62 protein-coding genes and 1 other annotated feature (1 of these 63 cut by a window edge) are annotated in these 56,980 nt (G+C 43.6%); of the genes, 25 read left to right on the forward strand and 37 right to left on the reverse strand.

From position 1 onward, the window contains the following. Nucleotides 1–451: 451 nt before the first annotated feature. Nucleotides 452–1,126: a hypothetical protein gene (locus ETB99_RS02430; RefSeq protein WP_171699812.1), complete on the forward strand. Its 675-nt coding sequence runs from the start codon at nt 452–454 to the stop codon at nt 1,124–1,126. A 20-nt stretch (nt 1,127–1,146) separates the two neighbouring features. Here ETB99_RS02430 and ETB99_RS02435 read toward each other — a convergent pair whose 3' ends face one another. Next, nucleotides 1,147–1,479, reverse strand: coding sequence for a DUF1360 domain-containing protein (locus ETB99_RS02435; RefSeq protein WP_171699813.1), 333 nt, complete (start codon nt 1,477–1,479; stop codon nt 1,147–1,149). 124 nt (nt 1,480–1,603) lie between these two features. Here ETB99_RS02435 and ETB99_RS02440 point away from each other — a divergent pair, with 124 nt between their 5' ends. Genes ETB99_RS02440 through ETB99_RS02455 form a run of 4 tightly spaced genes read left to right on the forward strand, consistent with a single transcriptional unit; the run spans nt 1,604 to nt 5,301 of the window. Continuing rightward, complete coding sequence (locus ETB99_RS02440) at nt 1,604–1,936, forward strand: hypothetical protein (RefSeq protein ID WP_035065003.1); 333 nt, start codon at nt 1,604–1,606, stop codon at nt 1,934–1,936. A gap of 13 nt (nt 1,937–1,949) precedes the next feature. Next, entirely contained in the window at nt 1,950–3,224 is a 1,275-nt protein-coding gene (locus tag ETB99_RS02445) for a UDP-glucose dehydrogenase family protein (protein ID WP_171699814.1), read from the forward strand. Beyond that, nucleotides 3,221–4,162 carry an NAD-dependent epimerase/dehydratase family protein gene (locus ETB99_RS02450; RefSeq protein ID WP_171699815.1) on the forward strand — a complete coding sequence of 314 codons (942 nt, stop codon included), beginning with the start codon at nt 3,221–3,223 and terminating at the stop codon, nt 4,160–4,162. Before ETB99_RS02445 ends, ETB99_RS02450 begins: the two co-directional genes overlap by 4 nt. Before the next feature lie 2 nt (nt 4,163–4,164). Continuing rightward, nucleotides 4,165–5,301 carry a glycosyltransferase family 4 protein gene (locus tag ETB99_RS02455; RefSeq protein WP_171699816.1) on the forward strand — a complete coding sequence of 379 codons (1,137 nt, stop codon included), beginning with the start codon at nt 4,165–4,167 and terminating at the stop codon, nt 5,299–5,301. On the opposite strand, the gene ETB99_RS02460 is transcribed toward ETB99_RS02455, so the two are convergent. The 3 genes from ETB99_RS02460 to mgtE form a co-directional block, all read right to left on the reverse strand. Beyond that, nucleotides 5,285–5,641 carry a CotO family spore coat protein gene (locus ETB99_RS02460; protein ID WP_035064992.1) on the reverse strand — a complete coding sequence of 119 codons (357 nt, stop codon included), beginning with the start codon at nt 5,639–5,641 and terminating at the stop codon, nt 5,285–5,287. The two genes, ETB99_RS02455 and ETB99_RS02460, sit on opposite strands and share 17 nt — an antisense overlap. Before the next feature lie 100 nt (nt 5,642–5,741). Then, complete coding sequence (gene fabI, locus ETB99_RS02465; protein WP_171699817.1) at nt 5,742–6,518, reverse strand: enoyl-ACP reductase FabI; 777 nt, start codon at nt 6,516–6,518, stop codon at nt 5,742–5,744. Nucleotides 6,519–6,610: 92 nt separating this feature from the next. Beyond that, a complete protein-coding gene (gene mgtE, locus ETB99_RS02470) occupies nt 6,611–7,933 on the reverse strand; it encodes a magnesium transporter (RefSeq protein ID WP_171699818.1) in 1,323 nt (440 codons plus the stop codon). 111 nt (nt 7,934–8,044) lie between these two features. Between mgtE and ETB99_RS02475 the strand changes: the two genes are divergently transcribed. Together ETB99_RS02475 and prpE are read left to right on the forward strand one after the other, a co-directional pair. After that, a complete protein-coding gene (locus ETB99_RS02475) occupies nt 8,045–9,208 on the forward strand; it encodes an FtsW/RodA/SpoVE family cell cycle protein (protein WP_171699819.1) in 1,164 nt (387 codons plus the stop codon). 41 nt (nt 9,209–9,249) lie between these two features. Continuing rightward, on the forward strand, nt 9,250–9,984 hold the full coding sequence (prpE, locus tag ETB99_RS02480) for a bis(5'-nucleosyl)-tetraphosphatase PrpE (RefSeq protein ID WP_171699820.1): 735 nt from the start codon (nt 9,250–9,252) through the stop codon (nt 9,982–9,984). Here prpE and ETB99_RS02485 read toward each other — a convergent pair. Genes ETB99_RS02485 through ETB99_RS02500 form a run of 4 tightly spaced genes read right to left on the reverse strand, consistent with a single transcriptional unit; the run spans nt 9,981 to nt 12,676 of the window. Further along, nucleotides 9,981–10,859, reverse strand: a complete 879-nt coding sequence (locus ETB99_RS02485; RefSeq protein WP_077427614.1) for an RluA family pseudouridine synthase — start codon at nt 10,857–10,859, stop codon at nt 9,981–9,983. The genes prpE and ETB99_RS02485 overlap by 4 nt on opposite strands. A gap of 12 nt (nt 10,860–10,871) precedes the next feature. Beyond that, nucleotides 10,872–11,663, reverse strand: a complete 792-nt coding sequence (locus ETB99_RS02490; protein ID WP_171699821.1) for an NAD kinase — start codon at nt 11,661–11,663, stop codon at nt 10,872–10,874. Beyond that, entirely contained in the window at nt 11,660–12,307 is a 648-nt protein-coding gene (yjbM, locus tag ETB99_RS02495; RefSeq protein ID WP_077427616.1) for a GTP diphosphokinase, read from the reverse strand. The genes ETB99_RS02490 and yjbM overlap by 4 nt, the downstream gene beginning before the upstream one ends. 12 nt (nt 12,308–12,319) lie before the next feature. Then, nucleotides 12,320–12,676: a UPF0738 family protein gene (locus tag ETB99_RS02500; protein ID WP_004891794.1), complete on the reverse strand. Its 357-nt coding sequence runs from the start codon at nt 12,674–12,676 to the stop codon at nt 12,320–12,322. 127 nt (nt 12,677–12,803) lie between these two features. On the opposite strand from ETB99_RS02500, the gene ETB99_RS02505 reads away from it, so the two are divergent. From ETB99_RS02505 to ETB99_RS02525, 5 genes are all read left to right on the forward strand, one after another. After that, nucleotides 12,804–13,394, forward strand: coding sequence for a CYTH domain-containing protein (locus ETB99_RS02505; RefSeq protein WP_077427618.1), 591 nt, complete (start codon nt 12,804–12,806; stop codon nt 13,392–13,394). Continuing rightward, entirely contained in the window at nt 13,391–13,999 is a 609-nt protein-coding gene (locus tag ETB99_RS02510) for a lytic transglycosylase domain-containing protein (RefSeq protein ID WP_077427619.1), read from the forward strand. The genes ETB99_RS02505 and ETB99_RS02510 overlap by 4 nt, the downstream gene beginning before the upstream one ends. Nucleotides 14,000–14,055: 56 nt before the next feature. Continuing rightward, entirely contained in the window at nt 14,056–14,460 is a 405-nt protein-coding gene (locus tag ETB99_RS02515) for a globin domain-containing protein (protein WP_006318791.1), read from the forward strand. Then, complete coding sequence (locus ETB99_RS02520) at nt 14,444–15,256, forward strand: ClpXP adapter SpxH family protein (protein ID WP_171699822.1); 813 nt, start codon at nt 14,444–14,446, stop codon at nt 15,254–15,256. The genes ETB99_RS02515 and ETB99_RS02520 overlap by 17 nt, the downstream gene beginning before the upstream one ends. A gap of 236 nt (nt 15,257–15,492) precedes the next feature. Then, a complete protein-coding gene (locus ETB99_RS02525; protein WP_164970090.1) occupies nt 15,493–15,657 on the forward strand; it encodes a hypothetical protein in 165 nt (54 codons plus the stop codon). Nucleotides 15,658–15,681: 24 nt separating this feature from the next. Here the strand turns inward: ETB99_RS02525 and pepF are convergent, their stop codons facing one another. Together pepF and ETB99_RS02535 are read right to left on the reverse strand one after the other, a co-directional pair. After that, the gene (pepF, locus tag ETB99_RS02530) at nt 15,682–17,478 is read right to left on the reverse strand and encodes an oligoendopeptidase F (RefSeq protein ID WP_171699823.1); all 1,797 of its coding nucleotides are present in this window, start codon (nt 17,476–17,478) and stop codon (nt 15,682–15,684) included. A 37-nt stretch (nt 17,479–17,515) separates the two neighbouring features. Continuing rightward, nucleotides 17,516–18,709, reverse strand: coding sequence for a competence protein CoiA (locus ETB99_RS02535; protein WP_171699824.1), 1,194 nt, complete (start codon nt 18,707–18,709; stop codon nt 17,516–17,518). 224 nt (nt 18,710–18,933) lie between these two features. On the opposite strand from ETB99_RS02535, the gene mecA reads away from it, so the two are divergent. Together mecA and cls are read left to right on the forward strand one after the other, a co-directional pair. Next, nucleotides 18,934–19,599: an adaptor protein MecA gene (mecA, locus tag ETB99_RS02540; RefSeq protein WP_077427623.1), complete on the forward strand. Its 666-nt coding sequence runs from the start codon at nt 18,934–18,936 to the stop codon at nt 19,597–19,599. 57 nt (nt 19,600–19,656) lie between these two features. After that, nucleotides 19,657–21,165: a cardiolipin synthase gene (gene cls / locus ETB99_RS02545; RefSeq protein WP_077427624.1), complete on the forward strand. Its 1,509-nt coding sequence runs from the start codon at nt 19,657–19,659 to the stop codon at nt 21,163–21,165. Nucleotides 21,166–21,178: 13 nt separating this feature from the next. Here the strand turns inward: cls and spxA are convergent, their stop codons facing one another. Further along, the gene (gene spxA, locus ETB99_RS02550) at nt 21,179–21,589 is read right to left on the reverse strand and encodes a transcriptional regulator SpxA (protein ID WP_021094738.1); all 411 of its coding nucleotides are present in this window, start codon (nt 21,587–21,589) and stop codon (nt 21,179–21,181) included. 249 nt (nt 21,590–21,838) lie between these two features. Here spxA and ETB99_RS02555 point away from each other — a divergent pair, with 249 nt between their 5' ends. Further along, the gene (locus tag ETB99_RS02555; protein WP_042894256.1) at nt 21,839–22,030 is read left to right on the forward strand and encodes a hypothetical protein; all 192 of its coding nucleotides are present in this window, start codon (nt 21,839–21,841) and stop codon (nt 22,028–22,030) included. Nucleotides 22,031–22,133: 103 nt separating this feature from the next. Here the strand turns inward: ETB99_RS02555 and ETB99_RS02560 are convergent, their stop codons facing one another. From ETB99_RS02560 to ETB99_RS02580, 5 genes are all read right to left on the reverse strand, one after another. Further along, nucleotides 22,134–23,072: an ABC transporter ATP-binding protein gene (locus tag ETB99_RS02560; RefSeq protein WP_077427626.1), complete on the reverse strand. Its 939-nt coding sequence runs from the start codon at nt 23,070–23,072 to the stop codon at nt 22,134–22,136. Further along, entirely contained in the window at nt 23,069–24,127 is a 1,059-nt protein-coding gene (locus ETB99_RS02565) for an ABC transporter ATP-binding protein (protein ID WP_077427627.1), read from the reverse strand. Before ETB99_RS02565 ends, ETB99_RS02560 begins: the two co-directional genes overlap by 4 nt. A 13-nt stretch (nt 24,128–24,140) precedes the next feature. Continuing rightward, entirely contained in the window at nt 24,141–25,151 is a 1,011-nt protein-coding gene (gene opp3C, locus ETB99_RS02570; RefSeq protein ID WP_216366042.1) for an oligopeptide ABC transporter permease, read from the reverse strand. Then, nucleotides 25,151–26,080 carry an oligopeptide ABC transporter permease gene (gene opp3b / locus ETB99_RS02575; protein WP_003395390.1) on the reverse strand — a complete coding sequence of 310 codons (930 nt, stop codon included), beginning with the start codon at nt 26,078–26,080 and terminating at the stop codon, nt 25,151–25,153. Before opp3b ends, opp3C begins: the two co-directional genes overlap by 1 nt. Before the next feature lie 103 nt (nt 26,081–26,183). After that, nucleotides 26,184–27,830, reverse strand: coding sequence for a peptide ABC transporter substrate-binding protein (locus tag ETB99_RS02580; protein WP_171699825.1), 1,647 nt, complete (start codon nt 27,828–27,830; stop codon nt 26,184–26,186). A gap of 286 nt (nt 27,831–28,116) precedes the next feature. Here ETB99_RS02580 and ETB99_RS02585 point away from each other — a divergent pair, with 286 nt between their 5' ends. Further along, entirely contained in the window at nt 28,117–28,446 is a 330-nt protein-coding gene (locus ETB99_RS02585; RefSeq protein ID WP_077427631.1) for a DUF3899 domain-containing protein, read from the forward strand. Nucleotides 28,447–28,481: 35 nt separating this feature from the next. Continuing rightward, nucleotides 28,482–28,709 (forward strand) — a binding site (T-box leader). A gap of 47 nt (nt 28,710–28,756) precedes the next feature. Beyond that, nucleotides 28,757–29,746, forward strand: a complete 990-nt coding sequence (gene trpS, locus ETB99_RS02590) for a tryptophan--tRNA ligase (protein ID WP_128999860.1) — start codon at nt 28,757–28,759, stop codon at nt 29,744–29,746. Nucleotides 29,747–29,775: 29 nt separating this feature from the next. Here the strand turns inward: trpS and ETB99_RS02595 are convergent, their stop codons facing one another. The 7 genes from ETB99_RS02595 to ETB99_RS02625 form a co-directional block, all read right to left on the reverse strand. Further along, nucleotides 29,776–30,516, reverse strand: a complete 741-nt coding sequence (locus ETB99_RS02595; protein WP_171699826.1) for a YjbA family protein — start codon at nt 30,514–30,516, stop codon at nt 29,776–29,778. A gap of 76 nt (nt 30,517–30,592) precedes the next feature. Further along, on the reverse strand, nt 30,593–30,799 hold the full coding sequence (locus ETB99_RS02600; protein WP_077427635.1) for a YuzI family membrane protein: 207 nt from the start codon (nt 30,797–30,799) through the stop codon (nt 30,593–30,595). 54 nt (nt 30,800–30,853) lie between these two features. After that, on the reverse strand, nt 30,854–31,576 hold the full coding sequence (locus tag ETB99_RS02605) for a DUF2268 domain-containing putative Zn-dependent protease (RefSeq protein ID WP_171699827.1): 723 nt from the start codon (nt 31,574–31,576) through the stop codon (nt 30,854–30,856). 71 nt (nt 31,577–31,647) lie between these two features. Then, nucleotides 31,648–32,889, reverse strand: a complete 1,242-nt coding sequence (fabF, locus tag ETB99_RS02610) for a beta-ketoacyl-ACP synthase II (protein WP_077427639.1) — start codon at nt 32,887–32,889, stop codon at nt 31,648–31,650. Nucleotides 32,890–32,921: 32 nt separating this feature from the next. Continuing rightward, nucleotides 32,922–33,854 carry a beta-ketoacyl-ACP synthase III gene (locus tag ETB99_RS02615; protein WP_006318848.1) on the reverse strand — a complete coding sequence of 311 codons (933 nt, stop codon included), beginning with the start codon at nt 33,852–33,854 and terminating at the stop codon, nt 32,922–32,924. A 107-nt stretch (nt 33,855–33,961) separates the two neighbouring features. After that, nucleotides 33,962–34,915, reverse strand: coding sequence for a BMP family ABC transporter substrate-binding protein (locus tag ETB99_RS02620; protein ID WP_171699828.1), 954 nt, complete (start codon nt 34,913–34,915; stop codon nt 33,962–33,964). Between the two features lie 90 nt (nt 34,916–35,005). Continuing rightward, nucleotides 35,006–35,707, reverse strand: coding sequence for a hypothetical protein (locus ETB99_RS02625; protein ID WP_171699829.1), 702 nt, complete (start codon nt 35,705–35,707; stop codon nt 35,006–35,008). Nucleotides 35,708–35,846: 139 nt separating this feature from the next. On the opposite strand from ETB99_RS02625, the gene ETB99_RS02630 reads away from it, so the two are divergent. Continuing rightward, nucleotides 35,847–36,026: a YjzD family protein gene (locus tag ETB99_RS02630; RefSeq protein ID WP_006318851.1), complete on the forward strand. Its 180-nt coding sequence runs from the start codon at nt 35,847–35,849 to the stop codon at nt 36,024–36,026. 26 nt (nt 36,027–36,052) lie between these two features. Here the strand turns inward: ETB99_RS02630 and clpB are convergent, their stop codons facing one another. The 9 genes from clpB to argC all read right to left on the reverse strand — a co-directional run bounded on the left by clpB (nt 36,053) and on the right by argC (nt 48,327). Further along, nucleotides 36,053–38,626, reverse strand: coding sequence for an ATP-dependent chaperone ClpB (gene clpB, locus ETB99_RS02635; protein ID WP_077427644.1), 2,574 nt, complete (start codon nt 38,624–38,626; stop codon nt 36,053–36,055). A gap of 85 nt (nt 38,627–38,711) precedes the next feature. Continuing rightward, complete coding sequence (locus ETB99_RS02640) at nt 38,712–38,891, reverse strand: YjzC family protein (RefSeq protein ID WP_003395421.1); 180 nt, start codon at nt 38,889–38,891, stop codon at nt 38,712–38,714. A gap of 89 nt (nt 38,892–38,980) precedes the next feature. Beyond that, complete coding sequence (gene argF / locus ETB99_RS02645) at nt 38,981–39,925, reverse strand: ornithine carbamoyltransferase (protein ID WP_171699830.1); 945 nt, start codon at nt 39,923–39,925, stop codon at nt 38,981–38,983. Beyond that, nucleotides 39,922–43,026, reverse strand: a complete 3,105-nt coding sequence (locus ETB99_RS02650) for a carbamoyl-phosphate synthase (glutamine-hydrolyzing) large subunit (protein ID WP_171699831.1) — start codon at nt 43,024–43,026, stop codon at nt 39,922–39,924. Before ETB99_RS02650 ends, argF begins: the two co-directional genes overlap by 4 nt. Further along, nucleotides 43,019–44,086 (reverse strand): carbamoyl phosphate synthase small subunit, encoded by a 1,068-nt coding sequence (locus ETB99_RS02655; protein WP_171699832.1) that lies wholly within the window; start codon nt 44,084–44,086, stop codon nt 43,019–43,021. Before ETB99_RS02655 ends, ETB99_RS02650 begins: the two co-directional genes overlap by 8 nt. A gap of 49 nt (nt 44,087–44,135) precedes the next feature. Beyond that, nucleotides 44,136–45,293 carry an acetylornithine transaminase gene (locus ETB99_RS02660; protein ID WP_171699833.1) on the reverse strand — a complete coding sequence of 386 codons (1,158 nt, stop codon included), beginning with the start codon at nt 45,291–45,293 and terminating at the stop codon, nt 44,136–44,138. Next, nucleotides 45,290–46,048: an acetylglutamate kinase gene (argB, locus tag ETB99_RS02665; protein WP_171699834.1), complete on the reverse strand. Its 759-nt coding sequence runs from the start codon at nt 46,046–46,048 to the stop codon at nt 45,290–45,292. Before argB ends, ETB99_RS02660 begins: the two co-directional genes overlap by 4 nt. A gap of 12 nt (nt 46,049–46,060) precedes the next feature. Continuing rightward, nucleotides 46,061–47,287 carry a bifunctional ornithine acetyltransferase/N-acetylglutamate synthase gene (gene argJ, locus ETB99_RS02670; RefSeq protein WP_077427654.1) on the reverse strand — a complete coding sequence of 409 codons (1,227 nt, stop codon included), beginning with the start codon at nt 47,285–47,287 and terminating at the stop codon, nt 46,061–46,063. 14 nt (nt 47,288–47,301) lie between these two features. Further along, nucleotides 47,302–48,327, reverse strand: a complete 1,026-nt coding sequence (gene argC / locus ETB99_RS02675) for an N-acetyl-gamma-glutamyl-phosphate reductase (RefSeq protein WP_171699835.1) — start codon at nt 48,325–48,327, stop codon at nt 47,302–47,304. 173 nt (nt 48,328–48,500) lie between these two features. On the opposite strand from argC, the gene ETB99_RS02680 reads away from it, so the two are divergent. Continuing rightward, nucleotides 48,501–49,184 carry a Crp/Fnr family transcriptional regulator gene (locus tag ETB99_RS02680; RefSeq protein ID WP_077427658.1) on the forward strand — a complete coding sequence of 228 codons (684 nt, stop codon included), beginning with the start codon at nt 48,501–48,503 and terminating at the stop codon, nt 49,182–49,184. Between the two features lie 40 nt (nt 49,185–49,224). Here the strand turns inward: ETB99_RS02680 and ETB99_RS02685 are convergent, their stop codons facing one another. Next, the gene (locus ETB99_RS02685) at nt 49,225–49,929 is read right to left on the reverse strand and encodes a YwiC-like family protein (RefSeq protein WP_077427660.1); all 705 of its coding nucleotides are present in this window, start codon (nt 49,927–49,929) and stop codon (nt 49,225–49,227) included. Between the two features lie 70 nt (nt 49,930–49,999). Further along, entirely contained in the window at nt 50,000–50,755 is a 756-nt protein-coding gene (locus tag ETB99_RS02690; protein ID WP_164970089.1) for an alpha/beta fold hydrolase, read from the reverse strand. A gap of 108 nt (nt 50,756–50,863) precedes the next feature. On the opposite strand from ETB99_RS02690, the gene ETB99_RS02695 reads away from it, so the two are divergent. The 3 genes from ETB99_RS02695 (at nt 50,864) to ETB99_RS02705 (ending at nt 52,087) form a co-directional block, all read left to right on the forward strand. After that, complete coding sequence (locus ETB99_RS02695) at nt 50,864–51,670, forward strand: Cof-type HAD-IIB family hydrolase (protein ID WP_171699836.1); 807 nt, start codon at nt 50,864–50,866, stop codon at nt 51,668–51,670. An 89-nt stretch (nt 51,671–51,759) separates the two neighbouring features. Beyond that, nucleotides 51,760–51,912, forward strand: a complete 153-nt coding sequence (locus ETB99_RS02700) for a hypothetical protein (protein WP_162829817.1) — start codon at nt 51,760–51,762, stop codon at nt 51,910–51,912. A gap of 1 nt (nt 51,913) precedes the next feature. Further along, nucleotides 51,914–52,087, forward strand: a complete 174-nt coding sequence (locus ETB99_RS02705; RefSeq protein ID WP_006318885.1) for a DUF3813 domain-containing protein — start codon at nt 51,914–51,916, stop codon at nt 52,085–52,087. Between the two features lie 23 nt (nt 52,088–52,110). On the opposite strand, the gene ETB99_RS02710 is transcribed toward ETB99_RS02705, so the two are convergent. Further along, on the reverse strand, nt 52,111–52,944 hold the full coding sequence (locus tag ETB99_RS02710) for a YitT family protein (protein WP_006318886.1): 834 nt from the start codon (nt 52,942–52,944) through the stop codon (nt 52,111–52,113). 87 nt (nt 52,945–53,031) lie between these two features. On the opposite strand from ETB99_RS02710, the gene ETB99_RS02715 reads away from it, so the two are divergent. Together ETB99_RS02715 and ETB99_RS02720 are read left to right on the forward strand one after the other, a co-directional pair. Next, nucleotides 53,032–53,895 (forward strand): DegV family protein, encoded by an 864-nt coding sequence (locus tag ETB99_RS02715; protein WP_171699837.1) that lies wholly within the window; start codon nt 53,032–53,034, stop codon nt 53,893–53,895. 29 nt (nt 53,896–53,924) lie between these two features. Next, the gene (locus ETB99_RS02720) at nt 53,925–54,050 is read left to right on the forward strand and encodes a DUF3941 domain-containing protein (RefSeq protein WP_003395443.1); all 126 of its coding nucleotides are present in this window, start codon (nt 53,925–53,927) and stop codon (nt 54,048–54,050) included. 27 nt (nt 54,051–54,077) lie between these two features. Here the strand turns inward: ETB99_RS02720 and ETB99_RS02725 are convergent, their stop codons facing one another. Both ETB99_RS02725 and ETB99_RS02730 read right to left on the reverse strand, forming a co-directional pair. Next, nucleotides 54,078–55,730 carry a methyl-accepting chemotaxis protein gene (locus ETB99_RS02725; RefSeq protein ID WP_171699838.1) on the reverse strand — a complete coding sequence of 551 codons (1,653 nt, stop codon included), beginning with the start codon at nt 55,728–55,730 and terminating at the stop codon, nt 54,078–54,080. Nucleotides 55,731–55,742: 12 nt separating this feature from the next. Beyond that, nucleotides 55,743–56,708 (reverse strand): BMP family lipoprotein, encoded by a 966-nt coding sequence (locus ETB99_RS02730; protein WP_128999851.1) that lies wholly within the window; start codon nt 56,706–56,708, stop codon nt 55,743–55,745. Nucleotides 56,709–56,875: 167 nt separating this feature from the next. Here ETB99_RS02730 and ETB99_RS02735 point away from each other — a divergent pair, with 167 nt between their 5' ends. Continuing rightward, nucleotides 56,876–56,980: the 5' portion of a YajQ family cyclic di-GMP-binding protein gene (locus ETB99_RS02735; RefSeq protein WP_021094041.1), read on the forward strand. Its footprint extends 387 nt past the window's final position; only the first 105 of its 492 coding nucleotides appear in the window; the start codon lies at nt 56,876–56,878; the stop codon falls past the right edge of the window.

A 56,980-nucleotide genomic window follows, 5' to 3' on the forward strand; every position in this document is an offset into this window, starting at 1 on the left:
AAGCGGACGTTTGTTTGTGTCTAACACAAAAACCATAGGGTTCTCCCCTTTCCTCTGCATAAAGCAGGTCATATTCTCCTCGACCATGTTATAGATGCTTGTTATGTGCAAGACACTAGCGCTACCCGCCACGCTTGTTTAATCTTGCACGACAGGGGGTGGGGCTGGAGAAGCACCCGAACGTGTCATGACATCTATAACGTAGGCTCTGTTTCAAGCCTTGGTCTGGTCAACATGGGGCTTACAAGCCCATGACTTTAGTCATTGGGTTGTTGACCTTTATTTTGGTATATATGACATATGATAAAATAAAATGAATATTGAAACAACAAAAAGAGAGGATGGCATAAAATGACGAAAAGAATGTTGGTCTCGATGCTTATCGTTCAACCAAGTCACATGACTCCAAATGGTTGGCAAGGATGTCCAGAATGCTTATAGGGGGGAGGAGATGAACGACCAACATATTCAACTTCAACAAAAAGTGCTTCATTATCGCTCGGAAGTGGCCAAATATAAACAACTTTTGCAGCTTGCTGAAACCGAACTAAAACGCGAGCAGCTGCGCAATCATTATTTACAAAAACAGCTTGAACAAATGGATGAATATGAACAAACGATCGAAAAGCTCGAACAACAGCTTCTGTTTTACGAAGTGGCGCTTGAAGAAGAAAAAAAGCGAAAAAAAGAAATGAAACAAGATATCGTACGTGCGCATGCGTATTTCACGTATACGGTCATGATTTCAGAGGAGAAAGAAGAGCCAACGACGGTCATCGGCGATTTCGTTGTCGAAAATATTGGTAATACACCACTTAACGATCCGATCATTTGCGTTCGTCTTCGCCCTCCTGATCACGCTCAATTCAGCGGAAAATTTTCTTTTCGACATACGCAAGAAGAAGGAGGATGGACGTTTGCGATCGACAATTGGCGCCAAAAAATAAAAGAAGGAGAATATTGGTTAAAGCCAATCGATGAAACGACGCTTTTACCAAATGAACAACTGCGCTTTCCGTCATTTGAATTGAGCATCGTACAAACGATTGTCGTCGAAGCGTTCGTTTATTTCCGGCAGCTCAAACAAGGAATCCCCTCCTTCAATCATATCGTTATCAATAAATAAGCAGGCATTTGCCCGCTTTTTTATTTGCTCCATTGTTGGACAACGATTTCGATAAGCGCAGCACATCCTGCAATCGCTAAAATCCATACAACTGGCATGATCACATGCGGTACATATATAACGCCAACGTACAACGCTGCTGCGCACCATACCCCTGTACACCAATGACAACTTAACAGCTCCCCGATCCACTTTCTTATCCCTGTCCCTTTGATGACAATATACGTCTCTCCGTCTTGTTCGAACTCATCGTGAAACGGCGCGCGCAAAAACGACGTAATGCGGTCGTACACAAGTAAGCGCGTCAAACGAAATGAAGCAACACATAACAAAAAAAAGTGAAAAGCATCCATTCTCTCGCCTCCTCGCTTCACTTTATGTTCTCCATTCACAAAACATGTAGTGCTTTCGCCCATTCCCTTTTTTTCATTTCACATATAATGCAATGAGTCAATTCATAAAAAAGGGTGTGAAACTGTGTATAACATTTTTTTCAGCAACCGTCTTTTAGCGAAACATCGCCATATCCAACAAATGTGCGCGACACTTTCGACATTAAGCGAAGGAACAGAACTACATGTGCACACAAACAACGAGACGTACTATAACGTAAAGCTCGTGCAAGTCGACACATTGGCGAAAACATTAACAATCATTATTGACCCATTTTATAAAAAAGAAGGAACAGCGCTTACGCTCAACTGTCGTGACATCGTCGCAGTCGAGTTTCCGACCGAGGCGCTCGTCGCCGCAGGCAAAGAACAAACAACAACAATTGGAACGAAAAAAACAGAAGACGAAGACGAGTAAAGGAAGTGAACGTATGAACGTTTGTATCATTGGTGCCGGTTATGTCGGATTAACGACAGCTGCTGTTCTCGCAAAACTCGGGCATACCGTTCATTGTATTGATGAAAACGAACAAAAAATTGCCGCCTTACAACGCGGAGAAATCCCAATTTACGAGCCACGTTTAGCTGAGTTATTTACCGACCATCAAAGTCGGCTTTTTTTTCATCATGATGGACGAAAACATATACAAGAGGCAGACGTCATTTTTATTTGCGTCGGCACACCCCCAGATGTAAAAGGAAAACCAGACGTCTCCTACGTCAATCGCGCCATTGACATGCTTATCCCACATGTAAGCGATCATCAAACGCTCGTCATGAAAAGCACCGTCCCGATCGGAACGAACGAACGGATATACGAACGATTAAAAAACGAAGGAAAACATGTACGCGTCGTCTCAAACCCTGAATTTTTACGGGAAGGCTCTGCCATTTACGACTCTTTCCATCCTGACCGTATCGTCATCGGCTTACGTGACGATGATGATCGTTCCCTTTCCGTCATGCAAACGTTATATGCCGGCATTCATGCACCATATGTCGTGACAAGTTTAAGTGGCGCAGAAATGATAAAATATGCTGCCAACGCTTTTTTAGCGTCGAAAATTTCCTTTATAAACGAAATGGCACGCCTTTGCGACACGTACGGTGTCGATGTTGTCGACGTCGCCAAAGGAATCGGACTTGACGGAAGAATCGGTCCGCACTTTTTACAAGCTGGGATCGGCTATGGGGGCTCTTGTTTTCCGAAAGATGTGACAGCTCTTATTCAAATGGCGTATGAACAAATGGTGCGACCGTACATGTTAGAAGCGACAAAAGCGGTAAACGACACGCAGATCAATTGGTACGTTCAAAAAATGAAACGAACGTTAGGAGAACTTGCTGGGAGACGCATTGCCGTCCTCGGCATCGCTTTTAAACCAAATACAGACGATATTCGCGAATCTCCCGCCGTTTTACTCATCACCAAACTGCACGCCCATGGCGCTGACGTCATTGCTCATGATCCAAAAGCTACACTTCCACTCGACGTCGCGGTTAAACAAGCAAAAACGATAGATGAAGCGGTTAAAAAGGCTGATGCGCTTATCGTTGCGACCGATTGGGATGCGTATAAACAGTTAAACTGGGAAGAAGTAAAACGAATGATGAACGGAAACGCCGTCATCGACGGACGAAATAGCTTGCCTCGTGAGGCGATCATAAACGCAGGACTACACTATATCGGGGTGGGGCGCAGATGAACATACTTGTTACAGGAGCAGGTGGCTTTATCGGTTCGCACGTATGCGAAGCGTTGTTACAGCACCATCACGTCATCGGCATCGACTGTTTCACCGGTCCGACGCCAAAACAATGGAAAGAAAAAACGATCGACATGTTAAAAAAACATGACCGTTTTACATGGCTCGAAGGCGATTTATTGTCGTTGCCGCTCGACGACATCGTCAAACAAGTCGATGTCATTTATCATTTTGCTGGCATGCCGGGCGTACGCACAAGTTGGGGAACGTCATTTGATTTATACACAACAAACAACATATTAGCAACGCAACGGTTGCTTGAAGCGTGTAAACAACATCGACCAAAACAGTTCATTTATACGTCCACCTCATCCGTTTACGGAGAAAAACATGGGCGCGTGCATGAAAACATGACTCCGACTCCTCTTTCACCGTACGGCATCACGAAGCTTGCTGGCGAACATTTATGCCACGTATATGAATCGGAGTTTGGCGTGCCGATGACGATTTTACGTTATTTTACTGTATACGGTCCACGCCAGCGACCTGATATGGCATTTCATCGCTTTATTCGCCAAATGTTGTTTGATGAGCCAATCACGATTTTCGGAGACGGCACACAAACGCGCGATTTTACGTACATTTCCGACTGCGTCAATGGCACGCTTGCTGTACTTGGCAACGACAAAGCGATTGGCGAAACGTTCAATATCGGCGGGAAAGAACGAGCTTCGCTAAACGACGTCATCGCTATGCTCGAAGAGATGATCGGAAAACGAGCAAACAAACAATATATGAATAAAGCGATCGGCGAGCCGAAACATACGTGGGCGGACATTTCAAAAGCAGAAAACATGCTTGCCTACGCCCCGAACGTGCCGTTACGAGAAGGGTTGCGTCGTGAAGTCGAATATATTCGCTCGCTTTACAGGAGGTAGCTATGCACATCGCATTCATTTGTACAGAAAAATTGCCGTCGCCAGCCGTCAAAGGGGGCGCTATTCAACTGATGATTGATGGCATCGCTCCCATGTTTGCCGCTAAACATACGCTCACTATTTTTTCGATTACTGACCCTTCGCTTCCGATGTACGAAATACGTGATGGCATCGAATATGTGCGCGTACCAAAAGAACAATACGAACAACATATCGTCGACGAACTAAAAAAGCGCACGTTTGACGTCATTCACGTTTTTAACCGCCCAGTAAACGTGTTATTTTACAAACAAGCAGCACCAAATAGCCGCTTCGTCACCAGTTTGCATAACGATATGTTTTCGCCGATGAAAATGAAACGTGACGTTGCCGAACGAGTGATTGCGGAAGTAGATGCGATCACAACGGTAAGTGAATATATGAAACGAACCGTCACAAAACGATACGATGTCCGAGACGATCTCATTCACATCGTCTACTCAGGTGTCGATGCGACACGCTACACGCCACCATGGACGGAGGAAGGAAAACAAAGGCGCACCACCATGCGCCAACGTTTTCGAACAGAAGATGATGACGTCATTTTATTTATCGGGCGGTTAAGCAAAACAAAAGGCGTGCATGTGCTCATTGAAAGTATGAATCATGTATTAGCCGAACGTCCAAAGGCAAAGCTCGTCATCGTCGGAGGCAAATGGTTTAGCGACAATCGTCCAAACGAATATGTACGCTTCCTTCATCAACTAGCGAAGCCTTACAACGATCGTATTCAATTTACAAGCTACATTCCGTCCGAATACATTCCACACATATTCACAATCGGTGATGTGTTCGTTTGCAGTTCGCAATGGCACGAGCCGCTTGCCCGCGTACATTACGAAGCGATGGCAGCGGGCGTGCCGATCGTGACGACAAACCGCGGCGGAAATAGCGAAGTGATCGAACATAACGTAAACGGGCTTGTTGTTGACGACTATGCATCACCAAAAGCGTTCGCACGCGCCATTAGCGAATTATTGCACGATAAAGAAAAAGCGCTCGCACTTGCTCACGAAGGACGAAAACGAGCGGAAACGACGTTTTCCTTCGCAAACACAGCCGAGCAGCTTGAGCGTGTATATATTACGATTTGCCAATAAGCGATACCGATACGACATGTTCAATCGGGATCGTGATCGTTTTTTCTTCTTCACTTAATGTAAAAACGACTTTTTTCTTATCGCACGTTTGAATGATTCCTTCATACGTGCGATTTTTCGTTTTCAACTCACACGTCACCGGACGAAGTTCATTCGGGAGCGTCGCTAAAAATTCAATACGCTCAGCCGTATTCATCTCGCGAAAATTCGCAAATGACGGTGGCGGATACGATAGCTTTTCTTTTTTCGTCCGAAACGTCTGTTGCATATAACACGTTTTCGGCCCTAAATTCGGCTGAACGATATACAACAACGGCGCATTTTCCACACGCTTTTTCATTCCCACACCCCTCCTTTTTACGACTACTATATGCGCAAAAAGAAAGGGGCATGCCATAATACATAAAAAGCTGTTTGGTCGATGCCAAACAGCTTTCAAATTAGCGCGCTAAAATGTGGTAGCCAGAGTCGACGTGGATAATTTCTCCAGTCACGCCGCGCGATAAGTCGCTAAATAAAAATAAGGCTGTGTCGCCAACTTCTTCTTGTGTCGTTGTGCGACGTAGTGGTGCACGCTCTTCAATTTCTTTTAAAATCGAGTTAAAATCGCCGACACCTTTCGCAGATAACGTGCGAATTGGACCTGCGGAAATGGCGTTGACGCGAATGCCGTATTTCCCTAAGTCGTTCGCTAAATATTTCACGCTCGCTTCTAACGATGCTTTTGCCACACCCATGACGTTGTAGTTTTGCACGACGCGCTCGCCACCTAAATACGTTAATGTGACGATGCTGCCGCCTTCGGTCATTAGCTCTTTCGCCGCTTTCGCCACCGCTGTTAACGAATAGGCGCTAATGTTGTGCGCAAGTAAAAATCCTTCGCGATCGACGTTCATATACTCGCCTTCTAAATGTTCTTTATTCGCAAATGCGATACAATGCGCAAGACCGTGAATGACGCCCACTTGCTCTTTAATTTGCGCAAAGCATGAGGCAATTTCTTCATCTTTCGTTACATCGCAAGGCAATACAAGCGTTGTGTCATCTTCTAACGTCGCCACTAATTTTTTCACTTCATTTTCAAAACGCTCACCTGCATATGTAAAAATTAACCGCGCCCCTGCCGCATGAAGCGCACGCGCAATGCCCCAAGCGATGCTTCGTTTATTTGCCACACCCATCACGACATACGTCTTTCCTTGTAATGATAATTGCATATTTGTTCATCCCCTTAAATTTATGATTTGTTATTAGAACCTAGTATTAATATGATTATAACAAAAAATTCCCTACTTTCAAATAGGGAATTTTATAATAAATAGTCCATAAACATCTTCGCTAAACCGAAATAAATGAGAATGCTAATTAAATCGTTAATCGTCGTAATAAACGGACCAGATGCAACAGCCGGGTCGATGCGCAATTTATGCATAAAGAGCGGAATGAGCGCCCCTGCAACTGTCGCGACCGTCAACGTCGCAAATAACGCTAATCCGACGAGCACACCTAAGAAAAACTGTTGCTTCCATACGTACACAACAATCGTAATGACGACGCCGCAAGATAAACCGATAAGTAGCCCCGTTAGCGCTTCGCGTGCAAGCATGCGCCACTTTCCTTCTTTTTCGAAATCCCCCATCGCTAAACGGCGCACCGCGACCGCCAACGACTGCGTCCCTGTATTTCCAGACATGCCCGCAATAAGCGGAATAAACACCGCTAAAATCGCGACTTTTTGCAACGTGTCTTCAAAACGGCTAATTAAATTCGCCGTCATCATGCCTAAAAACAGTAAAATAATGAGCCACGGCAACCGCTTTTTCGCCGCTTCGAACGGAGTGTATTGAATATCGACATCCGGAACCCCCGCGAGTTTCGAATAGTCGTCTGTCGCTTCTTCCGAAATGACGTCGACAATGTCATCGACGGTAATAATCCCAAGCAAATGATTGTTCATATCGACGACAGGAAGCGCTAAAAAATCGTAGTTTTGCATTTTGCGCGCCACTTCTTCTTGATCTTCATCAACAAATACAGAAACGACCCGATCGTTCATGATATCACAAATCATCGCATCATCATCCGATGTCAACAGCTCGCGTAGCGACAATACCCCAACGAGCTGCCGTTGTTCATTGACGACATACAAATAATAAATCGTCTCCGCATTCGCTGCTTCTCTTTTTAAAATTTGCATCGCCGAACGCACCGTTTGATTGGCGTGAATGGCGATATATTCCGTTGTCATAATGCTTCCGGCCGTATATTCTTTATAATGAAGCAACCCTTGAATATCTTTCGCCGCTTCATCGTCCATAATCGTTAAATAATTCGCCACTTCTTTTTTATCTAGTTCATTTAATACGTCCGCCGCATTGTCGGCATACATGTGCGCGAGCATTTGCGCCACAAATAACGGATCCATTTCCGACAAATAAATTTTATATTCATCTTCTTCAATGTCGAGGTGGTCAAAAATTTCCGCCATTTCCGCTGGCGACAAATATTCATACATGCGTTTTCTCACTTCTGGGCTTTGTTCAACGTAAAACTTCGCCCGATCATACGGATGCAATTTTAAAAACTGTTTTCGAAACGCTTCGATTTTTCCATCATATAACGCCTGCAACATAATACCCCTCCTCTCGACAAAAATCGCTTTTCTTATTATGCGCGAATCTTTGCCAACTTGCAAGCAACGATGTAAAATGAGAATGCACGATGAAACACAGGGGGAACAACGATGGAAAACGAAAAAACCGTTCAATCGAAAATAGATTATCATTTATTGTTCATTTTATTTTTAATTGCGATCGTCAGCGCCGTCGCTATCGAAAGTGCACGCGAGACACTCCCCGCTAAACTGCAACATATTAACTTTGCGCAAAAGCAGCTCATGTGGTATGGCGTCGGAGTCGTCGTCATTGCGGTGACGATGCTTGTCGATTACGATCGACTGTTTAAAATCGCTTGGTATTTGTACGGCTTCGGGATGATTCTTTTACTTGGATTAGAATTAAACGTCCCGGGTACATTAACGATTAAAGGAGCAACGAGCTGGTACAGCCTGCCGGGCGGAAACTTTCAGCCGTCTGAGCTAATGAAAATTTTTATGATTATCGTCATTAGCCGGATTATCGTCAACCATCGTGAAAAATACCATGACCCGACGTTGCAAGACGATTTGAAACTGCTCGGAAAAATCGGGCTGTCGCTACTGCCGCCGCTTTTTTTACTTGCCCGTCAGCCTGATATGGGGATGTCAATGGTATTTATGGCGATCACCGGCTCGCTCATTCTCGTTTCCGGCATTCGTTTGCGCATTATCGCCGCTATCGTCGGTGTTGCTGTACTTGGCGCAACAGCGTTTATCGTGGCGTTTTTATATTTCCCAGACGTATTAAAAATTCAACAATATCAATTAAACCGTTTTTACGGCTGGTTGAATCCGTACGAATATTCAAGCGATCAAGGGTTTCAGCTTATTAAATCGCTTCTTGCGATCGGCTCGGGAGAGTTGTATGGAAAAGGATATAAAAACTTAGACGTCTATTTACCAGAGTCGCATACTGACTTTATTTTTAGCATTATCGGAGAACAATTCGGCTTTATTGGGACAAGCATCGTCGTGTCGCTCTTTTTCTTGCTCATTTACCGCATGATTCAAATTGCGCTAGAATGCCACGACCCATTCGGCAGTTATTTATGTGCCGGCGTCATCGGCATGATTACGTTCCAAGTATTCCAAAATGTCGGCATGACGATCGGGTTGCTACCGATTACCGGTCTTCCGCTTCCATTCATCAGCTACGGAGGAAGCTCGCTTGCCACATACATGCTTGCAATCGGGCTCGTCTTAAACGTCCGTTCTCGCACACAAAAATTTATGTTTTCTGCTGAACAATGATAGCCGCTTGTATGCGGCTATTTTTGTAGAAAGGAGGAAAAATGTACGACATTATTGGCGATATTCATGGTTGTTTTCACGAATTCATGTTATTAACAAAAAAGCTTGGCTACGTTTGGGAACACGATATCCCGATTCATCCGAACGGACGAAAGCTTGCCTTCGTCGGCGATTTAGCCGATCGTGGTCCGCAGTCATTGCGCGTCATTGATACGGTCATCTCGCTCGTTCAACAAAACAAAGCGGTGTACGTCCCAGGCAATCATTGCGACAAATTGTATCGTTTTTTTCTCGGTCGAAATGTGCAAGTGACACACGGACTTGAAACGACGGTTGCCGAATGGGAACAAGCGGATGAAAAAACAAAAACACGCATTCGTACGCAATTTATGAAGCTGTACGAAGACGCCCCGCTTTATGCCGTCTTAGACGATGGAAAACTTGTGATCGCCCACGCCGGCATTCGAGGGGACTATATTGGCAAATCGAATCAAAAAGTAAAAACGTTTGTGTTATACGGCGATATTACAGGTGAAAAACATCCGGATGGCTCCCCTGTGCGCCGAGATTGGGCAAAACATTACCGAGGCGATGCGCTTATCGTATACGGACATACGCCCGTCAAAGAGCCGCGCTGGCTAAACAACACCGTCAACATCGACACCGGCTGCGTATTCGGCGGACAACTCACAGCGCTTCGCTATCCGGAAATGGAGACGGTTTCTGTTCCATCAACGATGCCGTATGTCGCTGAAAAGTTTCGCCCGTTTGATTAAAGCAAACGGGCGATGTCGTCAGGGAGCGGCGCATGAAACGTCATCGTTTTTTCAAAAAACGGATGAAAAAACGTCAGCTCACAACTATGTAGCGCTTGGCGGTCGATATGTTCCCGCAATCCCCCATATAAATCATCGCCAACGAGCGGATGACCGATATGAGAAAAATGAACGCGAATTTGATGCGTACGCCCCGTTTCTAATCGAATCGACACGTGCGTCATCTCATTTTTCTGTTGCAATACTTCATAATGCGTCACCGCCCGCTGACCGTCTAATCGCACTTCCCGCTCGATGATGCTGTCGCCTTTTCGTCCGATCGGCGCATCAATCGTTCCAACGAGCGGGGTGACATAACCGTGGCAAACCGCTTCGTACCGCCGTTTCACCCGCCCTTGCTTTTGTTGTTCGCTAAGTAAATGATGCACATGGCGATGCTTTGCGACAAGCACAAGCCCGGACGTATCGCGGTCAAGCCGTGTGACGACATGCACCGTCGTTTGTAACTGTTGTTGTTCGTAATGATACAATAACGCATTCGCAAGCGTCCCATGCGGATGTTCGCGCGACGGAATGGTTGACATGTGCGGAGGCTTATTGATGACGATCACATAATCATCTTCATACACGACCGCAAGCGGAATCGGCTCAGCGACCATATGTACCCCTTTTTGTTCTGGTGGAAACGAAACGCACACTTCATCGCCTGCTTTTAGCACGTAACGAACGGTCACAGGCACATCGTTCACTTCGATCCGCCCCCCTTGAAATTTAATATCGGTGAGCGCTGTTTTTGAAATATGTTGTTGTTTTAAAAATTCACGAACGAGCATCCCATCTTGTTGTTGTGTGACGATCCAACGAAGTTGAAACATACAAATCCCTTTCTACTGAATAAATGATTCGCGCACACGCTTCCAAAATGGAAACGGACGGAAGCGCGCAAAGCGAATTTTTTCATCAGCGACGCGGCATTGTATCGACTTCACATCTTTATGAAGTAGCGACAAATGGTCGATCGTAATTTGAAAATCAACGTCATTGACCGGCTTTAACATGCACGTATGATGCGCAGGCAAAATAAGCGGTGAGCCAATCGTACGAAACACGCGGTTGTTAATCGATGCCATTTCTGCGACTTGGATCGCTTCGAGCGATGGATGTAAAATCGCCCCGCCAAGCGCTTTATTGTATGCCGTACTTCCCGATGGCGTCGAAATGCATAACCCATCCCCGCGAAACGTTTCAAATAAATCGCCGCGAATTTCGACATCCATCACGAGCGTCCCGCTTACACTTTTTACAGTACATTCATTGAGCGCTAAATATTTCACTTCACGCCCACCACCGACGTAGCGAATCGTCACTTCAAGAAGCGGATATTCGATCACTTGATACGGCGTTTTGGCGATAGCGATAACGAGCTTTTCTATTTCGTCGGGCACCCAGTCGGCATAAAACCCTAAATGCCCTGTATGAACGCCGACAAACGCCGTCTGTTCTAACCGGCTCCGATAGCGATGAAACGCATACAACAACGTCCCATCCCCGCCGACTGAAATGACGATATCCGGCTCGTCTTCATCATACGTTAAACGAAAATCGGTTAAATATGTACGAATTTTATACATACATTCGTTTGATATCGCATCCCCTTTTGATATGACCGCAAATTTCACGCGCCCCACCCCTCGTTATCTTTTACGTCTTGCTTACGCGAAAACGCCGCTTGCGCCTCTTGAATTTCAAAACGAATTTTCGACATTTCCTCGTCTAACAAATATGCGGCTTCTGCGGCGCGCTGCAATCGTTGGCGAATATCTTCTGGAAACTTGCCGCTATATTTGTAGTTTAACGAATGTTCAATCGTCGCCCAAAAGTTCATCGCAAGCGTGCGAATTTGAATTTCAACTAAAATGTTTTTCTCGCCATAAATCATTTGCACCGGATAACGAATAACGACATGATACGAACGATAACCGCTCTCCTTTTTTTGCGTAATGTAGTCGCGTTCCTCGACAATCGTAAAATCGTTGCGCTTGCGCAACAGTTCGACGACCGTTTGAATGTCATCGACAAACTGACACATCATACGCAAACCTGCAATATCTTGCATTTGTTCTTCTAGTTGATCGAGCGGAATATTTTTCTTTTGCGCCTTATCTAAAATGCTCGCAATCGGCTTCACTCTTCCGGTCACAAATTCGATTGGAGAATGCACCCCTTGCATTTCAAATTGAGCGCGCATCCCTTTTAACTTGACTTTTAACTCCTCGACCGCCTGTTTATACGGCGCTAAAAAAAATTCCCAATGTCTTTCCATTCAACCACCTACTTATGCGAAAAATGCCGTTACCGCCTGTTCCATTTCTTCACCGTAGTTTGCATTTCCTGCAATATTTTCGATTAAGTATGCCACTTCTTCATGAATGCCTTCTAACTCGATTGTTGCATCGTTTCCGACAAGAAACACCGGCTCGCTTGTACGAAGCGCTTCTTTAATCGCCCCCCATACTTCCTTTGGCATAATGACATAAACGAACGCATCCGCCGCTTCTAATATGTATGCGAACGCACATGCATCCGAATCAACAAGCATATGGCGTTTCGCTTGTAACCCTTGAAGCGACGCCTCACATAAAAAGTACCATCCGTTTTCTTTTTTTTCTGCTGTATGTACATATATTTTCATGTTTGTTCCTCCGTCATCCATGATGTCCGCCTTTATTTTACCACATTTCACCTAGCGATGTTCACTAGTTGCACTTTTTCGCGTACATGTTGATAATAAAAGTAGAATGATGTAAGGAGAAAAAACGATGAAGCACGAATTAGAAATTGAATTTAAAAATATGTTGACAGCCGACGAATTTTCCCGTTTCACGACAGCGTTTGCGGTGCGCGATGAGGAATGGGACGTGCAACAAAATTATTATTTTGACACGCCAGACTTTCAACTGAAACAACAAAAAAGCGCATTACGCATTCGTTTCAAAAACGGCTCATATACATTAACATTAAAACAGCCCTACGAAGACGGGCTGTTAGAAACGCATGAGCCGCTAACGTCTGAAACCGCGACAGCACTTATTTCGGGTGCGACATCACTTCAAGGCGACATCGCCAACATATTGCAGGCGCTTCATATCGATCCGACAGCGATCGTTTGTTTCGGATCGCTCACAACTCGGCGCGCGGAACGCCCGTATAAAAACGGCACGCTCGTTTTCGATTATAGCGAATATATGAACGTAGCTGACTATGAAGTCGAATACGAAGCGAACGAACGAGCAGAAGGGGAAAAAACGTTTACGCAACTGCTCGAATCGTTTCATATTCCAAAACGAAAAACGAAAAATAAAATTGAACGATTTTACGAAGCTAAATACGAAACGGAGCGATCGTCATGAACGTGCAACAATTGAAATTGCTTCTTGAACTGCAAGCGTTGCAACATTTACAAGGAAAAAAAGAAGCGCCAACAACATCGTTTCACGACTTATTTCGCGAGCTGTTAACGCCAGAGACGAACGAAGAAACGGAAGCAATGCGCCTATCGCTTCCGCTTATGACAAGCGAAGAAACGAAAGTGCCGACATATAAAGCGAGCACACCGCTTCATAAAGATACGATACATCAATGGATTGACGAAGCTGCAGCGAAATACGATGTCGATCCGAAACTCATTTATGCGGTCATTCGCCATGAATCGAATTTCAATCCGCAAGCAAAAAGCCGCGTCGGGGCGATGGGACTGATGCAGTTAATGCCGAGCACGGCGCGCATGTTAGGGGTACAAGACGCCTTTGATCCACAACAAAACATTGAAGGCGGGACAAAATATTTACGCCAACTTCTCGATCGGTACGACGGCAATATCGCCCTTGCGCTTGCGGCTTATAACGCCGGGCCGGGAAATGTCGATAAACATGGAGGCATTCCACCGTTTCGCGAAACGATGAACTACGTGAAAAAAGTAATGCAAACGTACTATGCCGCAAGTCACATCGTTTGAGATGAAACAAAGTCGTTGTTACAATATGTATATATCTCGGCAAAGGAGTTTTTCATATGTTTCAATCCCCTTATGAAGCGATTGGAGGCGAACAAGTTGTCTCAAAACTCGTTGATGCTTTTTATGAACGAGTCGCAAAACATCCTGACTTGGCGCCTATTTTCCCGAACGATTTAACGGAAACCGCACGGAAACAAAAACAATTTTTAACGCAATATTTAGGCGGCCCACCGCTTTATACAGCAGAACACGGACACCCGATGTTGCGCGCCCGTCATTTGCCGTTTCCAATTACACCAACGCGCGCAAAAGCATGGCTTGCGTGTATGCATGAAGCGATGGATGCGATCGGACTAAAAGGACCTGTTCGAGATGAATTGTATCAACGGCTCATGTTGACTGCCCAACATATGATTAATACACCAGATGACGAGCGAAAGGAGCATGAAGGTGAATGGTAAGCAAGAAGGAACGGCAAAGCAATTAGAGATTTACTTATTTGTCGATCCTCTTTGCCCAGACTGTTGGGCGCTTGAACCTGTTTTAAAAAAATTATGGATCGAATACGGACAATATTTTGCTTTGCGTCACGTCTTAACCGGTCAACTCGATCGGCTGAATGGCGTCAGTTATAAACGAATCGATCGGCATGCGTCGCGCGTCGGCATCGCCTGTGAAGACCGCGTGCTTCTTCAAACGCCGTTGCCGATCCCATACATTGCTTCGCTCGCTGTGAAAGCAGCCGAATTGCAAGGGCGTCAAGCGAGCATTCGCTTTTTGCGTCAACTACAAGAAATTGTATTTATTCAAGGCAAAACGATTACAGAAACAAACACACTCATTCAATGCGCCATCGATGCTGGTTTAGATGTGCAAGAGTTTATAAACGATTTATCTTCTCCAAGTGCCGTTAAAGCGCTACAATGCGATTTAAAAATTAGTGCAGAAATGGACGTTCGCGAAGTTCCAACGCTCGTCTTTTTTAACGAAAACATTGAAGATGAAGGCATTAAAATTTCAGGCTGTTATCCGTACGACGTATATGTCGATTTAATCCATGAAATGCTCGGATTTCATCCTCAACCATCTTCACTTCCACCAATTGAACAGTTTTTACATCATGCGCTATTCGTTACGACCGATGATATTGCGATGGTATACAACATCCCGCGCAGCAAAGCGGAATGCGAATTAAAAAAGTTGCGTTTAAAGCAAAAAGTGGAGAAAATCGGCTCATTTTGGCGCTGGATCGGATAAAGAAAAAGGACTCGGGGGATGCCGAGTCCTTTTTCTTTGTCATAAAGACAACAAAGGGGATGGGAGAAATTCTTCACGGTCAAACAAAGGGGTATAAGTTTGTTTGATTGTGATTCACTTCACGTTTATATATTAACAAACTCCTCTATGTCTTGACAAGTGTTTTGTTTACTTGTTCACACATTTGTCATAATTATTTTCTCCCTCGCTTACTATGGATAAAAAGGGGGGATTCGATGTTCATTGTTCATATCGTTTGGATCGTCGTTGCGCTCATTATTCACTTTTTCGCACTGATGCGGCTCTTTCCGCTCATCATATCCATTCCGTTTTTATTTCTTTCTTTTTTCTCGTTTTTTACTTACCTCAACAACCGCCACCGTTTTCGCGGATTTCATTAAGAAAAGGCGACACGCAGTCGCCTTTTATAATAGTTGCTCAAGCTGTTGTAATTTTTGTTCGAACACTTGACACGCTTGTTCAATTGGCTCTGGAGACGTCATATCGACACCCGCTTTTTTCAACACTTCAATTGGATAATCGGAGCTTCCTGCTTTTAAAAATCCAATGTAACGTTCAACCGCAGGTGCGCCCTCTTCTAAAATTTGTTTGCTTAATGCAGTCGCAGCGCTAAAGCCTGTCGCATATTGATACACATAATAGTTGTAGTAAAAATGCGGAATGCGCGCCCATTCTAAGCCGATTTCTTCATCGATGACGACGCCATCCCCGAAATACGTTTTGTTTAGCTCATAATATTTTTCCGTCAATACTTTGGCGGTCAACGCTTCCCCGTTTTGTGCCATTTGATGAATCATATGTTCAAACTCCGCAAACATCGTTTGACGGAATACCGTCCCTCGGAACGTTTCTAAATAATGATTTAATAAATATAACTTTTTCTTCTCGTCATCGATCGTTTTTAATAAATAATCGTTCAACAACGCTTCGTTGCACGTCGATGCGACTTCCGCAACGAAAATCGAATAGTTTCCATACGGATACGGCTGATATTTGCGCGTATAGTAACTATGCACCGAATGGCCAAACTCATGGGCAAGCGTAAATAAGTTGTTCACATTATCTTGCCAGTTCATTAAAATGTACGGATTCGTTCCATATGAACCAGACGAGTATGCTCCACTTCGTTTGCCGCGCGTTTCTTGCACGTCAACCCAACGGTTATCAAACCCTTCTTTCACGATCGAAATATATTCGTCACCTAGTGGCGTCAATCCTTTTAACAATATGTCTTTTGCTTCTTCATACGTCACTTTCATATCGACTTGTTTGACAAGCGGCGTATATAAATCGTACATATGCAATTCATCTAATCCGAGCACGCGCTTGCGCAATTGAACGTAACGATGCAAAAGTGGCAAATAACGATGAATCGTTTCAATTAAGTTATCGTACACCGTTTCAGGAATTTGGTTTTTACTTAATGCCGCCTCGCGCGCTGAGCGATAGTTGCGAACGCGCGCAAAAAAGTTATTGCGCTTCACCGCTCCGCTTAACGTGCTCGCAAACGTATTTTCATATTTGCGATATGTATCGTATACCGCTTTAAACGCATCATGGCGCACGCGGCGATCTTCGCTTTCAAGAAAACGAATGTAACGACCGTGCGTCACTTCCACTTCTTCTCCGTTTTCATCTGTAATCGTCGGAAAACGCAAATCAGCATTATTTAACGCCCCGAACGTATTGCTTGATGCGTTCATCACTTCCGCCGCCTGTGCAAGCAACGCTTCTTCTTTTTCCGATAACACGTGCGGACGTTGGCGGTTCATTTCATCTAATTCATGCGCATACAAACGAAGCGGTTCGTATTGTTGTAAAAACGTGCGCAACACATCTTCATCCATCGCTAAAATTTCTGGCACGATAAACGCCGTCGCTTGACCTGCCTCCGCATACAACCCTTCTGCTCTCGTTTCCAATCCTTGATAAAGCGAATTAGCCGTATCTTCGTCATGGCGCATATGTGCGTACGCATATAATTTTCCTAGTCGCATGAACACATGGTCGCGATATTGTAACGCTTCGTATAACGTTTGAGCACTTTCTCCAAGCCTACCTTTATATTCCGAAAATTTCGGAAGAAGTGACATAATTTCTTCAAATTCTTTCTCCCATTGTTCATCCGTCGCAAAAATATCTTCAAGACGCCACGTATACTCTACCGGAACGTCTTTGCGTGTCGGCAACGTTTTTGCCATATCAATCACCTCTTACATCAAAATGTTTACTTATATATTATTCTCGTTTTGTGAAAAAATCCTCTTTTTTGCTTACAATTCGTCGCAATAGTTGCTCATCTCCACGAATCGCTTCTTCGACGTTGCGCGGAAGCGACCATGACCGAATGCGCTGAAACGTACTTTTTCCTACTTTTTTCAAAAATTGAAGCGAAACGAGCGCATGTAAATAATCCATAAGGGCATATGAATAATGACTTTTTGTCACAAGCGGCAAGCGGCGAATATGAATAAGATTTTGACGAATGAAATATCGCATTCGCTCATATAATTGATGAAACGAAAACGTCACATGAAGCGGAATACGCATCATCTCAAGCAACATATACGTTTGCCAAATAAATGGGGGCGTCTCAAACCAATACGCATGGCGAAGCGGAATGCCTGCCTCATGAGGAAATAGCGATGGGGTCATAGGCACATTATATACGATGCGGCAAAACGTTCGATTTGTGCGATAGTATAGGGGAGATAGCCGCCATTGCTTCTTTTTCATTTGCCATGCATGAAACAAAGCATCATGTTGTCGTTGTGGCGTCTGAAAAAAAGAAGAAAATGATATCGCATGAAGCGGAAACGTCGCCCATTCTCCGTATGCGAGCGTGGAAGAGAGCGGAATAAGATGATGAAGAAACGATACTTCTCGGCGTTCAGCACAATAAAACGGGATGACTTCTTGATCATTGAAAAATAGCCATGAAAATGAGGACAGTTGAAAAAACAAACTGCGGCGTTTGACATGAGATGTATGAAGTAACCAAATCGGGACAATATGTGCGTTCTTGTATGCATTCGTTCGTTTCGCGAATAAAGAGAATGGAATGATGGAACATTGATATTCGATCGCGTACATGTGTTGCATATGTCGAACAAATACATCTGGACGTTGCTGAATGTGCCGCAAATACTTCTCGACTTCTACTTCTTCTACTTCGATTTTTTCATTTGTCAACCATTCATACAATTGTTGTTTCCCTTGTAAATGAGCAAATGTCTCCCGCTCTGTTTCAATCGTACATTTCGTTTCGTGCGCAAAATGCGGCATACGTTTTGTCCCTATTTTCAACTGAACTCGTTCTAAACAAACAGGACAAAAAAACGCCTGCGTCGCTCGCAATACATGTAGCTGCTCGATCGTCCAATCGTCTAACAACGAACATGTTTCTCCATTTTTCAATAATGCGACAAACATATAACCTCTCCTTTCTCCACACATTTTTTTCACCACCATCGTCTTTTTTCCTGCAACAAATACAAAAAATAGGGGAACAACTAAATTTATTGAATTAGGCGTTTTTTATTTCCCTTCTTTCACATTTTGTCATACAATAGAAGTACAAGATATAGGAGGATGGGCGAACGCTCGGGGAGACATTCCCTTCCTGACTGAATAATCGTAGAAGGGAGCTGAGGAACATGGAAATCGAACGCATCAATGAATATACGTTGAAACTATATATATCGTACGGAGATATTGAAGAACGCGGCTTCGATCGTGAAGAAATTTGGTACAATCGCGAACGGAGCGAAGAATTATTTTGGGAAATGATGGACGAAATCCATCAAGAAGCAGAAATTTATTTAGAAGGACCGCTTTGGATTCAAGTGCATGCTCTTGAAAAAGGGTTAGAAGTGTTCGTTACAAAAGCGCAAATTTCAAAAGACGGCAGCAGACTCGAATTGCCAATTGTCGATGAACGATTCAGAGACTTACCGGTTGATGAAAAAATCGAACATATATTAGACCAACATTTTAACATTATAAAAGCATCATCATCAGAACCTGATAATCCGCTCCAATTCGTCATCCGCTTCAAAACGATTGAAGACGTCATTGCTCTTGCGCACCGTCGCGATTTTTCAACATTACACAACAAACTATTCGCATTTGAAAATCACTACTACTTGTACGTCGAATTTACAGAAGAAGATACCGATCGCGACATTGACAATATGTTAAGCATATTGCTTGAATACGGGCAAGATTCGCAAATGACGATTCATCGTCTCGAAGAATACGGAAAAATCGTCATCGCAGAACAAGCATTAACGATGATCGCCAAACACTTTCCAAACTCATAACGCCGATTTCAATTGATTGAAATCGGCTTTTTTCTCGCGAGGTCAGGTGAACAACAAATGAGAAACGCTTTAAAAGTTGTGCTATTTATACTTGCTTTCGTCGGCTTTTTAGTAGTGACAAAAGATTATTGGGAAGGCTGGCTACTCGGAACGTTCAGCTTATTTGTCACCTTGTCAGTGATTTTTATTTCGTTTGTCATCTTTTTAGAAAATCGCCATCCAACGAAAACGCTCACATGGCTCGTTTTATTCAGCAGCTTTCCGCTCGTTGGTTTTATTCTTTATTTTTTACTCGGCCAAAACTATCGCAAAAAACGGCTATTTCGAAAAAAAGCGTTGCTTGATGAACAAACGTTTCGCAAACTAGAGCGCAACGAGACGCATGACGCGCAAACATTATATATGAAACCGCATCAACAGCCGTTGCTACAACTAGCGAGACGCATGACGAAAGAATCGATTTCAACTGCGACAAAAACACGTGTGTTGACGAACGGAGAAGAAACGTTTACAACCATTTTTAAAGAGTTAGAAAAAGCCGAGCATCACATTCATCTTGAATATTATATTGTCCGCGATGACGACATCGGTCAGCGCTTAAAACAAATATTAATGAACAAGGCGAAAAAAGGGGTACACGTCCGCTTTTTATACGATGCGGTCGGAAGCTGGCAGCTATCGAAAACGTACATACAGGAGATGCGTGAAGCTGGCGTCGATATCATCCCTTTCTCCCCTGTGCGCTTGCCGTTTTTAAACAATAAAATTAACTTCCGCAACCATCGTAAAATTATCGTCGTTGATGGAAAAGTCGGTTTTGTTGGCGGGTTAAATATTGGGGACGAATATTTAGGGAAAAACGAATATTTCGGCTTTTGGCGCGATACGCATTTATTCGTATACGGCGAAGCAGTACGTACGCTACAACTTATTTTTTTACAAGATTGGTATTACATGACCGGTCAACAGCTATTAACGCTGAACTACTTAAGTGCACCGACAGTTGAGGATGAAGCACTTGGAGGCGTTCAGCTTGTCGCCGGCGGACCGGATACGAAATGGGAAGTCATTAAACATTTATTTTTCGCGATGATTACATCGGCACAGCGCTCGATTTGGATCGCCTCGCCGTATTTTATTCCAGATGAAGACATTTTAACGGCATTAAAAGTGGCGGCATTAAGCGGAATTGACGTGCGGCTTCTTGTCCCAAAGCGACCGGATAAAAAAATTGTATTTTACGCGTCACGCTCTTATTTTCCCGAACTACTGGAAGCAGGAGCGACCATTTACGAATACGAAAAAGGATTTATGCACAGCAAAATTATCGTTGTAGATGGAGAACTCGCTTCCATCGGCACAGCGAATATGGATATGCGCAGCTTTCATTTAAATTTTGAGGTAAATGCGTTTTTATATCAAACGCCAAGCGTGCAAACGTTAGTCGATGATTTTATAAACGACTTCGAGCATTCATCAAAAATTGATATCAATCAATTCAAATGCCGACCGCTTTGGATGCGGCTCGCCGAGTCGACTGCTCGCCTCCTTTCGCCGCTATTGTAAAAAGGCTTAGCGTTTATGCTAAGCCTTTACTGTTGACGAGCTGTTGTGCCTGACGCAATTGATACGTCCGCACTTTTCTCGGTAAAAAGCGGCGAATTTCATCTTCGTTGTAACCAACTTGCAGGCGCTTCTCGTCCATGATAATCGGACGGCGCAAAAGCCCTGGATGTTGGCGAATAATTTCATATAAATCTTGTAGCGGCAATGAATCAACTTGAATATTTAGCTTTTGAAAAATTTTCGATCTCGTCGAAATAATTTCGTCTGTCCCGTTTTCGGTCATGCGCAAAATGCCTTTAATTTCTTCAATCGTTAACGGTTCAGCGAAAATATTGCGCTCTTTATACGGAATGTGATGCTCTTCTAACCACGCTTTTGCTTTTCGGCAAGACGTACAACTCGGCGATGAATACACGATCACCATATATCAATCACTCCCTTATGGGTTGCTTTGTTCGCTTTCTGTATTAAAACACATCTTATTTTAAAATGACTTTAAAAAACTTTACAACGTACATTATACAACAAAAAAGTTTAGAAAGATACACCTTTTTTCAATTTTACCCAACATATTATACGGTTGTCCGATAAAAATGGTTTCATTTTTCGTTGCGTTCATTTGCAATTTTCTCTACAATAAAAGTACAGATGGCAAACAAAGGGGGAAGTGACAATGGCGCAATTTTTTATTGACTTTACGATTGTCGCTATTTTAGTGATTGGAATAACTGCGCTCATGGGCGTCATTTTAAACGGCATCGGGGAAAACGTATTTGGCGGACGAAAAAAGCGGCTACATACAGCGATGAGCGAACATGTGCAAACAGGATGGAAAATGGTCGGCGGCAAAAAAGCTTCGAGATAATCTCGGAGCTTTTTTTAAAAACGAAATAGTCAAATAAATCAAAATATTGTATAATACTCTAGTGAATCAAACGAAAAAAGCTAATCTCTCGAAAGCCGAGAGATTAGCTGTACATCGCCTTATATGTTTCGTACTCTGCTTCAGAGCAGTAAACGAAATGGCCTGGCGTAATTTCGCGCATGCGCACATCTTCGCCTTCTTTATAGTTATGTTGTGTCGGGTCGTAAATAATCCGTTTTCGTGTCCGCTCTGTTTCTGGATCTGGATGTGGAATCGCAGAAAGGAGCGATTTTGTATACGGATGAATCGGATTGCGATACAGTTCTTCTGCATCAGCAAGCTCAACCATTTTTCCGAAATACATAACACCGATGCGATCGCTAATGTATTTCACCATCGACAAGTCGTGCGCGATAAATAAATACGTTAACCCTTTTTCACGCTGCAGCTTTTTCATTAAGTTGACGACTTGCGCTTGAATCGATACGTCTAACGCCGAGATTGGCTCGTCCGCAATAATAAACTCCGGCTCAACCGCCAATGCGCGCGCAATGCCGATCCGCTGACGCTGACCACCCGAAAACTCATGCGGATAGCGATTCGCATGTTCACGATTTAACCCGACTGTTTCAAGAAGCTCATATACGCGATTCATGCGCTCTTCTCGCGACGACGCTAAGCCGTGAATATCGATGCCTTCCGCAATAATATCCGCAACCGTCATACGTGGATTTAATGACGCATACGGATCTTGGAAAATCATTTGCATTTTCCGTTTTAATTCTTTCGCTTCTTTCGCCGATTTTTTTCGATGGACGCTCAACCCGTTAAACAACACTTCGCCACCTGTTGCTTCATATAGCCCGATAATTGTACGGCCTGTCGTTGACTTTCCACATCCTGATTCCCCTACAAGACCGAGCGTTTCACCTTTATAAATATCGAACGTCACATCGTCAACAGCCTTTACGATTTGACCTTTGCCGACTTTAAAATATTGTTTTAAGTTTTTCACTTCAACGAGTTTTTGTTTTTCGCTCATTGCTTATTCCCTCCTTTGTTGTTCGTTAGTGTAACGAATTTTTTCATCCGTTCACGAACGACTTTCGGAGGTTCAACTTTCGGTGCATTCGGATGAAGCAACCACGTTGCCGCATAGTGCGTATCAGATACTTGAAACATTGGCGGCTCCATTTCATAGTCAATTTTTAACGCGTACGCATTACGAGGCGCGAACGCATCGCCTTTTGGCGGATTTAATAAGTCTGGTGGCGTTCCTGGAATGGAGTACAATTCTTCATCTCCGTGCTCTAGGCTTGGCATCGACGCAAGCAGCCCCCACGTATACGGATGTTTCGGATTGTAGAAAATTTCATCGACCGTTCCTTTTTCAACAATTTTTCCGGCATACATGACCGCCACACGATCAGCTACGTTTGCCACAACACCTAAATCATGTGTAATGAATATAATCGATGTGCCTGTCTTTTTTTGAATATCTTTAATGAGTTCTAAAATTTGCGCTTGAATCGTCACGTCCAGCGCTGTCGTTGGCTCATCGGCAATGAGCACTTTCGGATTGCATGCAAGTGCAATTGCAATAACGACACGTTGACGCATACCGCCTGACAATTGATGTGGATATTGTTTAAAGCGAAGCGCTGGCTCTTTAATGCCGACAAGATCAAGCAATTCAATGGCGCGCGCTTTCGCCTCCGCTTTTGTCATTTGTTGATGTTTTAACAATACTTCTGTAATTTGTTTTCCGATCGTCATCGTCGGATTTAATGCTGTCATCGGATCTTGGAAAATCATCGAAATTTCTGCCCCGCGCACACGTTGCATTTCTTTTTCCGATAGTTTCGTTAAATCGCGACCTTCTAATAAAATTTGTCCTTGTTTAATTCGCGCAGGAGGAACCGGTAGTAAACGCATAAGCGCTTTTGATGTCACCGATTTTCCTGATCCGGACTCCCCAACGATCGCCAACGTCTCTCCTTTGTACAAATCAAACGATACACCTCGTACAGCTTGTACTTCTCCACCGTACACATCAAACGAAATGTGCAAATCTTTTACTTCGAGCACTTTTTCCATTGTTCCACCTCCTCTATTTACGCATTTTTGGATCAAGCGCATCGCGCAATCCGTCTGCTAATAAGTTAAAGCTTAAAATAAGCAAGCTAATGACAAACGCTGGAATCATCATTAAATGCGGGAACGTTTGGATCGACTTATAACCGTCATTTACAAGGGAACCAAGCGACGCTTCTGGTGGACGAATACCAAGTCCAATAAAGCTTAAAAACGCTTCTGTGAAAATGGCGCTCGGAATTGTAAACATCGTCGTAATAATAATCGGTCCAACAACGTTCGGTAATAAATGTTTAGCGATAATGCGCGAATCGGATGCACCGAGCGTGCGAGCGGCTAATACGTATTCCATATTTTTTAACTTTAAAATTTGTCCGCGCACAATACGCGCCATCGTCACCCAACCTGTAATAACCATCGCCATCGTTATTGAAATAATTCCCGGCTCAAATACGAGAATAAATAAAATAACGACAATTAAGTTCGGGATACCGACTAATACTTCAATAATACGCTGCATCACATTGTCGACGCGCCCACCGTAAAAACCGGACACACCACCATAAATAATTCCAATTAACAAGTCAATGGTTGCAGCTAACACCCCGATATATAACGAAATACGGGCACCATACCACGTACGTGTCCATAAATCGCGACCGAGGTCATCGGTTCCAAACCAATAGTACTCTTTTACACCACGCTTTTCATATACGTTAATGCCGTTCATATCTTTTCCGTTAAACGGAAGCCAATCAATATGTTCTAACACCGGGATACGCGGTGGTAATTTCGCATGACTTAAATTTTGTTGTTTGTACGTACGATCGCTCATGATCGGTGCAAAAATAGCCATCAACGTAATGGCAATAATCATGATTAGTCCGAAAACAGCACCTTTATTTTTTCTTAATCGAAGCCAAGCGTCTTGTAAAAACGTTAAGCTTGGACGATTAATTTTTTCCATATCACCTTGACTCTCTGTCGCTAGCTCAAACAACTCAGGAGATAGTTGCTTTTCTGTCATTATTTTTTCCCTCCCGCCAAACGAATTCGCGGATCAATTAAGCCGTAAAGCACGTCCACAATAAAAATAACAAAAATAAATAACGCACTATAGAAAATAGTCGTTCCCATAATGACCGGATAGTCATTTAAGTTAATGGAACGAACGAACTGTTCCCCTAAACCAGGGACAGCAAAAATCTGTTCGATAACAAGTGTTCCTGTCATTAAGTTAACAGCCATCGGACCAAGAATTGTAATAATCGGAATCATTGCATTTCGCAATCCGTGTTTAAAAATGACGCCAAAGCCGCTAATTCCTTTTGCACGCGCTGTTAAAATATAGTCCGAACCGAGCACTTCTAACATTTCTGTACGCATAAAGCGCGCGATGCTCGCGATAACGAATACGGATAACGCTAGCGTTGGCATGATCGTGTACTCAAAACCATCCCAAAACGCAACAGGAAGTAATTTTAATTTTACACCGATGTAATATTGCAACAATCCACCGAATACAAATGATGGAATGGAAATACCTAAAACAGCTAACACCGTTGCTCCATAGTCAACCGCTGTATTATGACGAACAGCAGCGATCACACCGAGCAAAATACCAACAATTGTCCCGAATACGAGCGCTTGAAAACCGAGTTGTGCCGATGGCCCAATGCGATCACCAATAAGCTGTGTGACTGGGCGGTTATCATATTGGAAGGAAACTCCTAAATCACCTTTTACTAAATTGCCTAAATAACGAACGTATTGCACAGGAACTGGATCATTTAGACCATACTTTTCTAAAATGATTTTTTGTTGTTCTGGTGATAGCTTCTCTTGATTTTGGAGGGGGGAGCCTGGGAGAAGCTTCATTAAAAAGAACGTGGCTGTTGCAATGATAAATAGCGTAATAATCATATAAATAAGACGTTGCAACGTATATCGTGCCATATCGCACACCTCCTTAAAAATTAAAAACTTTTTGAAATTTTACTGATTAGCAGGCAAAAGGAGAGTATATGCTTTCGCACATATACTCTCCTTTCTTTTTCGATTACTCGATATAAGCCCACTTATAGCTATTGTCTGGACCGAATGGATGATCAACGATACCTTTCACGTATTCACGCTCTAAGTACGCTGCACCACGTTGGTACATTGGCGCGATAACTGCCTCGTCTAACAAGATTTTCTCAGCTTTTACCATCGCATCCCAGCGAGCTTGCAAGTCAGAAAGAAGCGTTGTTTTCGCATCTTTTACAAGTTTGTCATACTCCGCATTTGACCAACCTGTTTGGTTATGAGCACCGTTTGTGACAAACATATCGATGAATGTCATTGGGTCTTGGTAGTCTGGACCCCAACCTGCAAATGATAATTCATATTGCATTTTGCTTTCAAGATCAAGTTTTTGTTTAAATGGTTGTTGTTTAATGTTAATTGTTAAACCAGGTAAGTTTGTCTCAAGTTGCTCTTTTAAGAACTCACCGATTTTCTTCGCGCTTTCAGAGTCGTAGTTTAACAACTCAAGCGTAACTTTGTCTTTGCCAAGCTCTTTTTTCGCTTGTTCCCAATATTTTTTCGCTTCTTCTGCATTAAACGTTAATAAATCGCCATTTTCTTCACGGAAGTCTTTTCCGTTCGGACCTTTAACGAATCCTTCTGGAACGAAGTAGTTCGCTGCTTTAGAACCGTTATTTAAAATCGTCGCAACCATCGCTTCTTTATCGAAGCCCATCGCAATCGCTTTGCGAGCATTTACGTTTTTCAACACTTCATTCTTTTGGTTCATACGAATGAAGAATAATACAGGCTCTGATTTTGTTTTGAAGTTTTTGTCGCTGCTATATTTGTCAACAAACTCTGCACTTAAACCGACGCGGTCTGCTTTGTTTGTTTCATACAAGTTTACACCTGTCGCTACATCTTTTACGATGTTGAAGTTAATTGTTTCAAGTTTAACTGTTTGTGCATCCCAATATTGCTCGTTTTTCTTTAATTGGAAGCTTTGCTCATGTTTCCACTCGCTTAATACGAACGGACCGTTGTAAATTGTTGTGTTTGCTTCAAGACCGTATTTGTCCCCTTGCTCTTTCACATACTTTTCGTTTTGTGGATAGAACGTCGGGAATGTTAATAAGCTTAAGAAGTATGGAATTGGGTTTTTCAATTCAACTTGTAACGTTTTTTCGTCAATTGCTTTTACGCCTAATTGGTCAACAGGCACTTTTCCTGTGTTTACTTCTTCAGCGTTTTTAATGTCGTACATAATGTATGCATACTCAGCACCTGTGTTTGGATCAAGCGCTTTTCTCCATGCAAATACGAAATCGTTTGCCGTTACAGGCTCACCATTTGACCATTTCGCATCGCGAAGTTTGAATGTGTACACTTTTCCATCTTCGCTTACTTCATAGCTTTCAGCCATCCCTGGCGTTGGCTCGTTGTTTTGGTCTAAACGATATAAACCTTCAAATACGTTGTTCATGACGCGGAATGATACGCTGTCAGTTGCTAACGTAGTGTCTAGTGAAGGAATTTCCGAAGTTTCTAACAAGTTCAATACTTGCTCTTTCGCTGGTGTTTCTTGTTTTCCTTCATCTGAAGGTTTCGGTTCTTCCGCGTTGTTGCCGCCACATGCTGCTAGCACCATGGAAGCAACAAGAAGAAGAGCGAAAAAGGCAGATAGCTTTTTCTTCATGCGAGTTTCCCCCTCATCTTTTTATTGTATTTATTTCCATCTTCTGATTTATCAGAAGATTTGAAACACAAGGACATTATATAACGAATTAATATATTTGAAAAGATTTTTTTGAAACTTTTTTTAAATTTTCTAACATTTTAAATAAATGCGAGGCTTGTTCACAAATTTGATAAAATCAGCTTGATGACTATTTTATTTGTTTTCTGGACATTTGTAAATAGAAAATTTACACTTTTTTTAGTATAATACTTCACAGCGATTAAGCACGAAAGGTGGATAGATCGTGAAAAAAGCAGTCATGACAAGCTTTTTCGTATTTTTGATCGCGCTAACGGTTGCACTTTTTTCTGAAACGAAGTGGTTAACATTTATTAATGTTTCTTTTTACATCGCCCAACCACTCGTTATTATTGGCGGATTTCGGTTCATATATGAAAAAGGATTTTTCGATGTCACTATCTCTAGTTTTAAACGATTGTTTCGTTCCCCTGTTGAACGATACATGGCTGATGAACAACGCGACGACGCGTCAAAAAAACAATGGGGAGCGACGCTTTTTTTTGCTGGGCTGGTCGTCACAGGCGCAACGCTCATTTTTTCATACATGAATTGACAATCGAAGTGGAAACTCATATAATATTTTCAAAAACCGATGCGATGACGAAGAATAGTACATATGACGAGGCGTTCAGAGAGCTTGTGGACGGTGCGAACAAGCCGCTAGTTGTATGGAATGGGCTTTCGAGCATTCAAGCTGAACAAAAAGTAGGCTTGGACGTTTGCCTTACGTTACAAAGGTGCCATGCATGCGCATGGGCAAAGTGATTGTCGTATCGGCAATAACTAGGGTGGCACCACGGTTCTATCGTCCCTAAAGATGATAGGACTTTTTTATTTGGAAAAATAAAAAAAGGAGTGATTCGATGAAGACGATTTTTTCAGGTATTCAACCGAGCGGCGTCATTACGCTCGGCAACTATATCGGGGCGATGAAGCAATTTGTTGAATTGCAAGACGATTACAACTGCTACTTTTGCATCGTCGATCAACATGCGATTACCGTTCCACAAGATCGGCTCGCGCTTCGGAAAAACATTCGCAGTTTAGCTGCATTTTATTTAGCAGTCGGCATTGATCCGAACAAATCAACGTTATTTATCCAGTCAGAAGTTCCTGCGCATGCGCAAGCGGGTTGGATTTTGCAATGCATCGCCTACATTGGCGAATTGGAGCGGATGACGCAATTTAAAGATAAATCAGCAGGAAAAGAGGCGGTCAGCGCCGGATTGTTAACGTATCCGCCGCTTATGGCAGCGGACATTTTACTTTACTCGACAGACATCGTTCCTGTCGGTGAAGACCAAAAACAACATATTGAGCTCACACGCGATTTAGCGGAGCGATTTAATAAACGATATGGGGACATTTTCACGATCCCGGAGGCGCGCATTCCGAAAATCGGAGCCCGCATTATGTCGCTTACTGATCCGACGAAAAAAATGAGCAAGTCCGATCCGAATCAAAAATCGTACATTACGCTGCTTGATGATGCGAAAACGATCGAGAAAAAAGTAAAAAGCGCCGTCACAGACTCAGAAGGCATCATTCGTTACGATAAAGAAAAGAAGCCGGGCGTATCGAACTTATTGACGATTTACTCCATTTTGGCGAACGAACCGATCGAACAGCTAGAAGCGCGCTATGCTGGAAAAGGATATGGGGAGTTTAAAGCAGATGTCGCAGAAGCGATTATTAACACCTTAACACCAATTCAAGAAAAATATTATGAGCTTATGGAAAGCTCAAAACTAGATGACATTTTAGACGAAGGGGCAGAAAAGGCAAACCGCGTCGCAAACAAAATGTTAAAGAAAATGGAAAATGCCATCGGGTTAGGAAGAAAAAGACGATAAAAAACTCAGCTCCATAAGGGCTGAGTTTTTTAATTCACTTTCGGTTCTTGTTCCATTTCCCACAGTTTTTCAAAAAACGGTTGTCCTTTCACAAGCCGTTCGCACAAATGAACGTGCCGCTCCGACCATCCATGTTTCGCTTCTTCGTACAAGCCGTTCCACGCTTCTTCGAACGACATTTGTTGAATGTATGCATACTTTTCTGGCGCCCATTCCGTATACCAATAACGCACTTCGGCAACATTTTTCGTTCCGTATAGTTGATCAAGCGCCATAAATAACAGTTGTTTCAATTGTCGCTCTTTACGTGTCAATCCGCTCATGAGCGCAGGATGAGGCGATAAAATGTGATATTCTCTTTCACTTTGTTGAAACGGATATATGCGTACATCTTGCTCTTTCATCATCTCATAAACGAGCTGTTCTTGACGTGGAATGAGGCGGCTTTTTCGAATCGGAATATGATAACCAATCGTATCAATGGCGATAATGCCGTAACCATCTGTGGCGATAAAACAATAATCAAGTTGAATGCGTTCGTGGTTTTTGCGCACGTACGCTTTTTGATATACGTCTTCAAGCAACGGTTTCGGAATTTCGGCCAAGCTGTTTTCTAAGTAGTGAAACAATGGTGCACTCACTTTCAACACTGGCACTTGATCTAACAGTTCAATCGCATCATCTTTTCTCCACTCATAAAAGTGGCAAACGTTATAGCCGTTTTCTTCTCCTTCAAACCAATTTACCCAAACATCGTGAAGATACAACATGCATAACCCCTCACTTCGAACGATTTGTTCACAGTATGGTCAGAGGTCGTTCATTTTATTCCATTTCACCCTAAATTTAACCATCATCACGAAATGGGAAAAAAATGCTTAGCCACGTCATGAATAAGCCAATCGGTAAAAAATAACACTCCACTTTTGTGCTAATAAATAACAAATATTCTTTCCAGTCTGAACGTGAGGCGATAATGTTTAAATACGCAATCATCGTCGTCCCACCGATCACCGACATCCCGAACCCAAGCAAATAAAAAAAGAAACGCATACATTAGCCCCCTTGTCCACTACTATATGTATGAACAAGCGACATAACGATGCGTTACATAAAAAAAATTTGTTCAGATGTCATAGTGAGTAACTCCGTCATCGTCTTTTTCGCTAGCGCTCGTCTCACCACTTCATATCCAACTGCGTAACCAAGCATGCGTGGATACAACATCGAACCATACAACAAGGCACGATAACGAGCATCGTCCAGACGAAGAGACAAGTTTGGCACGAGCCATTTTTTCGTAAATTGCTCGAGTTGTTCTTTCGTATAATATGTCGTCCATTTGGCGACATAGTCGCTTCCAAGCCGCTCCCTCACCGCATGTTCGGCTAATCCTTCCATCACGATGCGATCAAGAAGCGTATAGTCCCGTTCATCTTTCGGGTCAGCATGTAAACGACAGACATGATTGTATTCGTGAATGAGGAGGGCGTAAATATGTTCGTTCGAGACATGAGGAAGTAAAAATAAAAACAGTTGATCGAAAAAAGCGACGCCTGACTTTCCGCCAAATTCATGTTGGAGTGAACGATTTGTGGCATCTGCGGGGAAAATATAAATCGGCACATCCGGGCCATCCCACTCTTTTTTTAGCTCCATAAACTTTTTAGCGACAAACGCCCATACATTTTTTTCAGCGAGCTGTTTCATGATCTCCTGTTGATTGCGCCGTGCCATGCCATGTGCGAATAAATGGCGCTGTACGTCTTCGTTTATTTTTTCACGCCATTTGTCATGTTCAAACCAGTTTTTTGTGTTAATCACTCCCATGATACTCCCCCCCTTTCGTTATCGCATTGTACGAAAAACGAAAGGAAAATGTGAAAAGGATGAGGAAAGCCTCATCCTTCATATTTTTTGAAAATGATCGTCGCATTATGGCCACCAAAACCGAGCGAGTTGCTTAATACAGCACGCACATTTTGTTTGCGGGCAACGTTTGGTACGTAATCTAAATCGCATTCTGGATCTGGTGTTTCATAGTTAATCGTTGGCGGAATAACGCCATCGTAAATGGATAACACGGAGAAAATCGCTTCAACAGCCCCTGCTGCCCCGAGCAAATGCCCTGTCATCGATTTCGTCGAGCTGACCGCTAGTTTATACGCATGTTCACCAAATACTTCTTTAATCGCCATCGTTTCGTATTTATCGTTATACTCTGTGCTCGTTCCATGTGCGTTAATGTAATCGATGTCTTCTGGTCGCATGTTCGCATCATGAAGCGCTTGGCGCATCGCGCGGACGCCGCCTTCTCCGCCCGGTGCTGGCGCGGTAATATGATACGCATCGCCTGTCGCACCGTAGCCGACAATTTCTGCATAAATGCGTGCACCACGTTTTAACGCATGTTCGAGTTCTTCTAAAATAATAATGCCTGCCCCTTCGCCCATAATAAATCCGTCACGATGTTGATCGAACGGACGGCATGCTGTGTTCGGATCAGGGTTAAACGAGAGCGCTTTTGCGGCGCTAAATCCTGCAAACGCCATATGTGTAATCGGCGCCTCTGTTCCGCCTGTAATCATCACATCGGCATCGCCACGTTCAATTACTTTGAACGCATCGCCAATCGAGTTCGTTCCTGTGGCGCAGGCGGTCACCGTACATGAGTTTATTCCTTTCGCCCCAAGCATAATCGACACTTGTCCGGCCGCCATATCTGGAATCATCATCGGAACGAAAAACGGGCTGACGCGACGATATCCTTTTTCTAAAAACGTCTTCAATTGTTCTTCGTACGTTTCCATCCCGCCGATACCTGAACCGATCCATACGCCGACGCGCGCAGCGTTATCCTCCGTAATTTGTAAATTTGCATCTTTTACTGCCATCATCGAAGCGGCGACCGCATATTGCGTGAAACGGTCCATTTTGCGCGCTTCTTTTTTATCAATAAATTGTTCGACTTGAAAATCTTTCACTTCTGCCGCCACTTTCGCAGGAAAATCGTCCGCATTTAACCGTGTAAGCGGACCGATGCCCGATTGTCCTGCCACGATGTTTTTCCATGTCGTTTCCACATCATGTCCTAACGGTGTGACAGCTCCTAATCCCGTGACGACGACTCGTCTTTTTTCCATCACACATCACTCCTTTGTTTCATCATACATCGTTATTTGCCCCAACGCAACGCAATAGCGCCCCACGTTAATCCACCGCCAAAGCCGACCATAATGATGAGATCATCATCTTGAATGCGTCCAGCTTCTACTTCTTCAACGAGCGAAATCGGAATCGATGCAGCGGACGTATTTCCGTATTTATTGACCGTAATCGACATGCGATCGATTGGGAGTTCTAACCGTTCGCGCGCCGCTTCCATAATGCGAATATTCGCTTGATGCGGAATTAAAAAGTCAACATCTGCTTTCGTCAATCCTGCTTTTTCTAATACGCGAATGCACGACTCGCCCATTTGACGCACCGCAAACTTAAACACTTCTCGTCCGTTCATCACAACAAAATCGTCTTGATATAAATATTTTCCGCCTGTACCGTCCGCTCCTAGCTCAAACGACACGATGCCACGACCTTCAGACACTTTTCCCATCACGACAGCGCCTGCGCCGTCTCCAAACAACACCGCTGTGTTACGATCCGTCCAATCAACAATTTTTGATAACTTTTCCACCCCAACGACGAGTACATATTTGTACGTATTCGTCTCAATAAATTGTTTTGCCGTCACCATCGCATACATAAATCCCGCGCATGCGGCACTGACGTCAAGAGCCGCCGCACGCACCGCCCCAAGCTTTTCTTGCAACATACATGCGACAGATGGAAAAGCGCGATCTGGCGTCACCGTCGCTACTAAAATGAGATCAATTTGTTCTGGCGAAATGCCCGCATCATCAAGCGCGCGCTTTGCTGCGATATAGCCCATATCGGACGTATCGATATCGTCTGACGCAATGCGCCGCTCTTCAATGCCTGTGCGCGTCCGAATCCATTCATCGGACGTATCCATACGTTGTTCTAATTCTTTATTCGTCACAATACGTTCCGGCAAATATCGTCCAATTCCAATAATTCCTGCACTCACGGAAATATCGTCTCCTTTTATTATCAAACTTTATTACTTGGTACTAATTTTACTTTCTTTTTTCGTTTCGCGCAATAAAAAAATGAGGTGCTTACTCGACACCTCATTTACTCATTCGGCAATTTTCCCGTTGCTTTATATCGCGTAATCGCTTTTTTTATTTTTTGCTGAAACGATTCCTCGACAAGTGGGCTAAACGTGCCGAGTTCGATGACACCGTCTTGAAAGTCGACATATGTCGTTCCTGACGTTAACTCCCCATCGATAAACTTTTGCGCAACGAGTTCGTACAGTTCGTCGACATGTTGGACGGTGCTTGTCAGCACTGTTCGTTCCCCTAAATCTGATTGGTCTGTTACATATCCGATCGCATAAAGCCCATATTCTTTCATTTTTTCAATAATCGGCACGCTAAATTTATCGCCAGCGGGATATATGACATCTACGCCATCTGCGATCATCCGCTCAGCAATCGCCAGAGCTGTATTTATGTCATCCCAATTTTGCACATATTCAACGTCGACATGGGCATTTTCGTTTTCATATAACGCTCCTTCGAAAAAACCGTCCACTTCCGGCTGCCATTCAAATGCGGCAATCACGCCAATGTTATTCGTTTTCGTCATATGTCCTGCGACCATGCCTCCAAAAAAGCCCATCGCATGTCCTTGGAAATTGAAGCTTGTGACGTTTTTCTTTTTCGCCTCTCCGTTAAAAAATACAAAATGAATATCTGGATATTTGTCCGCAAGATCATGAAAATATTGTCCATACTCGCTCCCGTGTCCGAAAATTAATGTGACACCTTTTTCGTGGAATTGTTTTACCGCATGTGCCGTAGCGGCCTTCGAGTTGACCCCTTCGCGATAAAACACGTCCGCTCCAAACTTCGCTTGAATACGAAGCAACCCTTTATATCCTTTCGTTCCCCACACTTGATCGTCGATCGTATCCGAAACGAGCAAACCAACCTTTTGTACATGTCCCGATGATAATTGAGCAGGAGCGCAAGAAGATAATATAACAAGTAGTGCAAAAATCAAATATGTATATCGCCACATCAACATGCAACACTCCTTTTTCTGTTTCATTTTTTATTTTACTTGCTTTCTTTCTGATCGGTAAAGAAAAAATCCCCACGGGTATGGGGACTATACGTCATTATATCGTGCATAAAATGCATGAATCGCTTGGGCAAACGTATATTTTTTTTCCGGCAAGTGATAGGACACAGGAACACCGTATGTTTGCGCATATGATCGTGCATGAATCGTTGGTGGATATGGATTTATGCCTGATACTTGCCAAATTTTCATCGGCACAATCGGCGGATAAAGTGGTGGAAGCCATCGTTCAACTTCTTCTTGCCCATACGCTTCCTTGAGTTGACGCAACAACCGTTTATAAAAAAATTTATGTTCTTTTTCATATTGCAGTTGCGCCTGTAAATGTAAACAAGGATTTAATAGCGCAATTGCACGTATTTGATCATGCAAATCGTTCATTAATTGCAAAGCGACAAGCGCCCCCATTCCTTCCGCCAACACATAAATGCGTTCATTTAAAATTTCTGTTTTTAGCACATAATAAATTAGCTGCTTCGCTAGTTTCACCGCTTTTGGACTTCCCCAATTGGCACCGTACAAATGCGAATAAAAAATCGTATATCCATGTTGTAATAAATCGTGCAACAACTTGTTTTTTCCAACATGTTGCATCCATAAGCTCGTTTTATCGTCGACAAAGTGAGAAACGTCCCCTAAAAGAAGCAAACCAAATCCGTTCGGTCGATCTGGAACATGAATTGCACACCATTGCTCGCTAAATTGGAAAAATCGTTGCTTATCTGTCATAATCGTCCACCTTAAGCACATCATTGTACAATATATCGTATGCGATTTTCTTTTGCGTGTACTAGGCGTTATAATTTTTCGTTTTCGCACATCCATCATTTATGTTAAGATAAAAAAAGAGTGCAAAGGAGGGAGTTATATGCGCATTTTTTGGACGTTTTTTTGGACGTTTTTATTAGTCAACATGTTGACATACGTCGTTAGCTCCATGATCGGTGTGGCGTACCATTTCGCAACCGGTACAACATTGGCAGTCATTGCAACCGTTCTCATTTTGTTAATCGCGCAACTTATTCCAAACGACCCTGTCCATCATTAAAAAAAGGATAAACGGCATCTGTCCGTTTATCCTTTTTTTACAACTAATTGATCACCTTCGACATCGATCGTCACCGCGTTATAGTCTCCGATATGCCCAGCGACAATTTCACGCGCAAGCTTCGTTTCGATATGTTTTTGAATAAACCGTTTGAGCGGGCGAGCACCATATACATGATCAAACCCATGTGTCGCAATGTACGTTTTCGCTTCGTCCGTTAACGTGACTGTGATGTGACGCTCCGCTAACCGTTCTTCTAATTGTTTGATAAACTTCTCTACAATGCCTTTTACTTCACGTACAGTTAACGGCTTAAATAAGACAATATCGTCGATGCGGTTTAAAAACTCTGGTCTAAAATGCGCACGTAACTGTTTCAACACTTGTTCGCGCGCTTCTTCGTTTACCTCCCCGTGCGCATCGACCGCTTCTAACAACGTGTGCGAGCCAATATTGGACGTCATAATGACGACTGTATTTTTAAAGTCAACCGTTCTTCCTTGCGAATCCGTCATGCGACCGTCGTCTAACATTTGCAGTAAAATGTTAAACACTTCTGGATGCGCTTTTTCAATTTCATCAAGCAAAATAACCGAATATGGCTTTCTGCGCACCGCTTCGGTTAGTTGTCCCCCTTCTTCGTATCCAACATATCCTGGGGGCGCTCCGATTAAACGAGATACTGCATGTTTTTCCATATATTCCGACATATCGATACGAATCATTTGTTGTTCGCTATCAAACAACGCTTCCGCTAACGCTTTCGCCAATTCTGTTTTTCCGACACCTGTCGGACCGAGGAAAAGAAATGAACCGATCGGACGATTTGGGTCTTTCATGCCTGCACGCGCGCGCAACACCGCATCACTCACTAGCTCAACAGCTTCGTCTTGTCCGATAACGCGTTCATGTAAAATATTTGAAAGCCGCAATAACTTTTCTCGCTCGCCTTCCACGAGTTTTGTCATCGGAATGCCCGTCCATTTTGACACGATTGTCGCGATTTCTTCTTCCGTTACTTCTTCACGTAGCAAGCGTTGTTCGTTTTCACTTTGTTCCAATTGTTTCAATTGCTTTTCAAGCTGTGGAATGCGTCCGTGACGAAGTTCTGCTGCTTTATTTAAATCGTAATTGTTTTCTGCTTCTTCTAACTCACGCTTTGCTTTTTCTAACTGTTCACGCAACGTGCGCACGTGTTGAATCGCTTCTTTTTCTTTTTCCCATTGCGCTTTCATCGCGTTTGCTTTTTCGCGCAAATTTGCCAGCTCTTGCGATAGCGCCTGTAAGCGTTGTTTGCTCGCTTCGTCTTGTTCTTTTTTAAGCGCTGCTTCTTCAATTTCCAATTGCATCATTTTTCGCATTACTTCATCAAGTTCCGTTGGCATCGAGTCGATCTCTGTGCGAATCATCGCGCACGCTTCGTCAACGAGGTCAATCGCTTTATCAGGTAAAAAGCGATCAGAAATGTAACGATCTGATAACGTTGCCGCCGCCACAAGCGCCCCATCGTGAATGTTGACACCATGATGAATTTCAAATCGCTCTTTTAATCCGCGTAAAATTGAAATTGTATCTTCGACCGTCGGCTCTTCGACGAGCACTTGTTGGAAACGACGTTCGAGCGCTGGATCTTTTTCAATATATTGACGATATTCATCAAGCGTCGTCGCTCCGATACAATGCAATTCCCCGCGCGCAAGCATCGGCTTTAACATGTTACCAGCATCGAGCGCACCGTCTGCTCGCCCTGCACCAACAATCGTATGCAGTTCGTCAATAAATAAAATGATACGACCTTCGCTTTTCTTTATTTCATTTAATACCGCTTTTAACCGCTCTTCAAACTCTCCGCGAAACTTGGCTCCGGCAATAAGCGCACTCATATCGAGTGCAAAAATCGTTTTATCTTTCAATCCTTCTGGCACGTCTTTTCGGACGATGCGCTGCGCGAGTCCTTCGACAATTGCCGTTTTACCGACGCCCGGCTCCCCAATTAAAACCGGATTGTTTTTCGTCTTGCGCGATAAAATGCGAATGACGCGGCGAATTTCGCTATCTCGGCCGATGACCGGATCTATTTTTCCCGCTTTTACTTCTGCGACTAAATCGCGACCGTATTTTTGCAACGCTTCGTATGTAGCTTCCGGATTTGGACTAACCACGCGTTGATTCCCCCTTATTCCCATAATCGTTTGTAGTAGCTTTTCTCGGTCAATACCGTAGCGCGACAATATTTGTTTCGCTTCTTTATCGTCAACGAGCGTAAGCAACAAATGTTCAACCGATACATATTCATCTCTCATTTGTTTCGCTTCTTGTTCTGCCCGCACAAGCCATTGTTGTAAACGATTTGTTACATATATTTTTCCCGCCTCTGAACTCGAAATGACTTGCGGTTTTTTATTCAGCTGTTTTTTCCATTCATCTAACAGCGCCGCAACAGGAACGGACATTTTCTCGCATATGCGCCGTGCAAGCCCATCTTCTTGTTCAAAAAGCGCGATGCATACGTGTTCGACGTCGACTTCTTGATGTTGATTTTCCGTTGCTAGCGTTTGTGCACGCCCGAACGCCTCTTGCACTTTTTCCGTCATTTCCATCGTTCTCACCCCTTTGACTTTGACTTTATTTGACCTTTATCTATTACGTATTATAACGAGAAAGCCACCCTTATGCAAGGATGGCTTACGGTTTTGGAAAGTACGTCCAAATACGATTATGATTTGACGTCTCAGGGAAACGGTCACCTGCTTTTAGCTTTAATTTTTTCGGATTTTTTACTTGATCCCCTGTTTCACCAATTTCAATATATATCCCGTTGTTAGGTGCTTTTTGCCCTGGGCGAAAATGTCGACTTTGTCCCATCCGTATCCCTCCTCATCGTCTCATCATTTTATAATATGTCCGTTTGGCTTCGGAAACATGATGAGAAATAACGGATGGGCATCCAAATGCTACAGCAACGAAACGAGTAATGCTTTTTGTGCATGAAGACGATTGCTTGCCTGTTGGAAAATGTACGACTGTTTTCCATCGATGACACCTTCCGTCACTTCTTCTCCACGATGGGCTGGCAGGCAATGTAAAAACATAAAATCTTGTTTCGCTCGTTGGACGAGTGCTTCATTCACTTGAAACGGTGCAAATATGTGCATCCGTTCGTTCGCTTCTGCTTCTTGCCCCATGCTTGCCCATACATCAGTGTATACGACATCCGCGTCAGCAATCGCCTCGTACGGATCGTTTGTGACAACGATCGTCGCTCCGCTTTCGTTTGCGATCTGCTTCGCTTCTTTAACAATCGCTTCTTTCGGCTCATATCCTTTCGGTGAAGCGACCACACAATGCATGCCGACTTTTGCAGCAGCCAGCATTAATGCGTGTGCCATATTGTTTCCATCGCCAATGTAGGCTAGCTTTAGTCCTTGTAGTTTTCCTTTTACTTCATAAATCGTCAATAAATCAGCAAGCGCTTGACACGGGTGATCGTCATCAGTTAACCCGTTAATAACTGGAATCGTCGCATAATGAGCAAGTTCCGCGACTTTTTCATGCTCAAATGTGCGAATCATAATGGCGTCGACATATTCGGACAATACGCGCGCCGTATCGGCAATCGTTTCTCCGCGCCCAATTTGCAAATCGCGACTGCTTAAATGAAGCGCATGTCCGCCTAATTGCACCATACCTACTTCGAACGAGACGCGCGTTCTCGTTGACGGCTTTTCAAAAATCATTGCCAACGTTTTGCCGCTTAACGGCGTATACCGCTCCCCGTTTTGTTGTTTTTCTTTTAATTCAACAGCTAAATGAAGCAAATATTCAATTTCTTCTTTTGAATAATCCGCTAACGTTAAAAAATCTTTTCCTTTTAATTGAATGGTTGCTGTCATGTTCATTTTCTCACCACTTCACTTATTGTTTTTAACCAATCTTGAATCGAACAAACGGAAAAATCTTTACTTGACCATGCTTGTAAAAACAATTTCGCTGTTTCTTCTTCCGTTAACACGAGCACATGGCGAGCGAGCGCTTGTTTTCTTCGCCCCGCACTTTGTTCATCACGCATAAAGCTAACAAACGCAAGCGCCTCTTTTTTCGCGACCCATTGTTCAAACGGCTCATCTGTTACAATCGTTACTCCTTGTTGTTGCGCTTGTTCAATAAAGGACTTCGCATCCGCTGGCGCATCGACGTATATTTCATGCGCCTCTTTTTTCTTCACGAGATATGGATAAAACGCTTTATATGCCGCTTCTTCGATCGTTTTGGCGATGCTAATGCCTTCGCCTGTCGATTTCATTTCTGGCCCAACGAGCGGGTCGACACCCGGCAGTTTGTATGTCGAAAACACCGGATATTTTAAGACAACATACGGGATACAAACCGTTTGTTTGACGTCTTCCGACAAATATTTCCCAAGCAATACGTTTGTCGCATGTTGAACCATCGGTACCCCTGTCACTTTACTAACAACTGGAACGGTACGACTTGCCCGCGGATTCACTTCTAATACGTACACTTCGCCGTCTCGTACGATAAACTGAACGTTCATTAATCCTTTAAAATAAAGCTTTTTTGTGATTCGTTTCGTATAGTCGATCATTTTTTCTTTTTCTTCTTTCGTAAACGATTGAGCAGGCAACAATGCATAACTATCGCCCGAATGCACCCCCGTTTTTTCGACATGTTCAATGATCGTCGGAACAAACGCGTCATATCCGTCACAAATCGCATCAAGCTCGCCTTCTTTTGCGCGCACATATTCGTCAATTAATACAGGATAAACGATGCCTTGCTCTACAAGGGCAGAAAGCTGTTGTTTATCGTGAACAATATGCATCCCTCTCCCGCCAATGACATACGACGGGCGAAGCAAAAGTGGATATCCAATTTCTTCTACTTTTCTCCATAATTCCGTTTCATCGTTTGCCATCGCCCCTTTCACGTGTGGGATGTCAAGCGATTGAAGCAACGTATAAAAACGCTCCCGATCTTCCAACTGATCGATCGTATCGCTATTCATTCCAATGATGGAAACGCCATACGCTTCAAGTTTGCTTGCTAAATTAATGGCCGTTTGCCCACCAAATTGCACGATGACCGCTTTGACGTTTTCCGCTTCCACCACATTTAATACGTCCTCGACGGTGAGCGGTTCAAAATATAAACGATCCGCTACCGTAAAATCGGTACTTACCGTTTCAGGATTGTTGTTGATTAAAATCGCTTCATAACCCGCTTGTTGCAAAGCGTACACACAATGAACAGAACTGTAATCAAACTCGATCCCTTGCCCAATACGAATCGGTCCTGAACCGAGAATAAGCATTTTCGGTTTGTCGCTCGTTTGCACTTCACTTTCGCCAAAATATGTTGAATAATAGTATGATGTTTCAGCTGAAAATTCTGCTGCACACGTATCGACCATTTTATAAGCTGGAACAATGCCATACGTTTTTCTTTTTTCGCGCACATCTTTTTCAGCGACGTTCCATATATGAGCTAAATACGCGTCAGAAAATCCTTTTTCTTTTAACGTCCGAAACGTTTGTTCATCAATCAAATGAAGCGTCGTTTCTTTCGCTCGTTGTTCAAGCGCAATAAGCTGAGCGAAACGCGTTAAAAAATACAAATCGATTTTCGTCCATTCATATATTTGCTCCGTTGACATGCCGCGCCGAAGCAGCTCTAAGATCGCAAAAAAGCGCCGATCGTCTCCCGTTTTTACGATGTCAATTAACATCTTCGTCGGCTGTTTTGCCATTGTTGGTGAATATAAGCCAATATGGTCTAACTCAAGCGAATGAAGTGCCTTTTGCAACGCTCGCTCGAAATTGCGATCAATCGCCATTACTTCTCCTGTTGCTTTCATTTGCGTCCCGAGACGACGATCGGCAAACGAAAATTTATCAAACGGAAAGCGCGGAAATTTGACGACGACGTAATCGAGTGCAGGCTCAAAGCTCGCATACGTATGTCCCGTCACCGGATTAATAAGCTCGGCTAGCGTATAGCCGATCGCCAATTTCGCCGCCATTCTAGCGATCGGATAACCGGTCGCTTTCGATGCGAGCGCAGACGATCGACTCACACGCGGATTGACTTCAATTAAATAATACTTTTTACTTTTCGGATCGAGCGCAAATTGAATGTTGCATCCACCGACAACGCCAAGCGCCGAAATAATTTTAATCGCAGCGGAACGCAACATATGATATTCGACATCCGTCAACGTTTGCGACGGGGCAACAACGATCGAATCGCCCGTATGAATACCGACAGGATCAATATTTTCCATATTACAAATCGTAATGCACGTATTCGTATGGTCGCGCATCACTTCATATTCAATTTCTTTAAACCCCGCGACGCTCCGTTCCACTAAACATTGCGTAATCGGGCTTTCCTGCAATCCTTTTGTGACAATGTCAACAAGCTCATCCATCGTTTCGGCAATGCCGCCGCCTGTTCCACCGAGCGTATATGCCGGACGGACGATGATCGGAAACCCGATTTGTTTTGCGAATTGCACCGCTTCTTCAACTGTCGTTACAATTTCGCTTTCTGGCACCGGTTCATTTAATTCATACATTAACGCTCGAAACGCTTCGCGGTCTTCACCACGTTGAATCGATTCAATCGGTGTACCGAGCAAGCGAACGTTATATTTTTGTAAAATACCACGTTCATGGAGCGCAAAAGCCAAATTCAGTCCGGTTTGCCCGCCAAGCGTAGCCAACAGCCCATCGGGTCGCTCTTTTGCGATAATTTTTTCCATACTTTCAACGGTCAGCGGCTCAAAATATACCGCATCCGCATGCACTTCATCGGTCATAATTGTCGCAGGATTGTTGTTTGCTAAAATGACGCGGTATCCTTCTTCTTTCAATGCTAAACAACCTTGCGTTCCTGAATAGTCAAACTCCGCTGCCTGCCCGATGACGATCGGCCCTGAACCGATGACAAGAATCGAGCGAAGCGTTGTATCTTTAGGCATACACTTTCTCCTTTCTTGCTGCTTTCATCATGTCGACAAATTCTGCAAAAATAAATTGCGTATCATTCGGTCCTGGATGCGCTTCAGGATGGTATTGCACACATAAAATCGGTTTCGTTTCATGGACAACGCCTTCGACCGAACCATCGTTCACGTTAATAAACCGAACAGAGAGCGGCGTATGAGCTAAACTTTCTGCTTTCACGACATAGCCATGATTTTGTGACGTCATCAACACTTTTTTCGTTTTCGCATCATATACCGGCTGATTCGCCCCACGATGCCCAAACGGCAATTTTTCCGTATCCCCCCCGTAAGCGAGCGACACGAGCTGATGTCCTAAACAAATCGCAAGCGTCGGATACCGTTCAATGACAGCTAAAATATTGGGCAGCTCACGCGACAACTGTTTCGGATCCCCCGGTCCGTTCGATAACAACACCCCGTCAGCATCGAGTTGCTCAACCGTTTGGAACGGCGTATTGTACGGAACGACGGTGACACGACACCCATGATCGATTAACGACTGAACGATTGATTTTTTGTAGCCAAAATCAAATAAAACAACATGCATATGACCGTCTCCGTACGTTTGTACATCCGATGTACTGACGAGTGGAACAGGCGCTCGTTCCTCCATTTGCACGCTCGCCTGTCGGCTCGTTGAAATGACAGCAGGCATCGCCCCATGTTCACGAATTTGTTTCACAACCGCTCGCGTATCCACATGCGTAAGAAGGGGGACGTTCCATTTTTGCAAATATTGCTTGAGGCTATAGGCCGCTTCGTAATGATGTCCCGTCTCTTCTGCTTCATAAACGATGACAGCTTTTACATGCGGCTGTTTGCTTTCAAAATCGACTTCATTAATCCCGTAATTTCCAATGAGCGGATACGTAAAAACAATCATTTGATTTTTATACGACGGGTCTGTTAACACTTCTTGATATCCTGTCATTCCTGTAAAAAAGACAACTTCTCCCGCAATATCTCCCGTCCACACCGTTTCTAAATTGCCGACAAACGTTTTGCCGTTTTGTAAATGTAAATACGCTTCCATTTCAACACCCCAACCGAATGTTTATTAAACAAAAAGAATTTTTATTCATTTATGCGTATAAAAAATTGCGTTCATATGACGTTAACGCTTCTTGTAACATAGCGACTGCTTCATCAAGCTCTTCTTTCGTGACAATGAGCGGTGGTAACAGACGAATCACGTTCGGCCCTGCGGCTAAAACAAGCAATCCTTTATCGTGAATATGTGGTAAGATGTTTGCGACTGGTTCGCGACATACGATGCCAATCATTAACCCTAAACCGCGTACTTCTTGAACGATGTGAACGTCTTTTAATTGCTCGGCTAATTTACTTTTGAAATATATTCCTTTTTCCTGCACTTGTTGTAAAAATGACGGCTGTGCTACGATCTCAAGCGTTGCTTTTGCTGCTGCCATCGCCAAAGCGTTGCCCCCAAACGTAGAACCGTGTACGCCAGCGCTAAATGTTGCAACGACATGTTTTTTTCCGATCATCGCCCCAACAGGAAATCCGCTTCCTAACCCTTTCGCAACGGTAATGACATCTGGTGAAATGTCAAACTGTTCGTAAGCGAATAACGTTCCTGTTCGCCCGATGCCCGTTTGCACTTCATCGACAATCAACAATGCTCCATACGTTTGACAAAGCTGTTGTGCTGCCTGTAAAAATGATTTTTCTCCGACGACAACACCGCCTTCACCTTGCACGACTTCCACCATGACAGCCGCTACCGTTTCGTCCATTTCTCTCTGAAGGGCATCGATATCGTTAAACGGTACATACACAAACGTCGGCAACAACGGGCCAAAGCCGTCATGAATTTTCGCTTGCCCTGTTGCTGACATCGTCGCAAATGTACGCCCGTGAAACGATTGTTCACACGTAATGATTTTCGAACGTCCCGTATGTTTGCGTGCAAGCTTGATCGCCGCTTCGTTTGCTTCCGCTCCGCTATTGCAAAAAAATACTGCATCGCCAACAGAATGTTGAACGAGAAGAGAAGCGACTTCTTCTTGAATCGGGAGATGAAATAAATTGGACACGTGCCATACTTCATTTAGTTGCGCCTCAAGCGCTTGTTGCACTGCAGGATGGCGATGACCGAGATTGCATACGGCAATCCCTGCGACAAAATCGAGATATGATGTTCCGTCTGTTGCGATAAGTTTCGTCCCCTCAGCTTTTGCCACCGTAATCGGGAATCGTTGATACGTTGGAAAAATCATACGTACACCTCTTTCTTCATCATCGTTCCATGCCACGTTCCTTCTTTATAAAATGAAGCCTTTCCGCTCACAATCGCCACTTCTTGAACCGAATGGAGCGCGTGAAGAGCAGCTTTTACTTTCGGAATCATTCCACCTGAAATTGTTCCATCAGCCATCATTGCCTCAATCGTTTGAGCAGTTGCTTCTTTAACAACTTCTCCATTTTTTAAAATACCAGCGACGTCTGTGACAAAAACGAGTTTGTCAGCCGAAAGCGCCTGCGCAATGGCAGAGGCGGCTGTATCGGCGTTAATGTTGTACGTTTGTCCACGTTCATCCACACCCATTGGCGCAATGACAGGGACGTATCCGTGACGCAACAACATATGCAACATTTTCGCATGAACGTGTACGACTTCTCCTACATAGCCGAGCGTTTGTACGTCGATCGGTTTCGCTTGTAACAAGCGATCGTCGACACCGGACAAACCAACCGCACGAATGCCGTTTGTTTGCAAAAGTGAAACGAGCGTTTTGTTCACTTTTCCGTTTAACACCATTTCAACAACGTCTAGCACGTCTTTTGTCGTTTTTCGCAAGCCGTTGACAAATTCGGACGGAATGTTGAGCGCCTGTAACAAATGCCCAATGTCTGGTCCACCACCATGAACGATGACAACATCAAGTCCACTTTCTCTTAGTTGTTTAACGCTCGTAAAAAACGATGGAGATAACTCATGAAGCACACTGCCGCCGCATTTAATGACAATCACAACGATCCCACCTTATGTGCGATAGCTCGCATTAATTTTAATGTAGTCGTACGTTAAATCGCATCCCCATGCGATCCCTTCTCCTTCGCCGACATGCAAATCGACTGTAATCACCACGACATCTTCCATTAGAGCGGCTTTCGCTTCTTGTTCTGAAAACGGCATCGGTTGGCTTTGTTTTAACATGTGAATCGAACCGATCCATACGTCGACACAATCTGGTTTGATGTATGCTCCGCTATGTCCAATCGCACCGATAATACGCCCCCAATTTGCATCTGCCCCATATACTGCTGTTTTCACCAAATTCGATCCGACGATATGTTTCGCCGCCCATTTCGCTTCTTCGTCTGTTTTTGCTCCTTTTACACGCGCCTCAATTAATTTTGTTGCGCCCTCACCGTCACGTGCAATTTGCTTCGCTAAATGTTCACACGTTTGGCGAAGCGCTTCATAAAAGTTTTCCCAATCCGGATGTTGCGGGGAAAGCGTCTCATTGCCTGCCAATCCGCTTGCCATGACGATGACCATATCGTTTGTTGACGTTTCTCCGTCGACCGTAATTTGATTAAACGACACATTTGTAATGGAGCGCAGCGCATCTTGTAATACGTCTGATGGGATGTTCGCATCCGTCGTAATAAAAGCAAGCATCGTTGCCATATTTGGATGAATCATCCCCGAACCTTTTGCCGCCCCTGCAATAGTCACGACTTGACCGTCTACAACCGTTTCGTAACACGTTTTTTTCATAACAAGGTCAGTCGTTAAAATGGCCGTTTGAAAATCAACTGCACTATCCCATTCCGCCTTCGGTTTCAATTTTGGAATGCTCGCACGAATTTTTTCCATCGGCAAATACTCACCAATGACTCCTGTCGATGCGACCGCTACGAGATGCTCATGAAGTCCAAATGTTTCCGCACACAACTTCCGCATTTCGTACGCATCTTGTAATCCTTGTTCTCCTGTACATGCATTCGCATACGCGCTATTGACAATGACTGCTTGAAGTTTTTGTTCTACCGCAATGCTTTGTTTCGTCACTTGCAAAGGGGCTGCTTGAAACACATTTTGCGTATACACTGCCGCACATGTTGCCGGCACGTCGCAAACAATCACCCCTAAATCTTTTTTCGTATAACGCAGTCCCGCATGCACACCAGCGGCTTGAAATCCTTTCGGTGTAACAATCGTTCCATCGGCTATATATTTTACTTTTTTTTCTTTCACTTTCACTTTTCTCCCCCCATTTACGGATACATCGGCATCGCCGTCAGTCCCGTTTGTTCGTCGAATCCAAACATCACATTTGCATTTTGAACGGCTTGCCCTGCCGCCCCTTTCATTAAATTATCGATCACGCTCACAACAGTAATGCGATTCGTGCGCTCATCATAAGCAATCCCAATATCACAATAATTTGAGCCATATACGTCTTTCGTACATGGGAACGATCCAGCTTCCCGCACGCGCACGAACGGGCAATGTTTGTACGTTTCTTCATATAACTCTATTATTCTATCAACCGATACGATACATGCCGCTTCCGCATATATCGTCGCCATAATGCCGCGCGTCATCGGAATTAAATGCGTGCTGAACGTAATCGGCCCAATTTGGTCATTCCAATCGCCTAACATTTGTTCAATTTCAGGAATGTGTTGATGCGTATTCACTTTGTATATTTTTACGTTTTCATTCGTTTCTGCAAAATGAACGCCAAGCGACACCCCGCGCCCTGCACCAGACACACCTGATTTCGCATCGACAATAATCGAATCAGAAACAACCCATTTTTGAATGACAAGTGGCGCTAATCCGAGCAACGTCGCTGTCGGATAGCAGCCTGGATTAGCGATTAAGCTCGCCGTCGCAATGCGGTCGCGATTCCACTCGGTCAGCCCGTACACCGCCTGTTTTAGTAGCTCCTCGTTCGGCGCCTGCCTTTTATACCATTTCGCATATACGTTCCCGTCACGCAAACGAAAGTCTCCGGATAAATCGATGACTTTATGCCCTGCTGCCAGCAATTTCGGCGTCCATTCGCTCGATACGCCAGGCGGTGTCGCTAAAAACACAAGCTCGCCTTCGATATCATCGCTTCGAATATCACGCAAGACGAAACGCTCCTCGATATGCGGATACACGTCATGTAGCGAAACACCTGCTTGTGAAGATGAATGAACAGAAGCGACATGCATATGCGGATGATGTTGCAATAAGCGAATGAGTTCAATTCCCCCGTATCCTGTCGCTCCAATAACGGAGACTTTCATTAACCTGTTCCCCACTTTCTGTATATTTTATAAATTTAGTTATCATTATAATACTGCATAAAAATAAAATCAAATGTATATTTAAATATTTTTCGTTTTTCCCATTCATTTATTGACGCCGCATCTGTTTTTCTTTTTAATGGAATTAGATAACAACAAAAGGTGGTTAGCATATGACAATTCAACCGATCTCCTTATCCGAGCTTCTTTCCCTCCCTCACCATACGATCGACATTCAAAAAGGAGAATATATTTTTCAAGAAGGGGAAGCGGCAAGTGAGCTGTATGTTGTATGTACAGGAAAAGTACAATTGAGTAAAACGACTGAGGAAGGGCGCGAACTGTTGCTTCGCATTTGTGAGCAAGGGGACGCGTTTGGGGAGATCGTTCCGTTTCAATCGATGTGCGTTTGTACCGTTAGCGCAAAAATGATGGAGGCGGGGACGTTAGCTGTCATCAACAAGCAACAACTCGAAGAAAAATTGACGACAGACCATGCGTTTGCGTTGCAGTTTATGCAATGGATTCATTTACAATTACAACGGATGCAAACAAAAGTGCGCGATTTAATTTTGCACGGAAAAAAAGGTGCGCTTTATTCCACACTCATTCGTTTAGCGAATAGCTACGGCGTTGAAACAGAAGACGGTATTTTTATCGATCTTCCGATGACGACACAAGAACTCGCCAATTTTTGTGGCAGTGCACGCGAAGTCGTCAGCCGCCTGTTGAAAGAATTAAAAGAGCGTGGCGTCATTTCTTTCGAGAAAGGGAAAATGACGATTTACGATATACAATTTTTAAAAGATGATATTCGTTGCGAAGGTTGTCCAATCGACATATGCAACATGAAATAAACGGGTGTCCGAAAAATGAAGACACCCGTTTTGCATCATATTAATAAACGATCATCACAACAAGCGCAAAATAAACAGCATTGACAATTTCATAAATCCCTACTTTTTTAATCGACAACGCTTTTCCATAAAAATAAATCGCCCGTACGGCGCTCGGCACATACGCGAAGGCAAGCCAACCGTTTCCTGTTGCAACACATACGACAACGACAAATAGATGAAACAACCATGACGCCCACTTATAGCGTGGATTGTTTTTTTCGCGAATCATCGTTTTCACGTAAAATGTGCTTCCGATGAAAAACAAGACGGAAGCAATAAATAAAAACAACGCTTTTTCATCCATATGTCCCGTACCGATGTAGTAACTCCCAAGTCCACCAATGGAAAAGTTGATAATGGCAGCGACATCGTTTACAAACGCACGCTCTTTTTTCTTTTTCGCAAAATACATATTTACAATAAAGAACGGAAGCATCGCTAAACCGAAATAAATGAGCGACGGTTTGTAAGCAAGTGGGAATGCGACAAAAATAAGCGCGATCAACATATATGTTGCAAACCATTTTTTATGACGAACAGTTGCTTGTTTTTTTATCATTAACGTCCATATATATGTGGCTAAATATAGGAAAAACCATGCGACAAATAACGGAAGATGAAGCCATGTCGCTTGACCGATATCGATGCCGAATAAAAACGGAATAAGTAACATCGCCCAAGCGCCATGTTGTTTTGGAATCATCGTATCCCCTCCTTCATCTTCGATTGTACCACTCTCCTTCTTTTTTCTTTGTGACGCCTGTCACATTTTTTTATAAATGTGTGACAAACCATTGAACCGTTTGTAAAAACGCTTCGCGCGTCACTTTATGTCCCGCATGTTCATCAATTAGCATCGTAAGCGGCTGATGAAACGGCTCAATTTGTTTATAAAAGGCGTATGTATAATCAAACGGAACGACATCATCTTGTTTTCCGTGCCAAATAAAAAGCGGACGGCCATTTAATTTTTCAGGTTGCAATGATAAATCGTATGTCATTAACGTGTTGCGCAACGATTCAAGTTGCTGCCTAGAGAGCGGCAACGTCATCCCTTTTCTTTCTGCAAATTGCAATTGTAAATCAAAAAACGTTTTATAGCACGGACTTCCCATCAATGAGCCGGCGACGCGAATCCAATCGTATTGCGTAAGTGCCCCGAACGTCACAATGCCCCCCATCGATGTACCAACGACGCCAATGCGCTCACGATCGACAAGGTTTCGTTCGACTAGTTCATTTTTTATGTCCTCTAATTCACGAATAGTCGTTAATACAATATCCCAAAACGACAAATGAAGTTCATCGTCAGAAAGCGGATTTGGACGTTCCCCATGATACAGCGCATCCGGCAACACGACGCGATATCCAGCTTCGGCAAGCAAATAGCCGAAATGAAGATTATGTTCTTTTGCGCTCGTAAAACCATGAATAAAAATGACAAGTGGACGCATATGATGGATATCATCTTCTTTTACGACATGTAAGCAAGGAATGTTTGCGATCGACTCGCGAATAATGGATACCATGTTCTCATCTCCCATATGATGTTTTAACATTATATTACCATATAGACAAATATTTTGGAAAAACGATACACTGAATGAGGAATAATTTTAACGAAAAGGGGAACGGTTATGGAACAACATTTAATTGCAATTGATTTAGATGGGACGTTGTTAAAAGATGATAAAACGATTTCTTCACGTTCTTATGATGTTATTCAAAAAGCAAAAGAGGCGGGACACATCGTCGTCATCGCAACAGGTCGCCCGTATCGCGCAAGTAAAATGTATTATGAACAACTCGACTTAACGACGCCGATCGTCAATTTCAACGGTGCATTCGTTCATCATCCGAAAGATGACAGCTGGGGAATGTACCATACGCCACTTCAGTTAGAAACAGTAAAAGAAATTGTTGAAGTAAGCCGAAAGTACAACGTGCGCAACATTTTAGCTGAAGTGATGGACGATGTTTATTTTCACGAACATGACGAGCAATTACTTGATTTGTTTAATTTAGGAAATCCAAATGTATATATCGGAAACTTACGTGACATTTTACGAAAAGATCCAACGAGCATTTTAATTTTATCTGACGAACAAAACGTCGGGCGCATTCGCACATATTTGTCTGAAGTGCACGCAAACGTCATCGACCACCGCAGTTGGACAGCCCCGTGGCACGTCATTGAAATCGTCCGAACCGGCATCCATAAAGCAGTCGGTCTTGAAAAAATTGCTTCCTATTACGGTATTCCACGCGAACGCGTCATCGCTTTTGGCGATGAAGATAACGATATCGAGATGTTAAAATGGGCTGGATTAGGTGTCGCGATGGGCAATGCAATTGAACCGCTAAAAGCAGTCGCAGACGATGTGACAAAAACGAACGAAGAAGACGGGATCGCTGTTTATTTGCAATCATTATTAAAGTTATAAAAAATTCCCTTACGTATTGTGACGTAAACATGAACAAACTATCATCGACGCCATATGCGTCACAAGCGGCAAACAAGGGGGCATGTCGTGTGGGCAAACGAAATAAATCAAAACGTTTCGTTCAACAAGGTGCTGATGCGGTTTATAAACATGATGAGCGCATTCCGTATCATATGACGTATGAAGAAGCGGAACGACGCAAAGCAGAAAAAGCGGATCATACGAATCTCGGGGGATTTTAATATGGGTAATCCGTTATTTCAACAAGCAAAAAAAGCGGTCGCTAAAGCAAAAGAAGAAAAAACAGAACGCGCCATCGCTGTGGCGAAAAATGCGCTCTCATCCGCCTTTGCGAATGCGAACGATGCGGAGCGAAGACAGTTGCACGATTTGCAAGATGAGCTCGATACATTGTAAAAAGCTGCGCGTCACGCGCAGCTTTAATCTTTTCGGAAAAACCCGACAACTTCTGTCGTTTGCATAATGTTTGTAAACGCCTTTGGATCGACTTCTTTAATAATTCGTTTTAAATCAAACAACTCATAACGTGTAATAACGATCATTAGCATATCTTTATCTTCGTTTAGAAATGCCCCTTTTGCCGGAATGACGGTAATGCCGCGAATCATTTGTGACTTGATCGCTTGCTTCATCTCTTCCCCTTTTGTCGTAATAATAAGTGCGGTAAGCTTTTGATGGCGCGTATGAATCGCATCGATGACACGCGTCGTCACATACAGCGTCACAAGCGTATATAACGCCTTTTCCCAGCCGTACATATATCCGGCTGTTAAAATAATGATGGAGTTGAGTGCAAAAATGTACGTCCCAACAGAGCGATCGTTTACGCGCGACAACACAAGGGCAATAATATCTAAGCCACCTGTTGACGCCCCCCATTTTAACGTCCAGCCCGTTCCGACTGCCGCAATCACCCCGCCGAATACTGCATTCAGTAAAATATCTTCAGAAAGTGAACGAACCGGGATAAGCTCAAGAAAGAGCGACATGACTACAACGCTTAAAAAGCTATAAAACGTAAAAGATTTACCCACTTTCTTCCATCCTAAAATAGCGACCGGAATGTTGAATAAAAAAAGCAACAAACCTGTCGAAAGCGCATAAGGTGTGTAGTCGCCCACGACTTTGGAAATAAGCTGCGCCGCTCCAGCAAACCCACTCGTATATACGTTCGCTGGAATTAAAAATAAATTCATGCCGATGGCGTTTAATAATCCGCCAATGACGACGACAAACAGTTTTTTTACGTCCACAGAACATCCTCCTACAAAGCACTAAAATTGTTTTTTTTCCTTATAACCGCTACACTTAAAATAAGTATGTACATAGGGGTGATTGAAATGAATATTAAAATTATAGCGGATAGCGGGTGCGATTTGCCACTTTCTTTTATAAAAGAAAAACAAATTGCTTTTTTACCGTTAGCTGTTCATATAAACGGTCACGACTACGACGACCAACTAACGATTCAACCAAAGCAAGTGTACGACGCGATGCGTAACGGAGATGTACCGAAAACGTCGCAAGCAAAACCAGCGCAAATGGAAGAGCTATTTACGACGCTCGCCAAAGAAAACATTCCTGCCATTTATATCGCCTTTTCCTCTGCTTTATCCGGTACATATCAAACAGCGGCCATGATAAAAAACGATGTGCTTGAACGATATCCTGACGCGAAGTTAACGGTTATCGACTCGAAATGCGCATCGCTCGGTCTTGGGCTTGTCGTGAAAAAAGCCGTTGAGCTTGCAGAAAGCGGTATCGCATACGAAGATGTCGTGACGACCATTGAAACGTATTGTCGCCATATGGAACATATTTTTACCGTTGATGACTTACAATATTTAGCGCGCGGCGGTCGCGTCAGCAAAACAGCAGCATTTGTCGGTGGGGTACTAAACATTAAACCACTTCTTCATGTCGAAGATGGGAAGTTGATTCCGATTGAAAAAGTGCGTGGGCGGAAGAAAGTGCTAAAGCGCATGGTCGAGATCATGCGAGAGCGCGGAGCAGACGTACAAAACCAGCTCATCGGCATTAGCCATGGCGATGACGAACAAACGGCGCTCGAACTAAAAGCGATGATTGAAGAAACGTTCGGCTGCAAACAATTTTTCATTTCTGAAATCGGCGGCGCCATCGGAGCACACGCCGGACCGGGAACGATCGCCCTCTTTTTCTTGAATAAACAGCTTGCGCAATGACTACACTACCCTTTAAAGGGGGCGAACATATGACGAGCGATAACGACAAAAAAGCAAAAGACAATAACGCGAAACGACACGAGAAAAATATGGAGCGCGAAAAAAACCGCCAAGCTGGCAAACGCGCCTATTCAAAAGAAACGAACCATTTGTAAAAAAGATGCTCGCGCGGAGCATCTTTTTTACCTCATTTGAAACTTTGCCATCATTTTTTGTAAGTCGTCTGTTAGTTGGCGCAACGTCGTCACTTTTTCGCTCATTTTTTTGAACGCTTCTAATTGCTCAACCATCGACGCAGCAATTTCTTCGCTACCTGCTGCGGACTGTTCGACAACGGCACTAATGCTTTCGACGTTTTGCAAGACGTTTTTACCAAGCTCTTTCGATTCGTCCATACCGATCACAAGCGCTTGCATGTCTGTTGTAATATGTTGTACTTTACTTTCAATTTGTGCAAACGCATCGGTTGTCGTCTCAATCGCTTTCGTTTGCGCTTCCGCAATATTTACCCCACGGCGAACCGCCTCGGTCACATTCGTTAACCCCGATTGAATGAGCTGTACCATCTCAAAAATTTGATTTGTCGCTTTCGACGATTCTTCTGCAAGTTTGCGCACTTCTTCAGCAACGACGGCAAACCCTTTCCCCGCTTCTCCTGCTCGTGCTGCTTCAATCGCTGCATTTAACGCCAATAAGTTCGTTTGCGTTGCAATATCAGATACCGCTTTTGCCATATCTTCAATTTTACTTGCATACGTCGCAAACTGTTCCGTCGATTGTTCGATTGAGGCAGTCGCCTTGGCATTTTCATCAATAAATGTTTTTTGTTCTGCTAACGCTGCTTGACCGTGCACAATCGCTTCAACCGCTTCGTCACTATAACGCGCCGCTTGTTCCGTACGCGCAACGTTTTGTTGTACAGTTCCTTCCATGCGTTCAATGAGCTGTACTGCACTTTGCAAGTCTTCCGAAATGCTTTGCGCCCCAGCGGATAATTCATTCGTCGAGACAGCGACTTGATTGTTAATTTCTGTTAACATTTTTGTTTCTTCATCAATTTCTTTCGCAAACGTCTCGACTTGCTTACTTACTGTATCGACCGACTGAAGCAAACCGTTTAGTTGATCAGCCATCGTTGTAAACGCTGCATTTAAATCAGCAAGCTCATCTTTCCCATTATATTTCACAGGCTCGATGCGCAAATTGCCGCTTGCGATTTGCTTCGCGTTTTCAGCAATTTTTTTGAGCGGCGTTGTAATTTTTTGCGTTAGACGGAATCCACTAAATCCAGCAAACAATAACACGATGACAATCGCAACGAGCGAAATGGTAATGACGCCTGAAATTTGCTTTTGTAACGTTTGTTGCATATACGTATAATATTCAGCGACATACGTGCTCACGACGTATATGTCGTTTAATACTCCTTCTGCCCGCATCGATTGGCGGCGAATTTCCGCTACATTTCGCGCATCAAGTGCCGCTTTCGATTCCGCATCAAGCGCCGCAAATTTTTTATTCGCCTGTTCAAGTGCAGAACGGAAATACGGTTGAGTTAATCCTTTATTTAACGCTTGAAGTAGCTTTTCCGATTCCGCTAAATGAACAAGCACTTCTTGTTTATTCCCTTCTGTCGGGCTATACGCATAGTTGCTTAAACTTTGCTTCGTCGCCTTCAATTCTGCTTGTAAATGTTGCGCCTTCATCATGAGTGGCACAAAATCTTGATTGGACGATTGAATCGACAGCATATTCATAATAATAAACACAATAATGGCGCCCGCAATAACTGGCGTGGCTAATGAATGAAATAACAATCGCTGTTTAATGGACATCGTATCCCTCCTTTATTGTGCGATGCCGTTCGTCGCTTTTTCTTTCCATTTTTCAAGCGTTGCTTGTTGTTCTGGAGTGAATGTCACAACGCGAATCGGTGCTAAATCGACACCGTTTTCTTTTAAGCCGAGTTCGACCGTCCCTTTAGGCACTTCTTTCTTTTCGACATATTGTTGAATGACCGTATATAGCGCCACATCGACATTTTTTAACATCGATGTCACAACCGCTTTTTCCGCATAAAAATATTGGTCGCTATCGACACCGATCGCATATTTTTTATTCATCTCCGCTTCGCGCAACACGCCAACACCTGTAAACCCTGCTGCTGCGTACAACACGTCGGCACCGTTTCCGATCATTTGTTTCGCGATTTGTGCCCCAAGTTTATCATCACCGAAATTGCCGGCATACACTTCTTGTACCTTCGCTTCTGGCTTCACCGCTTTTACCCCTTGAATAAAGCCGTTTGCAAATTTGCGAATTAAAGGTACATCCGCTCCGCCAACAAAGCCAACGTTGTTCGTTTTCGTCAACATGCCAGCGACGACGCCCGCTAAAAAGCTTCCTTCATCTTCTTTAAACGTAATCGAAGTGATGTTTGGTAAATCAGACACCGCATCAATTAATATAAATTGTTGTTTCGGATATTTTTTCGCGACTTTTTCTAAATCTTGTTGCACCATAAACCCAAGTCCGATGACGAGATCGTTTCCAGCTTCAACAAGTTCCGTTAGCCCTTTTTCATACGTTCCCGTTTCTTTTAACTCGCGATAATCAAAAAAGACGCCAAGTTCATCACGCGCCTTCATCAATCCTTTAAACGCCGAATCGCTAAACGATTGATCACCGAGTCCGACGTCCGACAACATAATGCCCACTTTTATTCGCTCTTTCGGTTGAAAGGAACTCGTTTGTGAACACCCTGCGGCAACGAGCAAAACGATTGCCACGATGAGTGAAAATACTTTTTTCATAAAATTTCCTCATCTCCTTACTATTCGATTAAATCTCACTTCATTTATTATATCGACATCGTTCGACGTTTTGTTTACTTTTTATATATAAAAATTTTGTAAAGTTGTTCGTATGCCAACAATCGACTATAATGGAAACACAACGAATTTATGCCGAGGTGATCAATATGTCAAAAGAAAGTTCATTTGATATCGTGTCAAAAGTCGATTTGTCGGAAGTCACAAACGCCGTCAACATCGCGTTAAAAGAAATTCAAAACCGCTACGACTTT

The organism is Anoxybacillus sp. CHMUD (genome assembly GCF_013096965.1).
GTDB lineage: Bacteria > Bacillota > Bacilli > Bacillales > Anoxybacillaceae > Anoxybacillus > Anoxybacillus kestanbolensis_A.

What these genes read in the sequence shown, in the direction of transcription:
- ETB99_RS02430 (WP_171699812.1), top strand. Translation starts at nt 452, where the DNA reads ATGAACGACCAACATATTCAACTTCAACAAAAAGTGCTTCATTATCGC.
- ETB99_RS02435 (WP_171699813.1), bottom strand. Translation starts at nt 1,479, where the DNA reads ATGGATGCTTTTCACTTTTTTTTGTTATGTGTTGCTTCATTTCGTTTG.
- ETB99_RS02445 (WP_171699814.1), top strand. Translation starts at nt 1,950, where the DNA reads ATGAACGTTTGTATCATTGGTGCCGGTTATGTCGGATTAACGACAGCT.
- ETB99_RS02450 (WP_171699815.1), top strand. Translation starts at nt 3,221, where the DNA reads ATGAACATACTTGTTACAGGAGCAGGTGGCTTTATCGGTTCGCACGTA.
- ETB99_RS02455 (WP_171699816.1), top strand. Translation starts at nt 4,165, where the DNA reads ATGCACATCGCATTCATTTGTACAGAAAAATTGCCGTCGCCAGCCGTC.
- ETB99_RS02460 (WP_035064992.1), bottom strand. Translation starts at nt 5,641, where the DNA reads ATGAAAAAGCGTGTGGAAAATGCGCCGTTGTTGTATATCGTTCAGCCG.
- fabI (WP_171699817.1), bottom strand. Translation starts at nt 6,518, where the DNA reads ATGCAATTATCATTACAAGGAAAGACGTATGTCGTGATGGGTGTGGCA.
- mgtE (WP_171699818.1), bottom strand. Translation starts at nt 7,933, where the DNA reads ATGTTGCAGGCGTTATATGATGGAAAAATCGAAGCGTTTCGAAAACAG.
- ETB99_RS02475 (WP_171699819.1), top strand. Translation starts at nt 8,045, where the DNA reads ATGGAAAACGAAAAAACCGTTCAATCGAAAATAGATTATCATTTATTG.
- prpE (WP_171699820.1), top strand. Translation starts at nt 9,250, where the DNA reads ATGTACGACATTATTGGCGATATTCATGGTTGTTTTCACGAATTCATG.
- ETB99_RS02485 (WP_077427614.1), bottom strand. Translation starts at nt 10,859, where the DNA reads ATGTTTCAACTTCGTTGGATCGTCACACAACAACAAGATGGGATGCTC.
- yjbM (WP_077427616.1), bottom strand. Translation starts at nt 12,307, where the DNA reads ATGGAAAGACATTGGGAATTTTTTTTAGCGCCGTATAAACAGGCGGTC.
- ETB99_RS02500 (WP_004891794.1), bottom strand. Translation starts at nt 12,676, where the DNA reads ATGAAAATATATGTACATACAGCAGAAAAAAAAGAAAACGGATGGTAC.
- ETB99_RS02505 (WP_077427618.1), top strand. Translation starts at nt 12,804, where the DNA reads ATGAAGCACGAATTAGAAATTGAATTTAAAAATATGTTGACAGCCGAC.
- ETB99_RS02510 (WP_077427619.1), top strand. Translation starts at nt 13,391, where the DNA reads ATGAACGTGCAACAATTGAAATTGCTTCTTGAACTGCAAGCGTTGCAA.
- ETB99_RS02515 (WP_006318791.1), top strand. Translation starts at nt 14,056, where the DNA reads ATGTTTCAATCCCCTTATGAAGCGATTGGAGGCGAACAAGTTGTCTCA.
- ETB99_RS02520 (WP_171699822.1), top strand. Translation starts at nt 14,444, where the DNA reads ATGAAGGTGAATGGTAAGCAAGAAGGAACGGCAAAGCAATTAGAGATT.
- ETB99_RS02525 (WP_164970090.1), top strand. Translation starts at nt 15,493, where the DNA reads ATGTTCATTGTTCATATCGTTTGGATCGTCGTTGCGCTCATTATTCAC.
- pepF (WP_171699823.1), bottom strand. Translation starts at nt 17,478, where the DNA reads ATGGCAAAAACGTTGCCGACACGCAAAGACGTTCCGGTAGAGTATACG.
- ETB99_RS02535 (WP_171699824.1), bottom strand. Translation starts at nt 18,709, where the DNA reads ATGTTTGTCGCATTATTGAAAAATGGAGAAACATGTTCGTTGTTAGAC.
- mecA (WP_077427623.1), top strand. Translation starts at nt 18,934, where the DNA reads ATGGAAATCGAACGCATCAATGAATATACGTTGAAACTATATATATCG.
- cls (WP_077427624.1), top strand. Translation starts at nt 19,657, where the DNA reads ATGAGAAACGCTTTAAAAGTTGTGCTATTTATACTTGCTTTCGTCGGC.
- spxA (WP_021094738.1), bottom strand. Translation starts at nt 21,589, where the DNA reads ATGGTGATCGTGTATTCATCGCCGAGTTGTACGTCTTGCCGAAAAGCA.
- ETB99_RS02555 (WP_042894256.1), top strand. Translation starts at nt 21,839, where the DNA reads ATGGCGCAATTTTTTATTGACTTTACGATTGTCGCTATTTTAGTGATT.
- ETB99_RS02560 (WP_077427626.1), bottom strand. Translation starts at nt 23,072, where the DNA reads ATGAGCGAAAAACAAAAACTCGTTGAAGTGAAAAACTTAAAACAATAT.
- ETB99_RS02565 (WP_077427627.1), bottom strand. Translation starts at nt 24,127, where the DNA reads ATGGAAAAAGTGCTCGAAGTAAAAGATTTGCACATTTCGTTTGATGTG.
- opp3C (WP_216366042.1), bottom strand. Translation starts at nt 25,151, where the DNA reads ATGACAGAAAAGCAACTATCTCCTGAGTTGTTTGAGCTAGCGACAGAG.
- opp3b (WP_003395390.1), bottom strand. Translation starts at nt 26,080, where the DNA reads ATGGCACGATATACGTTGCAACGTCTTATTTATATGATTATTACGCTA.
- ETB99_RS02580 (WP_171699825.1), bottom strand. Translation starts at nt 27,830, where the DNA reads ATGAAGAAAAAGCTATCTGCCTTTTTCGCTCTTCTTCTTGTTGCTTCC.
- trpS (WP_128999860.1), top strand. Translation starts at nt 28,757, where the DNA reads ATGAAGACGATTTTTTCAGGTATTCAACCGAGCGGCGTCATTACGCTC.
- ETB99_RS02595 (WP_171699826.1), bottom strand. Translation starts at nt 30,516, where the DNA reads ATGTTGTATCTTCACGATGTTTGGGTAAATTGGTTTGAAGGAGAAGAA.
- ETB99_RS02600 (WP_077427635.1), bottom strand. Translation starts at nt 30,799, where the DNA reads ATGCGTTTCTTTTTTTATTTGCTTGGGTTCGGGATGTCGGTGATCGGT.
- ETB99_RS02605 (WP_171699827.1), bottom strand. Translation starts at nt 31,576, where the DNA reads ATGGGAGTGATTAACACAAAAAACTGGTTTGAACATGACAAATGGCGT.
- fabF (WP_077427639.1), bottom strand. Translation starts at nt 32,889, where the DNA reads ATGGAAAAAAGACGAGTCGTCGTCACGGGATTAGGAGCTGTCACACCG.
- ETB99_RS02620 (WP_171699828.1), bottom strand. Translation starts at nt 34,915, where the DNA reads ATGTGGCGATATACATATTTGATTTTTGCACTACTTGTTATATTATCT.
- ETB99_RS02625 (WP_171699829.1), bottom strand. Translation starts at nt 35,707, where the DNA reads ATGACAGATAAGCAACGATTTTTCCAATTTAGCGAGCAATGGTGTGCA.
- ETB99_RS02630 (WP_006318851.1), top strand. Translation starts at nt 35,847, where the DNA reads ATGCGCATTTTTTGGACGTTTTTTTGGACGTTTTTATTAGTCAACATG.
- clpB (WP_077427644.1), bottom strand. Translation starts at nt 38,626, where the DNA reads ATGGAAATGACGGAAAAAGTGCAAGAGGCGTTCGGGCGTGCACAAACG.
- ETB99_RS02640 (WP_003395421.1), bottom strand. Translation starts at nt 38,891, where the DNA reads ATGGGACAAAGTCGACATTTTCGCCCAGGGCAAAAAGCACCTAACAAC.
- argF (WP_171699830.1), bottom strand. Translation starts at nt 39,925, where the DNA reads ATGAACATGACAGCAACCATTCAATTAAAAGGAAAAGATTTTTTAACG.
- ETB99_RS02650 (WP_171699831.1), bottom strand. Translation starts at nt 43,026, where the DNA reads ATGCCTAAAGATACAACGCTTCGCTCGATTCTTGTCATCGGTTCAGGG.
- ETB99_RS02655 (WP_171699832.1), bottom strand. Translation starts at nt 44,086, where the DNA reads ATGGAAGCGTATTTACATTTACAAAACGGCAAAACGTTTGTCGGCAAT.
- ETB99_RS02660 (WP_171699833.1), bottom strand. Translation starts at nt 45,293, where the DNA reads ATGATTTTTCCAACGTATCAACGATTCCCGATTACGGTGGCAAAAGCT.
- argC (WP_171699835.1), bottom strand. Translation starts at nt 48,327, where the DNA reads ATGAAAGTCTCCGTTATTGGAGCGACAGGATACGGGGGAATTGAACTC.
- ETB99_RS02680 (WP_077427658.1), top strand. Translation starts at nt 48,501, where the DNA reads ATGACAATTCAACCGATCTCCTTATCCGAGCTTCTTTCCCTCCCTCAC.
- ETB99_RS02685 (WP_077427660.1), bottom strand. Translation starts at nt 49,929, where the DNA reads ATGATTCCAAAACAACATGGCGCTTGGGCGATGTTACTTATTCCGTTT.
- ETB99_RS02690 (WP_164970089.1), bottom strand. Translation starts at nt 50,755, where the DNA reads ATGGTATCCATTATTCGCGAGTCGATCGCAAACATTCCTTGCTTACAT.
- ETB99_RS02695 (WP_171699836.1), top strand. Translation starts at nt 50,864, where the DNA reads ATGGAACAACATTTAATTGCAATTGATTTAGATGGGACGTTGTTAAAA.
- ETB99_RS02705 (WP_006318885.1), top strand. Translation starts at nt 51,914, where the DNA reads ATGGGTAATCCGTTATTTCAACAAGCAAAAAAAGCGGTCGCTAAAGCA.
- ETB99_RS02715 (WP_171699837.1), top strand. Translation starts at nt 53,032, where the DNA reads ATGAATATTAAAATTATAGCGGATAGCGGGTGCGATTTGCCACTTTCT.
- ETB99_RS02720 (WP_003395443.1), top strand. Translation starts at nt 53,925, where the DNA reads ATGACGAGCGATAACGACAAAAAAGCAAAAGACAATAACGCGAAACGA.
- ETB99_RS02725 (WP_171699838.1), bottom strand. Translation starts at nt 55,730, where the DNA reads ATGTCCATTAAACAGCGATTGTTATTTCATTCATTAGCCACGCCAGTT.
- ETB99_RS02730 (WP_128999851.1), bottom strand. Translation starts at nt 56,708, where the DNA reads ATGAAAAAAGTATTTTCACTCATCGTGGCAATCGTTTTGCTCGTTGCC.